This is a genomic window from Salegentibacter holothuriorum (genome assembly GCF_900168045.1).
Classification (GTDB): Bacteria; Bacteroidota; Bacteroidia; order Flavobacteriales; family Flavobacteriaceae; genus Salegentibacter; species Salegentibacter holothuriorum.
Genome location: NZ_FUYY01000008.1, coordinates 57,672 through 107,376 on the forward strand (window position 1 = coordinate 57,672; position 49,705 = coordinate 107,376).

The 49,705-nt window shown below is 35.6% G+C and carries 38 protein-coding genes and 1 tRNA gene (1 of these 39 running past the window's edge); 31 read left to right on the forward strand and 8 right to left on the reverse strand.

Translation table 11 applies throughout. The features are described from left to right. The 14 genes from B5X51_RS14425 to B5X51_RS14490 all read left to right on the forward strand — a co-directional run. Positions 1-669, forward strand: the 3' portion of a protein-coding gene (locus B5X51_RS14425) for a FecR family protein (RefSeq protein WP_079721894.1). The gene continues 456 nt to the left of window position 1, outside the view; the window shows 669 of its 1,125 coding nt (coding positions 457-1,125); the start codon falls outside the window, past its left edge; the stop codon is at positions 667-669. A 77-nt stretch (positions 670-746) separates the two neighbouring features. Then, positions 747-4,151: a SusC/RagA family TonB-linked outer membrane protein gene (locus B5X51_RS14430; RefSeq protein WP_079721896.1), complete on the forward strand. Its 3,405-nt coding sequence runs from the start codon at positions 747-749 to the stop codon at positions 4,149-4,151. Positions 4,152-4,162: 11 nt separating this feature from the next. Further along, a complete protein-coding gene (locus B5X51_RS14435; RefSeq protein WP_079721898.1) occupies positions 4,163-5,710 on the forward strand; it encodes a RagB/SusD family nutrient uptake outer membrane protein in 1,548 nt (515 codons plus the stop codon). Between the two features lie 78 nt (positions 5,711-5,788). Next, positions 5,789-6,694: a DUF1338 domain-containing protein gene (locus B5X51_RS14440; protein WP_079721900.1), complete on the forward strand. Its 906-nt coding sequence runs from the start codon at positions 5,789-5,791 to the stop codon at positions 6,692-6,694. After that, positions 6,694-8,235: an L-piperidine-6-carboxylate dehydrogenase gene (amaB, locus tag B5X51_RS14445; RefSeq protein ID WP_079721901.1), complete on the forward strand. Its 1,542-nt coding sequence runs from the start codon at positions 6,694-6,696 to the stop codon at positions 8,233-8,235. Before B5X51_RS14440 ends, amaB begins: the two co-directional genes overlap by 1 nt. Positions 8,236-9,056: 821 nt before the next feature. After that, positions 9,057-9,791, forward strand: a complete 735-nt coding sequence (locus B5X51_RS14450; protein WP_079721902.1) for an RNA polymerase sigma factor — start codon at positions 9,057-9,059, stop codon at positions 9,789-9,791. 146 nt (positions 9,792-9,937) lie between these two features. Next, positions 9,938-10,972 carry a FecR family protein gene (locus B5X51_RS14455; protein ID WP_079721904.1) on the forward strand — a complete coding sequence of 345 codons (1,035 nt, stop codon included), beginning with the start codon at positions 9,938-9,940 and terminating at the stop codon, positions 10,970-10,972. A gap of 164 nt (positions 10,973-11,136) precedes the next feature. Further along, positions 11,137-14,574, forward strand: a complete 3,438-nt coding sequence (locus B5X51_RS14460; protein ID WP_176132769.1) for a TonB-dependent receptor — start codon at positions 11,137-11,139, stop codon at positions 14,572-14,574. Between the two features lie 30 nt (positions 14,575-14,604). Further along, positions 14,605-16,170 (forward strand): RagB/SusD family nutrient uptake outer membrane protein, encoded by a 1,566-nt coding sequence (locus B5X51_RS14465; RefSeq protein WP_079721906.1) that lies wholly within the window; start codon positions 14,605-14,607, stop codon positions 16,168-16,170. 104 nt (positions 16,171-16,274) lie between these two features. Next, positions 16,275-17,756, forward strand: coding sequence for a beta-galactosidase (locus tag B5X51_RS14470; RefSeq protein ID WP_217699555.1), 1,482 nt, complete (start codon positions 16,275-16,277; stop codon positions 17,754-17,756). Positions 17,757-18,062: 306 nt separating this feature from the next. After that, on the forward strand, positions 18,063-19,661 hold the full coding sequence (locus B5X51_RS14475; RefSeq protein WP_079721907.1) for a sulfatase: 1,599 nt from the start codon (positions 18,063-18,065) through the stop codon (positions 19,659-19,661). Between the two features lie 38 nt (positions 19,662-19,699). Beyond that, positions 19,700-21,331 carry a beta-N-acetylhexosaminidase gene (locus B5X51_RS14480; RefSeq protein WP_079721909.1) on the forward strand — a complete coding sequence of 544 codons (1,632 nt, stop codon included), beginning with the start codon at positions 19,700-19,702 and terminating at the stop codon, positions 21,329-21,331. Between the two features lie 97 nt (positions 21,332-21,428). After that, positions 21,429-23,069, forward strand: coding sequence for a glycoside hydrolase family 31 protein (locus tag B5X51_RS14485; RefSeq protein ID WP_079721911.1), 1,641 nt, complete (start codon positions 21,429-21,431; stop codon positions 23,067-23,069). A 283-nt stretch (positions 23,070-23,352) separates the two neighbouring features. Then, the gene (locus tag B5X51_RS14490; RefSeq protein WP_079721912.1) at positions 23,353-24,507 is read left to right on the forward strand and encodes a porin; all 1,155 of its coding nucleotides are present in this window, start codon (positions 23,353-23,355) and stop codon (positions 24,505-24,507) included. Between the two features lie 44 nt (positions 24,508-24,551). Here the strand turns inward: B5X51_RS14490 and B5X51_RS14495 are convergent, their stop codons facing one another. After that, the gene (locus tag B5X51_RS14495; protein WP_079721913.1) at positions 24,552-25,664 is read right to left on the reverse strand and encodes a DUF6544 family protein; all 1,113 of its coding nucleotides are present in this window, start codon (positions 25,662-25,664) and stop codon (positions 24,552-24,554) included. A 214-nt stretch (positions 25,665-25,878) separates the two neighbouring features. Between B5X51_RS14495 and B5X51_RS14500 the strand changes: the two genes are divergently transcribed. From B5X51_RS14500 to B5X51_RS14535, 8 genes are all read left to right on the forward strand, one after another. Next, a complete protein-coding gene (locus B5X51_RS14500) occupies positions 25,879-26,394 on the forward strand; it encodes a c-type cytochrome (protein ID WP_079721915.1) in 516 nt (171 codons plus the stop codon). A 64-nt stretch (positions 26,395-26,458) separates the two neighbouring features. After that, entirely contained in the window at positions 26,459-27,052 is a 594-nt protein-coding gene (locus B5X51_RS14505) for a fasciclin domain-containing protein (protein ID WP_079721916.1), read from the forward strand. A gap of 38 nt (positions 27,053-27,090) precedes the next feature. After that, on the forward strand, positions 27,091-29,058 hold the full coding sequence (nosZ, locus tag B5X51_RS14510; protein ID WP_079721917.1) for a Sec-dependent nitrous-oxide reductase: 1,968 nt from the start codon (positions 27,091-27,093) through the stop codon (positions 29,056-29,058). Positions 29,059-29,148: 90 nt separating this feature from the next. After that, a complete protein-coding gene (locus B5X51_RS14515; RefSeq protein ID WP_079721918.1) occupies positions 29,149-29,766 on the forward strand; it encodes a hypothetical protein in 618 nt (205 codons plus the stop codon). An 11-nt stretch (positions 29,767-29,777) separates the two neighbouring features. Then, a complete protein-coding gene (locus B5X51_RS14520; protein WP_079721919.1) occupies positions 29,778-30,218 on the forward strand; it encodes a nitrous oxide reductase accessory protein NosL in 441 nt (146 codons plus the stop codon). A 4-nt stretch (positions 30,219-30,222) separates the two neighbouring features. After that, a complete protein-coding gene (locus B5X51_RS14525) occupies positions 30,223-31,464 on the forward strand; it encodes a nitrous oxide reductase family maturation protein NosD (protein WP_079721920.1) in 1,242 nt (413 codons plus the stop codon). Continuing rightward, the gene (locus B5X51_RS14530; protein WP_079721921.1) at positions 31,458-32,165 is read left to right on the forward strand and encodes an ABC transporter ATP-binding protein; all 708 of its coding nucleotides are present in this window, start codon (positions 31,458-31,460) and stop codon (positions 32,163-32,165) included. The genes B5X51_RS14525 and B5X51_RS14530 overlap by 7 nt, the downstream gene beginning before the upstream one ends. Then, positions 32,158-32,940: an ABC transporter permease gene (locus tag B5X51_RS14535; protein ID WP_079721922.1), complete on the forward strand. Its 783-nt coding sequence runs from the start codon at positions 32,158-32,160 to the stop codon at positions 32,938-32,940. Before B5X51_RS14530 ends, B5X51_RS14535 begins: the two co-directional genes overlap by 8 nt. Positions 32,941-33,301: 361 nt before the next feature. Here B5X51_RS14535 and B5X51_RS14540 read toward each other — a convergent pair whose 3' ends face one another. The 4 genes from B5X51_RS14540 to B5X51_RS14555 all read right to left on the reverse strand — a co-directional run bounded on the left by B5X51_RS14540 (position 33,302) and on the right by B5X51_RS14555 (position 37,794). Further along, positions 33,302-33,898, reverse strand: a complete 597-nt coding sequence (locus B5X51_RS14540) for a Crp/Fnr family transcriptional regulator (RefSeq protein WP_079721923.1) — start codon at positions 33,896-33,898, stop codon at positions 33,302-33,304. Positions 33,899-34,008: 110 nt separating this feature from the next. Next, positions 34,009-35,217: a hypothetical protein gene (locus B5X51_RS14545; RefSeq protein ID WP_079721924.1), complete on the reverse strand. Its 1,209-nt coding sequence runs from the start codon at positions 35,215-35,217 to the stop codon at positions 34,009-34,011. A gap of 221 nt (positions 35,218-35,438) precedes the next feature. Further along, positions 35,439-36,161: an iron-sulfur cluster repair di-iron protein gene (ric, locus tag B5X51_RS14550; protein ID WP_079721925.1), complete on the reverse strand. Its 723-nt coding sequence runs from the start codon at positions 36,159-36,161 to the stop codon at positions 35,439-35,441. Positions 36,162-36,369: 208 nt separating this feature from the next. Then, positions 36,370-37,794 carry an exonuclease domain-containing protein gene (locus B5X51_RS14555; RefSeq protein ID WP_079721926.1) on the reverse strand — a complete coding sequence of 475 codons (1,425 nt, stop codon included), beginning with the start codon at positions 37,792-37,794 and terminating at the stop codon, positions 36,370-36,372. A gap of 469 nt (positions 37,795-38,263) precedes the next feature. Between B5X51_RS14555 and B5X51_RS14560 the strand changes: the two genes are divergently transcribed. The 7 genes from B5X51_RS14560 (at position 38,264) to B5X51_RS14590 (ending at position 44,798) form a co-directional block, all read left to right on the forward strand. Continuing rightward, the gene (locus B5X51_RS14560; protein WP_079721927.1) at positions 38,264-38,854 is read left to right on the forward strand and encodes a response regulator; all 591 of its coding nucleotides are present in this window, start codon (positions 38,264-38,266) and stop codon (positions 38,852-38,854) included. Positions 38,855-38,859: 5 nt separating this feature from the next. Beyond that, positions 38,860-39,903, forward strand: a complete 1,044-nt coding sequence (locus B5X51_RS14565; RefSeq protein WP_079721928.1) for a histidine kinase — start codon at positions 38,860-38,862, stop codon at positions 39,901-39,903. Between the two features lie 206 nt (positions 39,904-40,109). After that, positions 40,110-41,921, forward strand: coding sequence for an RNA-directed DNA polymerase (locus B5X51_RS14570; protein WP_079721929.1), 1,812 nt, complete (start codon positions 40,110-40,112; stop codon positions 41,919-41,921). Between the two features lie 157 nt (positions 41,922-42,078). Next, positions 42,079-42,333, forward strand: a complete 255-nt coding sequence (locus B5X51_RS14575) for a hypothetical protein (protein ID WP_079721930.1) — start codon at positions 42,079-42,081, stop codon at positions 42,331-42,333. 154 nt (positions 42,334-42,487) lie between these two features. Further along, positions 42,488-43,429, forward strand: coding sequence for a retropepsin-like aspartic protease (locus B5X51_RS14580; protein WP_079721931.1), 942 nt, complete (start codon positions 42,488-42,490; stop codon positions 43,427-43,429). A 508-nt stretch (positions 43,430-43,937) separates the two neighbouring features. Then, a complete protein-coding gene (locus tag B5X51_RS14585) occupies positions 43,938-44,501 on the forward strand; it encodes a TetR/AcrR family transcriptional regulator (protein ID WP_079721932.1) in 564 nt (187 codons plus the stop codon). Positions 44,502-44,564: 63 nt separating this feature from the next. After that, on the forward strand, positions 44,565-44,798 hold the full coding sequence (locus B5X51_RS14590; RefSeq protein WP_079721933.1) for a thioredoxin family protein: 234 nt from the start codon (positions 44,565-44,567) through the stop codon (positions 44,796-44,798). 718 nt (positions 44,799-45,516) lie between these two features. Here the strand turns inward: B5X51_RS14590 and B5X51_RS14595 are convergent. The 3 genes from B5X51_RS14595 to B5X51_RS14605 form a co-directional block, all read right to left on the reverse strand. Continuing rightward, positions 45,517-45,969: a DUF1801 domain-containing protein gene (locus tag B5X51_RS14595; protein ID WP_079721934.1), complete on the reverse strand. Its 453-nt coding sequence runs from the start codon at positions 45,967-45,969 to the stop codon at positions 45,517-45,519. Positions 45,970-45,982: 13 nt separating this feature from the next. Continuing rightward, the gene (locus B5X51_RS14600; RefSeq protein ID WP_079721935.1) at positions 45,983-46,828 is read right to left on the reverse strand and encodes a universal stress protein; all 846 of its coding nucleotides are present in this window, start codon (positions 46,826-46,828) and stop codon (positions 45,983-45,985) included. Between the two features lie 369 nt (positions 46,829-47,197). Continuing rightward, positions 47,198-48,589 (reverse strand): dipeptidase, encoded by a 1,392-nt coding sequence (locus tag B5X51_RS14605; protein WP_079721936.1) that lies wholly within the window; start codon positions 48,587-48,589, stop codon positions 47,198-47,200. A 111-nt stretch (positions 48,590-48,700) separates the two neighbouring features. On the opposite strand from B5X51_RS14605, the gene B5X51_RS14610 reads away from it, so the two are divergent. Beyond that, positions 48,701-48,782 (forward strand) — tRNA-Leu (locus tag B5X51_RS14610). A gap of 686 nt (positions 48,783-49,468) precedes the next feature. Continuing rightward, positions 49,469-49,705, forward strand: a 237-nt coding sequence (locus tag B5X51_RS14615) for a transposase (RefSeq protein ID WP_139374903.1), incomplete at its 3' end; no start/stop codon positions are given.

Consider the following 49,705-nt stretch of genomic DNA (forward strand, 5'->3'; position numbering starts at 1 on the left):
TCCGAAGCTGTGGGCATTAATACGATTATAGTGCCAACCGGAAAACAATTTAATATTGAATTAAGCGATGGTACAAAAGTTACCTTGAATGCCAAGTCAAAGCTTGAATTCCCTACCAGTTTCAGTGAAAGTGATCATAGAAAAATTAATTTGATATATGGAGAAGCCTATTTTGAGGTGACTCCTGCATCTGAAAACAACGACAAAAAATTTATAGTTGAAAATTCCAATCAAAATATAGAGGTGATTGGCACTTCTTTTAATATTGAAAATTATAATGAAGGGGAAATTGTAACCACTTTGGTAGAGGGGAAAATTAATCTTTTATACGGAAAAGATAAAACCGTTATGACTCCAGGTCAACAATCTACTGTAAAAAATCAAAACTTAGAAGCTATAAAAAAAGTTGAAGTTTATGATTATGTAGCCTGGAAAGACGGTATGTTTTTATTTAAAGATAAATCTTTGGAGGATATCTTTAACGTACTTTCAAGATGGTATGATATAGAAGTAGAATTTGAGCAAAAGACACTTCAGGAAATAAAATTTAATGGCAGATTTAAACAACAGCAAAAACTGAAAAATATTCTGCACATTATTGAAAATACTAAACGAGCACGATTTGAATTAAATGGAAATAAGATCAAAGTAATGCAATATCAGGAGTAAAAAAAGGAATGGGGTTTAGACCTGGACAATTTAAACTCCCACTCCCATTCATTAAGTAATTAACTAACTACAAATTTATGAAAACTAAATTTAATGCCAAACTATTGCCTTTACCCAAGGGAATTTTAATTTTTATTATGAGAGTATTTATCTTATTTTTTTGTATTAGCAGTTTCGGATTTAATTCGGATGAGCTATTCTCTCAGAATGCCAAAATAAAAATTGATAAGTCAGAGAGTATAAGTGCGGAAGATGCCTTCCAGCTTATAAAATTACAAACAGATTATACTTTTATTTATCCCAGTGATCTTTTTAATAAAGCTCCAAAGATTAATTTAAAGGCAGGGGTTATTCCTGCGAAAGAGCTTTTGGATCAGTGCCTTTCACTGGTAAACTATACCTATGAATTTACCGATGAGCAGGTGATTTTACTTAAAGAAAAAAATCTTTTTTTTGACTCGGGTACTAAAACGATTTCGGAACAGAATACGATCACCGGCACCGTGAAGGATTCTAAAGGTATGCCACTGCCCGCAGTTAATGTTTATGTAGAAGGAACCAAACGAGGAACTCAAACTGATTTCGATGGAAATTATACTATCGAGGTAGGACAGGGTGAGCGTTTGTCTTTTCAATATTTAGGTTTTCAGAAACAGATCATATCAGTAGAAAATCAAACTACAATAAATGTTGTTTTAAAAGATGATTTAGAGAGCTTAAATGAAGTGGTTGTTGTTGGTTATGGTACCCAAAAGCGAAGTGATGTTACCGGGGCTATTAGCTCTGTTAAAAGTGAAGAACTTAATAAAGTGGTAAGTACCAATCCCCTTGATGCCATGCAAGGAAGAGTTTCTGGAGTTACTGTAACAAATTCAACCGGCAGCCCGGGTTCTGCACCCGAAATATCCATTCGTGGAATTGGAACCTTTGGAAATAATGAACCTCTTTACATTGTAGATGGTGTCCAGGCAGATCCGTATTTTATCAATACTAATAATATAGAAAGTATTGAAATTCTTAAAGATGCTGCTTCTGGAGCGATTTATGGAACGAGAGCTGCAAATGGAGTGGTGATTATCACTACCAAAAAAGGAGAAGAAGGAAAACCAAAAATAGAAATCGAGTCTTCTTTAAGTGTGAATACGCCCAGAGAAGAAATGAAACTATTAAATGCCCAGGAATATATTTCTGTTCATCGCCAGATGTATGAGAATGCCGGTGCTGAGCTTCCACAGTATGTAGAAAATCCATCTGTATACGATACTGACTGGATTGGGGAAACACAGCGTACGGGGTATCTGTCTACCAATAATATTCGAATTAGTGGTGGCGGAAAAAATATAAACTATAGTATTGGCGGTAATTATGCTGATGAAACGGGATTGTTAATTGGCTCTGGCTTTAGTAAAAAAGGAGTTAATTCCCAGGTTAACCTGGATAAAGGAAAATTAAAGGTTTCTACTAATCTAAATTATAGTGAAACTTACAGGGAAGATTATAAATTTTCAATTAGGGAAACCTACTTTATCTCTCCATTAATCCCAGTATTTGATGACGAACGTGAATCAGGCTTTGGTTATAGAACCGGAGATCTTCCAGATCATCGAAATCCTGTTGGTGAGGATCATTTTTTGGAAAACTTTACTAAACTGAAATATTTCCTGGGGAATATAAACTTTGATTTTGAAGCTTTTGAGAATTTCCATATTGGCGCAGGTTTTAGCCTTGCTGATCGTCAAAATTATACTTACAATTTTCATCAACCATTTCGTGTAAGGGATGTACAAGATATCGCTGAACGCGAATTTGCATTTTTATCTGAATATCATTCAGAATTTAGAAGATTAAATGAGGAATACACTTTAAGGTATAACTTTGATATTGATAAGCATAGCGTGGGTCTTTTAGCGGGATATCAGAGAATTAGAGAGCCTTTTAAAAGCACCTATGCACAGGCAGAGGGATATAAATTAGATGATGACGGAAATAAAGTTCCGGCAACTATTTTAGATCCTAACTTTAATACTTTAGACGCTTTTAGTGACGGCACTTATTCCGCCAGTGGTTCTAATGCAGAATACGCTTTGGTGTCCCAGTTTGGAAGAATTAACTATGCTTTTGACGAGAAATATTTACTGCAAGCTAGTCTTAGACGCGATGGGAGTTCCAAATTTGGAAAGAATAATCAGTATGGTGTTTTTCCATCTTTTGCTTTAGGATGGAAAATTACAGAAGAAAATTTTATGGAAAATCAGGAGGTCTTTAATTTCCTGAAGCTCCGATATAGTTGGGGACAGGCAGGTAATGATAGTGCCTTAGGATACTATGATTATGTTGCTTTAATTTCACAGGGGAAAAGCCAGAATGATGGTGGTTATGTATTTGGGAATCCTCAAAACTCATACCTGGGTAGTATAGCGCGTGATCTACAAAATGACGACCTGCAATGGGAAACGAATACCTCGGCTAACTTTGGAATGGATTTCGGCGTTTTTGACAATAAACTTCAGGGATCTATAAACTATTATAACAGTAAAACCGAAGACTTATTAATCACAAAAGAAGTTTCTCCGTCCGCGGGAATAAACAATCCAATTGTAAATGTTGGAGCTTTTGAGAACCAGGGATTCGAATTTGAAGCAAACTACCGGAATAGGGATAATGTTTTTAAATATTCTGTGGGTGGTACTTTTACAACTATAAATAGTGAGGTAACTAAACTGAGTAATGAAGATCAGGTACTCTATGGTGTTGGTCTATTGTTTGGTTCAGACCATTTTGTAAATCAAACAAAGATTGGTTATGAGCCCGGGGCTTTTTTCCTTCCTGTGGCAGATGGAATTTTCCAGAGCGAACAGGAAGTGCAGGCTCATAGTGTAGATGGAAACCTTATACAACCCAATGCAGAACCCGGCGATATAAAGTTTGCAGATCAAAATGGCGATGGAGTAATTAATGAAAAGGATGAAGTGTATGCTGGCACGGCCATTCCAAATTACGAATACAGTTTAAACCTAACTGGTGAATATAAAGGTTTTGACCTTACTATATTTTTTCAAGGGGTAGGAGGCAATAAAATCTATAATGGTAATGATTTTAGATTATTGAGTCTTGATACAGGTAGAAATTATAGAACTGCCGCCCTTGATGCGTGGTCTCCAACCAATACTAATACAAACGTTCCAAGAGCGGTTTTAAATGACCCAAACCGTAATAACCGTGCTTCAACTAGATTCCTAGAGGATGGTGATTATCTAAGGTTAAAAACGCTACAACTAGGATATACGTTAGCTCCAGATGTATTGAAAAATACCTTTGTAGATCGTGCCCGAATTTTTGTAACAGGTCAAAACTTATTGACAGTAACAGATTATTCAGGGCTTGATCCTGAAGTTGGAGGGAGTGTATTATCCAGAGGGGTTGACCTTAATCTCTATCCAAAATATAAATCTTTGATAACCGGTGTTCAACTTAGTTTCTAAAAAATATTAAAATGAAAAAATATATCATAAAATTTATTTTTCTAATTAGCGTAATATTCACCATTGGATGTTCTGGTGAAGAATATTTAGACAAACAACCGCCAGATCAACTTACTTCAGAAAATTTTTGGCGTAATGCTGAAGATGCGCGCTCTGGTTTAACTGCTGCATATTCAGAATTGGAAGCCCGAAGTAATTTTTGGGATGGTTGGCAAGAAGGTCGTTCTGTTGTGGAGTATTTTCGTTCAGATTATGCTTTACCGGGACCTGATGCAACCAATTATTCCCATTGGATGTCTATTTATAATTTTAATTATACCAATGGACATATTTTTCTGGATGTGCTGTGGAGTACTAATTACAAAGGGATTAATTTTGCAAATCAGGTAATAAAGAATGTTTCTACGATGACTTCCGATCAAATCTCAGAAGATGAAAAGGAACAAATCTTAGGAGAAGCCTACTTTTTACGTGCCTATTATCATTTTAAGTTATTAACATTGTTCGAACAAATTATTATTAGAGACGATGTGATTACAGCAGCAAGCTTAGATAAACCGCTGGCAACCCGTCCGGAAGCTTGGGATTTCCTATTTAAGGATTTTGAAATAGCGGCAAACAAATTAGAATTTGAAATTCAGCCCCAGGATTACGGAAGGGCAAATAAAGGTGCTGCCCTTGGATATTTAGGCAAAGCATATATATATAAAGCCGGAGATCAATCTTCCAGTACCGGGGATGAATATCAAAAAGCTGCTGAGGCTTTCTCAAAAGTTGTTGAAAGTGGACAATATGCTTTAGTTGATGATTTTAAAAGCCTGTTTAATGGAGAAAATGAGAATAGTAAAGAATCTGTTTTTGAATTACAGTTTAAAAGTGGTGATGCTACTTCTTGGAACGCCACTAGATTGCATTCCTTTATAGGTGATTGGTCTATTGGCGGATGGGGTGGTATTCTAGCTGATGATCGTTTAGTTAACCAAATGAAAAAAGAAGGCAAGGTTGCTGAAAATGGTCTTTATGATAATAGATTATATGCAACTCTTTATTTCGATGATCCCTATTTCAATGATGAATCTGCTGGAAGAATGGAAGGTAGTACATGGAGTAGTTTAATAGAAAGCACTTATGGTGATCCGGATGCAAAGGATGATGTTGCATTTTTTAGAAAATGGCTTCCTGAACCTCTTGCGGGTAATGGGTATATAGGCCTTAATGTAACTTTGCTTAGATATGCGGATGTTTTATTGATGTACGCTGAAGCTTTAAATGAAACCGGAAATACAGAAACAGCAGTTGAATTGATCAATAAAGTACGAACTTCACATGGTAATGTACCTCCAGTAGATCTTAATACTGAGGAAGCTGTCTTTAGTCAAATAGTCCACGAAAGAGTAATGGAACTTACTCTGGAAAGTACACGGTTCTTTGACCTGAGAAGATGGGGAATGTTAGATGATGCTATGAACGCTGCAGAAAGGACAGGATTTAATGCTCAGGAGCATTCTTATTTACCAATTCCGCTGTCAGAAATACAAACTAACACTGAAATAAATTAGAAGAATAATTTGAATTAGCCAAATAGTGAATTCGACTTCCTGAAGTTGGATTCACTATTTTTTTAAGCATTTTTTATTATGAAATTTACAAAAGAAAAGGATTTGGATAAAGTCCTAAATGCATTAATTGAACCATATAAAAATAGAGTTCCTGATGTACAGAATGTAGTACAAGGCATGCTAATAGAAAGAATAATTTCTAAGGAAGAAGATTTAAAAAATGACCATATAGCTTTTCGTACGCTGGGAGTTCCAAATCTAGGCATTGAGTCTTTGGAGAAAATTTTTATGTATTACGGTTATGAGAAACATGATTATTATTTCTTCTCTGAAAAAAAATTAAATGCCTATTGGTATTCACATCCAGAAAATAAATATCCTAGAATATTTATAAGTGAATTAAGGGTTTCAGATTTAAGTCCACAAACTCAAAAAGTAATTTATAAATATACTGATGGAATTAAATCAGATCCAGTGGATAATTTGGATTTGAATAATATAGAGGAGGTATCCTCATTTTTTAGGAGGTCCCTTTGGGAATTACCAACTCTGGCTGATTATGAGAGTTTACAGGAAGAGAGTGAATATGCAGCATGGGTTATTTACAACCGTTACTATTTGAACCATTTTACTATTAGTATACATGACTTGCCCAAACCGTTTAATAAGCTGGAATATTTCAATGAATTTTTGAAATCCATTGGAATAAAACTGAATAATTCTGGAGGAGAAATCAAAGTTAGTCGCGACAGGCTTTTAAAGCAAAGTAGTTCCGTAGCGGGTAAAGTCATTGCGATTTTTAAAGGAGGAAAATCGATGAAGATTCCTGGAAGTTATATTGAATTTGCTGAGCGATTAGTCTTACCTCAATTTGCTCACTTAAATAAATCGAATATAGAGACAAGACATCGCCGAGATGGATTTGAAACAGGCAATGCAGATAAAATTTTTGAATCTACTTATAAATCACAACAAAATAAATAATGGAAAAGTCACCTTTAGATATATTAAATAATTTAAATATTAAACATCCCTTCTATAGTTATAGTACCGGACAAGAAAAAAAGTATTGTAAAGAAACAAATAGAAGAATAATAACATCTCCGGTAGACGGTAGTGAAATTGGGGAAATAGGTTTTATTGCTAATGAAGACTACGAAAATGTTTTGACTACTGCTGAGAAAGCATTTCAACAATGGAGAACAATACCAGCTCCTAGAAGAGGCGAAATTGTAAGGTTGTTAGGGGATGAATTGAGGAAGGAAAAAGAGCCATTAGGAGCCTTAATTAGTTTCGAAATGGGGAAAAGTTTGCAGGAAGGATATGGTGAGGTTCAGGAAATGATAGATATCTGTGAATTTGCTACCGGTTTGTCTCGTCAGCTTTATGGTTTACAAATACAATCTGAGAGGCCTGCTCATCGATTGTTCGAGCAATGGCATCCATTAGGAATTGTAGGTGTGATTTCAGCTTTTAATTTTCCAGTAGCAGTATGGGCATGGAATATTGCAATAGCTTTAGTTTGTGGAAATGTTTGTATATGGAAACCATCAGAAAAAACACCCTTTGCTTCAATTGCTTGCCAGGAGATTTTCGCTAAAATTCTTAAAAGAAATAATTTACCCGAAGGGATTTCTTCATTAGTACTTGGAGATGCAGAAATAGGGAAGAAAATGGCTGATGATAAGCGAATACCATTGATATCGGCGACCGGAAGCACCTCCATGGGTAGAGATGTTGCTCAAAGAGTTGGTAAAAGATTAGGGAAATCTATACTTGAACTTGGAGGCAATAACGCAATAATACTTTATGAACATTCAGATATTGAAAACTCCCTCCCGTCACTGGTTTTCGGTGCAATTGGTACAGCAGGACAACGTTGTACTTCCACACGCCGTGTAATAGTTCAAGAAAAAATTTATGATGATTTTTTGAATAAACTTAAAGATGCATTCTCACAAATAAGAATTGGTAATCCTTTGGATGAAGAAAATCACATGGGACCATTAATTGATAAAGAAGCTGTAGAAAATTATTTTTCTACCATTGAATTAGCAAAAAAACAAGGGGCAAAGATAGTTTCTGGAGCAAAAACGGTTTTAGTTGAAAATAACTGTTCGCAATGTTACATAACGCCTACAATCATAGTTGCAAAGTCTGATCTGGAGGTTATGAAAACGGAAACATTTGCCCCAATAGTATATGTTACTAAGTATAAATCGTTATCAGAGGCCATAAAAATAAATAATAATGTCCCTCAGGGGTTGTCCTCAGCATTGTTTAGTTTGAGTTTAAGAGAAGTAGAGAATTTCCTATCATCCGAAGGTTCGGATTGCGGAATAGCAAATATTAACATAGGTACATCGGGGGCAGAAATTGGTGGGGCTTTCGGAGGAGAAAAAGATACCGGTGGAGGTAGAGAAAGTGGATCTGACGCCTGGAAATCATATATGCGAAGACAGACATGTACTGTAAATTATGGAACAGAATTACCTTTAGCGCAGGGAATTAAATTTAATTTGTAATAGTGACTCTTATTTTTATTAATGAAAAAAATTGAGTTTTAAAAAGCACGAAAGAATTTTTTAAAGACATGACATGCCTTACGTATTGTCTTCTTCATATTCAAACTAATGAAAATTACTCGGAGGCAGCGTTAAAAATGAGGGAGACGATATAAAAACGACTAAAAATAATTTATTAAAGTAGATTTATTGTATTTTTATAGAATTGAAGTCAAAATATCATAAATAAGTGCAAATTTAAAGTTACCTAAAAGGTTACCTTGAAAATATGATTCATCGTAAACCTTTCTAGTTCTAAGATATGCAAGTTAGGTTTGAATCCTGGCAAGGTCACAAAAAAAATCCGTAAATAGCTTAAATATAGCTGTTTATGGATTTTTTTTTGTTTTATGCCTTTTGATCTAGAGTGTTTAAAAAGGGTCAATCCTAATTTTCCTGTACAAGCAAAAATTGTAGTCAATCTGTATAGAAAGAATTCTACATTTTCACTCCTCTGAAGTGAGCTCTAAAAGCTTCTATTTTTCTCATTGAATGATTCTGCTCAGCTGTTTTTACTTCTGTTGATGAATTAAACGAGTCCCAATCTTATTTGTCTTTTATACTTTTTTAGTTAAAAAATCACGATCCTGTTTATTAGAATTGGGAAATTAAAAAAAAATGTTAATTTTGATATTCTGTGCTTTTCTATTTTATGATGATTAAATAGAAATTTTTCTCTTAAATTATTGAGATCAAAATTAGTTCAGCTTCGAAGCTTTTGTTCATTAAGCAGAGTTTTATAGTTCTTCAGAATTTTAAATATTAAAGCGATTAAACCAAAAATGGAATACATAGAAGGAAACAGGATATTTAAAGAAGAGGTTGATGGCCACTTCAATAAGTATTTAATTGGTTTCAATCGCAAAAACAATAATAATGCCCGGATCCCGGACTCAAAGGATTCTTCAGAGATTAATTCAAATGTTCATTCAGAAGCTGCGGAAAAGTTAGCCGAAGAATTCTGGAAGAAGATAAAGAAGGGGAATATGGATGCTTTGGGGCAGCTGTATGACTTATATGTAGATGAGTTGTTTTTTTATGGGATGGAAAAGGTTAATGATAAAACCCGCGTTATGGATGCTATTCATGACCTTTTCGTTGATTTGTATAAATACCGTTCCAATATAACCACTCCTACTAATGTCAAGTATTACTTGTTGAAATCACTAAAACGAAAAGTGTATAGGAAACAATCTTCTAAAAAGTGTATAGATTTACAAGATTCCTTTTTTGAAACAAAGCAAACAGATGCTGAATTATCCTGTGAAGAGAAAATCATCGAAGGCGAGTATTCAAAAGAAAAAAAGGATAAATTAAAAACTGCCTTAACATTTCTAACCAGGAGGCAGCAAAAGGCCTTACACCTAAGGTATACTGAAAATCGGCCGTATAACGAAATTGCCGATACTATGAATATTAGTATTGCAACTTCCAGAACATTGGTTTATCGTGCATTAACGGTGCTTAAAAAACACTGTATTTCACTCCTTTTAACTATCTCCGGTATATTTTTTTAAAAAAACCTTAAAAATTTTGTCTATATATCATAAGTACGCTGCTTATGTTTATATAGACGTTTATTTACTTTTCTTGAAGGAAAGAAAAATTGTCTAATATTCTGACTAAAATCTTATTAATTGAGTGTCAGATTAATTTCACTTTAATGAACGATAAGGAAAAAAAAGAACTAAGAAAGAGGATTATTACATCTGCTTATGCCTATAAAACCAGAAGGAAACGACTGTTTTATAGTATATCAATAGCGGCTTCAGTAATGGTAATTCTGTCTATAGGATTTTATCAATACAATTTCTCAAAACCATCTATCACAGAATTTGCGGAATCTTCCGAAGGCATAGAGATAGAAAGTGCCAATGATGTGCAGTTATTCTTAAGTGGAGATAAAAAAGTAGCGATACAAAATAATAATTCGAGTATTGCTTATCAAACTAGTGGCAGGGAAGTAAATATAGCTGACTCTCTGGGGAAAAGACAGGAAATTGTTTTAGATGATCCCAATGAGTTTAATACGCTAATAGTACCCTATGGTAAAAGATCTAAAATAGTATTGTCTGACGGGACGATGGTGTGGTTAAATTCTGGCTCAAAACTGACTTACCCAGTAACTTTTAAAGGTAAGAATAGAGAAGTTTTTTTAACAGGAGAAGCAATTTTTGATGTTTCGCACAATGCTGAACATCCTTTTAAAGTATTGTCTAAGGGGCATACTATTGAAGTTTTGGGTACTGTCTTCAATGTTAGTAATTATCCGGATGATAATAATATTAAAACGGTGCTTAAAAGCGGTAGTGTAGAAATTAGCTATAAATCAGATTCCTTTTTTAAATCAGAGGAAAAGACAAAAATTACACCGGGTACTATGGCTGTATATAATAAAGCCAGGCCACAGGTGAATACAAAAGATGTAGAGGTAGAGAATTATTTTTCCTGGCGGGAAGGTGTTTTAATATTTAAGAACAATAATCTAAAATATATCATGAAAAAAATAGGCAGATACTATAATGTAGATGTCAATTTTCAGGAATCGGAATTAGAAAATGAAACATTTTCGGGTCATTTGAATTTAAAAGACTCTATAGAAAGTGTATTGACAACCTTACAAGGAGCTACGGATTTTAAATATAAGGTTGCTAAAAACGGATCATTAATAATTAATAAACTAGAAAATATGGAATGAAAACAACAAAAAAGGCCATAAGATGCGACAACATCTTATGACCGGGTCAGTTACTTACTTATGTAGAGCAAAATAAACTAACGAAAAACAAAATTATGAATAAAAATGAAAGATTTAGGTCATGTTATGATTTAAATAACTTTACACGAAACTTAATAAAAATTATGCGTGTATTAATAATCCTGTTGGGGATTGGTCTTAGTTCTTCCTATGCAAATTCTTCCTACAGCCAGACCAAAATAGACATTGCTATTAAGGATGCAAGCCTGATTGAATTTTTTGAAGAGATTCAGGCCAATACCGAGTTTGTATTTTTCTACAAAGATGATGTTTTAAAAGATAATTTGAGAATTTCTGTAAACCTGGAAAAAGCTTCCCTGGAGAAAGTTTTACAGAGTGCTTTTTCAAATACCAGTCTTGCCTATAAAATATCAGAGAAGCAGGTGGTTGTAAAAAGGCTTGCGAAAAAATCTAATGAGTCAACTGCCATAAACCGCAAAAAACAACAAGAAACCATCACAGTTGCCGGCAACGTTACCGAAGCTGAAACCGGAATGCCCGTACCAGCGGCTAACATTCTGGAAAAAGGTACTTCTAATGGGGTAATGACAGATTTTGATGGTAATTATTCTATTGAAGTGCCTGAGAATGCTATTTTAAAAGTGAGCTATATAGGTTATGCCACGAAAGAAATCAAAGTAAACGGTCGTAACGAAATCGATATCGTTTTGGAGCAGGATACAGATGCCCTGGACGAAGTGGTTGTAATGGGATATGGCACACAGTCTAGAAGAAAAGTTACTTCTTCAATTTCATCCATAGATATGGATGAGATTAATGAAATACCTGCATCATCGGTTTCTCAAACATTAAGTGGAAAAGCAGCTGGTTTAAATGTGAATTTTAATTCTGCGCAGCCCGGGGGTGATATCTCCTTTCAAATACGGGGGTCAGCTACAGGAAGGGAGCCTCTTATTGTAATAGATGGAATGCCTACCTCAGATTTTAATCCTTCTTCCGCAGGAACCTTTGGTAATGGATCTATTGATGCCACATTAGCTACGCTGAATCCTTCCGATATAGAATCCATAGACATTTTAAAAGATGCTTCTGCAACTGCAATCTATGGTTCGAAAGCTGCGGGTGGAGTAATTCTCATCACTACTAAAAAAGGTAGAAGAAGTGGGGATAAAAGTTTTAGTGTTGATCTGAATGTATCTTCCGGAATACAACAGTTTTACGATATCCCAAAAATGTTGAATGCTGTTGATTATATGAAACAAACTAATGAGGTTCTTAGAGAGGAGCATCTTTATGAAAGTAGAGAAGATATTTATAGTGAAGTTAGTAAACCAAATGGCTGGATGGCTCCGGGTGAGTTCCAACCTTATTATAATAATGATGAAATTCAGGAATTCGAAAACGGAGTACGCAGTGGAACTGATTTTGTAGATGAAATTACCAGATTAGGAACAGTGCAAGATGCCAACCTTTCTGTTAGTGGAAATAGTAGAAATACCCGCTTTTATTCTTCTTTTAATGTGTATGATCAAAAGGGTATTATTAAAAATAATGGTCTAACTAAGTTCAATGGTCGTCTCAATGTAACCCAGGAATTTAGCGATAACTTTACAGGAGGGATAACTATTAATTATAGTCAGATTAATAACAATAATGTACAAATTGGAAATGGTGGATTATATGAAAATAGTGGAATTCTGTTAAGTGCTTTGCAATTTGACCCTACATTACCTGTTCGCAATGAAGATGGAGAGTATCAGCTAAACATTAGGCAATCCAATTTCCCAAATCCGGTATCTTACCTTGATATTTCCAATGAGACCAATATTGAAAGATTTCTCAATACAGCATATTTAAAATATGATATTTTGCCGGAATTATATGTAAAGACACAAGTTGGTTTTGACAGAACACAAAGCGCTAGTTATGGGTATTTGCCTACTACAACAATAGCCGGGAAAAGTTATAACGGCCGCGCTGATAGAGCTGAAGATAAGAATTCGAACTACCAGTTTCAATTATTGGTTAATTACGACAAATCATTTAATGAGAAACATAATATTACTGCTTTATTAGGAACAGAGTATATGAAATATGAATGGGAAGGACATGGTATTACAGCTACTGATTTTCCCTATGATGGTGTTCTATGGAATAACTTAGGTTTAGGAGCCAATAGGCCTAGTGTTTGGTCTTATGGCGGCTCTACGGAAACAGCCTCTTATTTCTCTCAACTAAGCTACGATTATGATTTTAAGTATTTCTTATCGGCCAATTTTAGGTTAGATGGCTCTGCTAATTTTTCACCGGAAGATCAATATGGTTTCTTTCCCGGAATATCTGTAGGCTGGGACATTTCTCAAGAAAGGTTTATGGATAAAAGTAGTGACTGGTTAGACCAATTAAAATTAAGAGCAGGTTATGGAGAAACCGGCAACGATAATATCGGCTCTGCTTTTTCAGATTGGTACTCGCCTGGAGCGAACACCATGTGGGGTAGTTCTGTGATATCTGGGGTGAAATTAGCCGGATTGGGAAATCCTGATTTAAAATGGGAAAAACAAGTTGACATAAATGTAGGAGTTGATTTTTCCCTGTTAGAAAATAGAATTACGGGTTCTGTAGAATATTTTAATCGTGTAGTTAGTCGTATTCTTGGTCGCAGAAATTTAGTGAGTTCAAACCCGGTAAATAATATTTTCTATAATCTGGATGCAGAAAAACAAACCTATGGTACTGAATTAACCCTAAATACTCAAAATATAAAAAAACCTGAATTTTCCTGGAATTCACTGCTAACCTTTAGCCATTATAGAGATAGATGGTTAAAACGTGACCCTAGTTATGTTCTGGGTATTAATGAATCTCCTAATCAATATTTTGGGGAATTATGGTTCTATGAATCAGATGGTTTAGTGGAAGTAGGAAATACTGATGATATAAATTCTATACCAGGAACTATTAGAATAAAAGACGTAGATGGTTATCTTTTAGATGATGAAGGAAATAGAGTTACCAATGAAAATGGTCAACCACAATACTCTGGCGAACCAGATGGTAAGATTGATGCTGCAGATTTGGTAAAGGTTGGTACAAATTCTCCTTATACTGTTGGTTTTAGTAATAATTTCAGATATAAAAACTTTGATTTATCTATTGATGCTTATGGTATTTTTAATAGAAGAAAAATTAACTCTACTAAAACTACTCTTGGAGGGCCAAGTGTCTATAACATAATCACTACCGGATCTAATAATATTGCAGAAACCAAAGATCGTTGGAATAGCAACAATCTTCAAGGTTCAGGACCTTCTGCCTTGCAGGCTTTTGCAAAATACGGTACTGGCGATTATTACCTGGAAAAAGCATGGTTTATTAGAGTGAAGAACATTGCCTTTGGTTATACCTTTCCAAATAGAACTTTAGAGACGATGAATATTAAAAAGTTAAGAGTTTATGCTAATTTATTGAATCCGTTTTTGTTTACCCCTTATTCAGGGATGGACCCCGAAACGGATAACTATGTTGCCGCATATCCTAATCAACATACTTACTCCCTGGGACTTCAATTAAGTTTCTAGAAGAAAAAATATTTATTTAAAATTAATCTTATGAAAAAAATACAGCTTATACTTATTATTTTTCTGGTTTCTTTATTACAAGCTTGTAGTCTTGAAAAAGAAGAATTCAATAAAATAACGCCAGATAATTTCTATAATTCAGAACAAGACGCAAAATTAGCTATTGCTGCTTTATATAATAACTCTATAACGAAGGTTGGTACCTGGTCACCGGGCTTATTTGTGCAGAATATAAATTCAGTTCAATTAGTAACTGATATTTCTGCAGGAGATATGATGATGTGTTCTTATGGAGATAATCCCTGGGAATATCTTAGACAACACGAATGGGCCGAAAACAATGGATTTGGAACCAATAACTTCTTCCATTATTACAATCATATTTCCAATGCGCGAATTGTAGCCAATCAAATTGGGGAAATGACCACTGTTTCTGAAGATAAGAAATCGGAACTAATGGCTGAAGCTTTTGCCGTTGGTGGTTGGAAAGCTTTTATTTTATATGACCTATATGGTCCAGTTCCTTATCCTACCGACGAAATGCTTGCTTCCCCAGGAGATATTGAATATCCAGAAAGACCATCAAACGAAGAATTTGTGGAGATAATAGAATCTTTATTCGCTGATAAAGATAAATTAATGGATGCCGATTTTGGTTCTAACTTTGGAAGGATGAATAAAGGCCTTGCTAATTTTATACTCATGCGTTTATATATGCTTGAAGCCGCTAGAACTGGAGACGATAGTTTTTGGCAAAAGGCAAAAGAAAGTGCGGAAGCTATTATTTCGTCTGGATCGTATGAGTTGCAAAGAAGTTATACTGAAGTTTTTAGTAAAAGCAATCAAAAAAATAGGGAGATTGTTTTTGCAACACCCTCAGATTATTCTTTTAATGTAAATATGTGGCATTCTGAAGCCTTACCAAATAATTATCCAGCAGAAATAAATCGTGGAGCAGGTTCCTGGGGTGGTTATAAACTTTTGTGGTCTTTCTACGACACTTATGCTCCTAATGACCAACGTTTATCTACTATTGCCGCTTCTTACACAACCGATGATGGAGTATTGGTTAATAGGGAAAATCCTGTTAATGATCGGCATGGTGTTGGAGATGGAGCTATCCCCGTTAAATATGACACAGATACAGATCAAGTTGGAAATTTTCAGGGACATGATTTTATAGTTTACAGATATGCTGAGGTGTTATTAGCTATGTCTGAAATTCTTAATGAGTTAGGTGAAACAGATTCTGTTAATGCCCCTATTATTACCCAACAGGCAAATGACGGAGAGCTTTTAAAAAGCGATGGTGGTAATAATGCTTTTTCATTTATAAATGCTGTTCGGGTTAGAGCAGGATTGAAGCCTTTACAAGGTTTAGGTAAATCAGAGCTTAGGGATGCCTTGCTTCAGGAACGTGGACACGAACTCTACGCTGAAGGAGTAAGACGAGCCGATCTTATTAGATATCAAAGAATCACAAACGGAAATGGAGTCAAAAAGTTTGATGAGGATACCAATAAATTCCTTTTCCCTATTCCAGTTGGTTATATCAACGAATATAAAGGTAACCTAAAACAAAATCCAGGCTATTAATTGGGCAGGAATCTAGCTATAAATGAAACCAATAGAATTAAGTTGTTTATACTTTATTCTATTGGTTTTTATTTAAATAGTTCAACTTAAAAATAACCTTTATAATGAAAGCATTTTACACCCTGGTGATTTTAATAACGGGTTTCTTACAGCTGTCAGCCCAAAACAACGCGTTAAACGAATTTCATAAATCTTTCACTTTAGATTCTGTTTCTCATCTTAGAAATCCCGCTATGGGTTGGGTGCTTTATGAGGAAGGTGCTTCTTTTTTAGAAGAACATAAGAATTATGACCCAGAAATATTCTGGGAAGAGATGGATGAAGTTGATGCCGCTAATTATGCAAATATCCTTTATATTCGGGTGCTTTGGAAGGTTATGGAGCCAGAAGAGGGTAAGTATGCCTGGGAATTTAACAAAGAATACCAGGAATATATTCGAAAGGCAGAAGAAAGAGGTTTAAAATTGGCTTTTCGTATCTTCTTTGATAATGGCACACCAGACTGGGTTTATCAAGCTGGGGCTAAATCTACTTTAGAGCAACCCTTAAATCTGGATAATGACAAACAGCCTTATTATGACGATCCGGTTTTTTTGGAAAAATTACAAAACTTTATAAAGGCTCTTGCTGAAGAATATGACGATCCTTCCAGAGTAGATTTTGTAGATGCCTACGGATTGGGACGCTGGGGTGAAGGCCATGGTGTTACATTGAAAGATCAGGATAATTACAAAAATGTGATTGAAAAAGTCACTAATGCTTATGCCCGATACTTTAAAAATATCCTAACTGTTTATAACCTATCACGTAACGATTGGCACTATAGTAAACCGCTGGTTTTTGACAAACTGGGTTTTTTACCCCGCCGGGATGGAATAGGGAGTCATTGGTTTGATGATACCGAGAGAGCCTATTTAAAAGAACTCTTTCCTGATAAAGCTTTGATAGGAGAAGGAACATACTGGTTTGGTGCACGAGATAAGGATACCACCGCTCATACCAAGGAACCTTTTTTGAAAGATCCGCGATTTCCTAATATGAAGTATTGGACAGATGCTTTATCTGTAGCCTTAGATGATGCCCTGTCAAGTCATTCCAATACTTTCGATTTGCGAACGCCTTTTGAAAGTAAAGTATGGATAGAAAAATTACCAGAGAAAGTTCAAAAGTTTACCACTTACGGTGGTTATAGACTTTATCCAGATTCAATAGTGGTAAAGCAAGATAATAGAAAATTGATTATAGATCATTTTTGGAAGAATTTTGGGGTAGGCGTACTTCCCAATAATCATCCTAATTGGAATAATAAATACAAAGTGGCCTTTGCGCTTTTAGATCCAAAAACACAAAAAGTAGCACATACTTTTATAGATCCCATAGCCAATCCCGGTAAATGGCTAAAAGGACCATTGTACAGTTATACCAATTTTAAACACGAAATACCGAAATCAATCGAGGCAGGTAAGTATGATTTGGTGGTTTCAATTATTGACAACACTACCGGGAAAGTAGGCATAAAACTATCTGTAAAAGAAAGTCAGCTAATTAAAAATTGGGGTTTTATTAAAAAATATAGCATTGATTAATCGGTTTGTTTGGTGAATAAAAACAGCAATATGATAACTCAATGAAAAATCATCTGAATTACTGGATAGATAATAATGGTTATGATGGAATCTTTTGATTTACCGGGTTGAAAATTAAGGGATTATTCTTAGTTCTGATAATTTTTACAGCATAGGGCCTTAAGCCTTAATCTAGACATTGAAGATAAGAACCTGACTAATAAGAACGGATGAGTGAAAATAAGAGAGATATGTTGATATTCTTATGTGGTATCAAATCATCAAAATAAATACAACACGGAGGTTCATCCCTCAAAATCTAAAAAAATGAAAGCTTCATTAAGTGTACTATTATTAAGTTTAATTATTTTAAGTTGTAAGAATAAAGAATCCCCTACGGACAGTTCCCCTGGCGTTTTTGCAAAAAAGCCCAACATAGTCTTTATCCTTGTAGATGATATGGGACTTCACGATTTGAGTATTACCGGTAGCGACTTTTATGAAACACCCAATATAGATCGTATCGCCAAAGAAGGAACGGTCTTTACGCAAGGCTATGCAGCCAGCAGAGTTTGTAGTCCCGCCCGTGCCAGTATTATGACCGGTAAATTTACTGCTCGTCATGGTATTACCAATTGGATAGGTGAGGCTACAGGTAAAGATTGGCGTAAATTAGGAAGGAATGATAAATTACTCCCGGCTGATTATGTTCGTAGTTTACCAAAAAAAGATACTAGTCTTGCAGAAGCCATGCGTGGGGCTGGTTATAAAACCTTTTTTGCCGGAAAATGGCACTTGGGCGAAGAAGGTTCTTATCCTGAAGATCATGGATTTGAAATAAACAAAGGTGGTTGGGAAGTAGGAAGTCCTATAGGAGGGTATTTTTCTCCCTGGGAGAATCCAAGACTGTCTAACGGGGAAAAAGGTGAAAATCTCTCCATGCGCCTGGCCAGGGAAACTTCAGATTTTATGGCTGAAAATAAAGACGAATCATTTTTTGCTTTTCTTTCGTTTTACGCTGTTCACGGCCCTATTCAAACTACGGAGACGAAATGGGAGAAATATCGCGATAAAGCAGAACAATTAGGTATTAAAGATGAAGCTTTTAGAATGGAGCGCGTACTTCCTATCCGTACTGTTCAGGATAATCCTATTTACGCCGGACTGGTAGAACAAATGGACGATGCGGTAGGCCTGGTTTTAGATAAATTACAGGAGCTGGGAATAGCCGATAATACAATTGTGGTTTTTACTTCAGATAATGGTGGTGTGGCTTCTGGCGATTCCTTCTCTACTTCAAATTTGCCATTACGTGGAGGGAAAGGCTACCAATGGGAAGGTGGTATACGAGAGCCTTTCTTTATTAAAGTGCCCTGGATGAAAAATGCCCCTAAAAGCATAGATGAACCGGTGACAGGAACTGATTTTTATCCTACACTTTTGGATTTTGCAAATACCGATCTTTTAACGAACCAGCATAAAGATGGCATAAGCTTAAAACCGCTATTGGAAGGGAAAGAGATAGCTGATAGGAATTTATTTTGGCATTACCCGCACTACGGAAACCAGGGCGGGGAACCTTCTTCTATGTTCAGGAAAAAAGACTGGAAATTAATCCATTATTATGAAGATGGTCGCGATGAGCTATATAACCTGAAAACCGATCCGGGGGAACAGAATGATGTGGCTGCACAAAATCCGGGCATCACTTCAAAAATGCGGACTGAATTGGAAGATTTTCTAAACAATGTTGGCGCAAAAAAACCTGAAAAAGATCCTGTCTACGATCCCGAATTAGCTAAAGAATTGTATGCAAAGAAAGTGAATGAGCTGTTACCAAAGTTGGAAGCAGAACGCAAAAATGTGCTATCCGAAGACTTTAGTCCGAATAAAGATTGGTGGAACAGTAAATTAACCGAAGATTAATAGAACACGAAAAATAAAATTATTTAAAGAACCAACTTATGTTTAAAACCCTGAAGCATCTTAGCTGTTACCTGTTTTTGCTTGTTCCATTTTTGTCGATGGCACAAGATGATACGGTTTATGTAATTCCGCAACCTAATGAGATAGTATCAAAAAATGGCAGCTTTAGTCATAGCGGCCAACTAAATTTAGTTGCCAACAACGAATTACTCGACGAATTTCTTCAGTATGCCTTAGAAGTATTAAAGGATAATTTTGAAGGAAATATTACACGTGCCAAAAGTAAATCTGCAGGCAATGTACACTTTATTTTAGATAATAAATCAAGGAATAAATCTAAAGGAGCTTACCATTTATTGGTGGGTAAAAAGGGAGTGAAAATTACTGCCGCAAATGAGCAAGGCCTGTTTTATGGATTGCAAACGCTACTTCAAATGCTTAAATCAGATAAAAATGAGGCATTAGCTTATGTTGAAATTAACGACGCTCCACGCTTTGAATGGCGTGCATTTATGTTAGACGAAGGAAGATATTTTAAAGGTGCGGAACAGGTAAAGAAGTTACTTGACGAGATGGCAAGGCTGAAAATGAACGTTTTTCACTGGCATTTGGTAGATGATCAGGGGTGGCGCATTGAGATCAAGAAATATCCTTTACTTACCGAAGTTGGCTCTAAAAGAGTAAGCACACAAGTTGGCCCGCGAAAATGGAATAGTCCTATACAATCTGGTGTTCCACATGAAGGCTTCTATACCCAGGAAGAAATAAAGGAAATTGTAAAATATGCCGCAGACCGTCATATCACCGTAGTTCCTGAAATAGAGATGCCCGGGCACGCTTCTGCCGCGATTGCCGCTTATCCCTGGTTGGGTTCTTCAGGAAAGGAAATTGAGGTGCCAATTAAATTTGGCGTTAGTGAAGATATATTTAACGTGGCAGATCCCAGGGTCTATGATTTTCTCACCGATGTGCTGGATGAGGTAATGACCTTATTTCCCTCAAAAGTGATTCATATTGGTGGCGACGAAGCAAAGTATGAGCATTGGGAACAATCTAATATGATTAAAAAATATATGGATGAAAACAATCTAAAAACCTTTGCCGATTTACAAGTCGACTTTACTAACAGGATCTCACAATATCTAGAAAGTAAAGGTCGAAAGATGATGGGTTGGAACGAAATTTTAGGACAGAATATACATGAATATCAAGCTGAAAAAGATAGAGGAGCAGAAGAAGAGTTATCTAAAAGTTCTGTCATCCATTTCTGGCGTGGGGATATTAAACTTATGACTGAAGCAGCCGCAGAAGGATACGATATAGTTAATTCGTTACATACCGAAACCTACCTCGATTATTCCTACAATGATATTTCTCTGGAAAGAGCTTATAAATTTAATCCTATTCCCGCTAGCCTTGATGAGCAATACCATGATAGAATTATAGGAACAGGCTCTCAGATGTGGGGCGAATGGATCCCTACCAGTGGCTATATGGATTATATGACATTTCCAAGGATTGCGGCTTATGCAGAAGTGGGATGGACCCAGCCTAAACAGAAGAATTTTGACAGGTTTTTGAGTTCGCTTCCGGCTCTTTTGGATGCCTGGAAAGCGGAGGGGATTTATTTTGCTCCTCTTGAGGAAGCATTGCCAAATAGAAGTAAATAAAATAATATTCCATTTCGCAATAAATGATAAAAACATATTACCGGAAGACTCGAAACTACTGATGCAGTAAATAATTTAATGACTAATACAAACAGAAATGAACAATAGGCAATCTAAAAAAATATATAAGACAAGCGTTTTCTACCTTGTTATACTCAGCTTTTTCAGTTTTTCAATTCAAGCCCAAACCAGCAAAGAAGTAGAAATTCTGAAAAATGAATCCTGGTGGGGTGGGGCAGTTAGCGATGGGCATAATATGCCTTTTTCCTCCGGCTATTCTTTCGATATGTATGGAACCAATAAATATAACCAGGTACAACCTTTATTGGTTTCCAGCATGGGACGAGTAATATGGTCTGAAGAACCTTTTGCATTCAGTTTTTCTGAAAATGAAATAGCCTTGGAGGCAAGGGGCGATATAAAAATTGTTCAAGCCGGAAAGACCTTAAAAGATGCTTACAAATATGCTTCGGAAAATTATTTCCCAACTACCGGAGAATTACCAGATGAATTGCTTTTTAAAGCTCCTCAATATAACACCTGGATAGAGCTTATGTATAATCAAAACCAAAAGGATATTTTAGAATATGCCCACGCGATTATAGATAACGGACTGCCACCTGGAGTACTTATGATAGACGATAACTGGCAGGAAGATTATGGGAAATGGAATTTCCATAAAGAGAGATTTCCAGACCCCAAAGCGATGATAAATGAATTGCACCAGCTGGGTTTTAAAGTGATGCTGTGGGTATGCCCTTTTGTAAGTCCGGATAGTGATGTTTACAGGGATTTAGCAAAAAGAGAGTTGTTTTTAAAAAATCCTGAAACAGCGAAAACTACTCAAACAGGCCTTTTGCCACCTAACCAACCTGCGATGATCCATTGGTGGAACGGCGTAAGTGCTTTATTAGATTTTTCTAATCCTGATGCTAAAGACTGGTTTAGAGGAGAATTGGAACACCTTCAGGAAAACTATGGCGTAGACGGCTTTAAACTGGATGCAGGTGATTTTAATTTCTATCCCGATGTATTGGTTTCTCATAAGCCGAATACTACCCCCAATGAGCACGCTAAACTTTTTGGAGAAATAGGTCTCAATTTTCCTTTAAATGAATATCGTGCGATGTGGAAAATGGGAGGGCAACCCCTGGCACAGCGCCTTAGTGATAAAGGACATAGATGGGGAGATCTTTCTACCCTAATTCCCAATATTACCGTACAGGGATTGATGGGATATGCCTACAGCGCCCCCGATATGATAGGAGGCGGAGAGTTCTCGTCATTTCTTAATGCTGAAACCATAGATCAGGAACTTATTGTGCGTTCGGCACAGGTACATGCTTTAATGCCTATGATGCAGTTTTCGGTAGCTCCCTGGCGTATTTTAGATAGGGAACACCTGGAGGCAGTAAAGAAAAGTGCAGCTTTACGAAAAGAATTTACACCACTTATTATGAGGCTTGCCGAAGAATCGGCTAAAACCGGTGAACCTATTGTTCGTACTATGGAATATAGCTTTCCAAATAAGGGATTTAAACTGGTAAAAGATCAGTTTATGTTAGGCGATAAGGTTTTGGTCGCTCCCGTATTAAAAAAAGGAAAAAGAGAACGAAGTGTTCAGTTTCCAAAAGGAAAATGGAAAGATGCTTCGGGTAAAGTAATTAAAGGCCCTACAAAAAAAGTGGTGCAGGCTGGTTTAGACGAACTGCCTTATTTTAGGAAGGTAACTAAGTAGGTACATAGTTTTTAAGTAAACTTTCTTAATCAAAAAAATAGAAATCAGAGGGGTTCAGAATTTGATAAAGGATTCTGAAACCCTCCTTTGTTTAAAGAATGTTCAGATATTCAAATACATCAGAATTCGTAAAACATCCAGGCTTTAATGTATTTTCAATAAAATTTTAGTAGATTTAAAAAGGATACTTTATTAATAGGGTTTCCGTATTGAAACAAACACATGCATTGAGGTTGCATCTAACCACAATCTCACAAAAAAATGAAACTCTAACTGCTGCCTTATGATAAAGTCATTTTTAATAAGTGCACTTTTGTTAATTCCTATGCTGGGGTTTTCGCAGGTGAACGACACTTTACAGGAACCTCTTATCTCGTTAGAAAAGAAAAACCTCTTAAAAAATTTAAATATCACCTTTGATATGCGTACTGAGTTTCAGGCGTATACTTTTAGGGGCGGAGATCGTTATTATAACGGGATACAGTTTGAAAATGGTTTTACAGCCCTTGGATTCTCGGCGAAACTGCACGATAGAGTGAACTTCAGTTTTAGAAATCGCTTTAATAAAGGCAGCGATATACAATCACTGGATCAACTTGGTAGTAATATTGAACTGGCCTACTTAAACATAAAAGCCAGTCCTACTCTTGATATTATTCTTGGAAAAACCTATGCTTTCTACGGTGGTTATGAATATGAGTTCAAGGCTCTCGAGGTTCTGGAATATAATGATATTCAAAGTAATGCTTTGGCATTTGTTACCGGGGCTGGTATTACTTATAAACCTATAGGAGGTCACAAATTCGGATTCCAGGTGTTAAACTCGCGTACTATGCTTTACGACGATATTTACGGTGATGTGGTTGCAGAAAATATCCAGGAACCCGATTGGCCGGTAGCAATTGTTGGAAACTGGCGTGGAAGCTTTTTTGACGGAAAAATTCAAACTATTTACAGTCTTAGTTATTCCAACCAGGTAAAAAGTAGAGGTACCTATTTTTTTACTTTAGGGAATAAATACCAGAACCGTAACCTTAGCTTGATGTACGATTTTAATTACAGCTATGAGGAAGTGGATACTAAGGGTATTGTGACAGAAATTATGGCTGAAGAATCGGTGGCTGAAGATGCCTTATATATTGAAAACTGGTTAAGAGCAGAATACCGTTTCAGCTCAAAATTTAAAGGCTTATTAAGTCTAATGACCAGCAGTGCCTATGGTGACGCTACAACTAATCGTACTCACTTGAGAACAAGCTACGGAATGGTGCCGACATTATATTATAGCCCATTTAAGAAAATTGATATCAGGTTTTTCTTTGCTTATATTGGCCGTTATTATGATTATTCAAATTATGCTGTAGAACAGCTAGGTGCAGCCAATTATAACAGAAATGAAGTGAGGGTGGGTATTATAGCCCCCTTATTGTTATTATAGATTTAAATAAACCTCTTGAGCTAGAATGTTATAATTTCTAAAGCTCATTGTCTATTACAAATTGAGGACTGGAGATTATATTTTATATCAGCTACCTTTAGTTTTAACCAGGTCCAGGTCTTATTGTCCAATTCCCAGGCTACTTCACATTTCACCGGTATTCTTATGCCATTCCGGAGCCCGGTTTCTTTTGCAGTAACAGTCCATTGAGAAGGCTTGGTATCACTGGCATCTTTATAGCGCATTGCTACAAATTTTTTAAAATCACCCTTTTCATCAAAATAAAATACGCCCGAACCCTGCGTTCCTTTAAAATTCATAGTGCCTTTTGCAGCTTGGTCATCTATAGACTCCCAGGCTATATATGGACTTGTAGCTGCAGAGGGAAACCAAACAATTTCGGCTAAATATCTTTGCAACGTGGCCTGATCTATTTTTTCACTGTCTTTAGCGTTTACAACAGGAATGGCTGATAATAATTTTATAAGCATTTCTCCTTTTCCATCCTCAAATTTATCCCTGCCTACTACCTTTATGCCCGGCTTCATATTAAGATTAATCATCCAGTTAAAAGCTGGAGGTTCTGCACTAAAGTACTGTCTGGCTTTCGCTTTCATCCAATCTTTTTGTTGCTGTTTCATCAACATTTGTATCTCCTGCTCTAAATAAATATGCTGAATTTTTTCTTTACCCGGAATTCCGCTAGTGCAAAGCCATTTTTTTACAGGATTAGGTAGGCCTCTAAGCATTTGTTCTGTGATAATATTTTTTTCTGAATTTTTAGAGTCAGTAAACAAATTGTTTATCTCAGTAGTCACCTTTTTTTGAAAACTGAATGTTGAAAAAGCGATAAATACGGCAATAAGAATTACCAGGTTTATTATTGTTCCGAATTTGCTATCGGTCCAGTAATTAATTATTAAAAATTGAGAAAGTATTACGGCCAAAATTGCAAATACAAACCAATAACGAGAATAACTTAAAAACAAGATTAAAGTAACCGCAAATAAGAGAAAGGCGATTAACCAAAGCACACCAAAGGTTTTGGAAATTGGCTGGGAAATAGCATTAAATTCTGAAAAGCCAAAGGCTTTTAGAAATCCGAAAAAATGGATAGCTCCGTGTATTATAATTAATATAGATAAGGTTATTCGCATATTTTCTGCCTTATAAATACTTTAACTCTTATAAAGATAGCAGGTTTTTTACTTTCTAAATCTTTATGAGATTTTTTTTCGCAACCTAAGAACCTGTTTTTGAGTTAAATCAGCTCCACCTTGTTAAGAATTTTAATTCTATTAGTATGATTGGGGTCATAAATTAAGATTAATAGGTCTGTTAATTTTACTTCAGAAATTAAAAACAAACATTATGAAATTAATTGTAAAACTAGGGTTGGCTATAGTCCTGGTATTTTCTTTCGCAGCCTGCGGAAATTCAGAAAAAGACAAAAAAGAAGATCTTCGCTTAGATGATTACGGTTCGCAACCTAAAAAAGAAAAAGTTGAAACCGACAACACATCTCAGGATTCTGGTGATCCTTTAGCAAATAAAGGCATTGGTCCGGTAAAATCTATTGAGCTACCCGCAGATATCAATGCTGAAATGGCAACTAATGGTGCAGATATCTTCAAAAAAATGTGTTCTGCCTGTCATAAAATGGATAAGAAATTTGTAGGGCCCGCAATTGCTGGGGTTACCGAAAGACGTTCACCAGAATGGATTATGAACATGATTCTTAATCCTGAAGAAATGATCAAAAAAGATCCTATCGCTAAAAAATTATTAATTGAATCAAATATGGCTGTAATGGCTAATCAGGGGCTTAAAGAAGATGAGGCTAGAGCTATCGTAGAGTACTTTAGGCAATATGATGTACAAGAATAGATGGCTGTAGAAGGGCAATAAGTGAGACTAAAAACAAACTAAAACCTAATTAAACCAATCAACAATGAAAAACTCCTCCTTTTTTTTAACCTGTATCCTGCTTTTAAGTGTCACTATACTTATTGGCTGCAAGGATAACAAAACTGATGAAGATGATACTCCTTCCGCGGATACTGAAACTGTAGATAATGTTGGCTCCAATAAGGGTCAGGCTTTTATAGAAGGCGATAGCGAAAATCCAAATGCTTTGCGCTTAGCCATTAATTCTAAAGATCACACTACTTTGGTAGCAGCAGTGCAAGCTGCAGGTGTTGAAAATGCACTTGTTAATGTTGGGCCGCTCACGGTTTTTGCTCCTACAAATGCAGCTTTCAACAAACTACCCGAAGGCACTGTTGAAGATCTTTTAAAACCAGAAAACAAGTCTAAACTGGCTTATATCCTTAAAAATCATGTGGCCCCCAGTAATTATCCAATAGATATGCTGGAGAAAAATATAAGAAAGGGACGTACCCTATATATGGCATCTGGAGAGAATGTAGAGGTTAGCAAAGAAGGAGAAGATATTCTTGTAGGAGGAGCTAAAATTATAGGTACCGTTAAAGTAAGTAACGGGTGGGTGCATGTAATAGAAGACGTCATTTTACCTAAAGAATAATCAATCCAATCTCAAACAATAAATTAAAACCTAAACTAATGAAAAATATTTTTAAAATCGCGGTCCTGGGTGTTCTGGGGCTATTTATCCAATCATGTGGCAATGATGCATCTTCCGAGGGAAAATCGGGAGCTATCACTTCTAATGCAGCCGAGCGTGTTTACGTAGCGCCGGGAGAACATGACGAATACTATGCATTCCTTTCAGGTGGATATAGTGGTAACCTTACGGTTTACGGTTTGCCTTCCGGAAGAATGCTTAAGGAGATCCCTGTTTTTTCTCAATTTCCAACCAATGGTTACGGGTATTCAGAGGAAACAGTACCAATGTTAAATACTTCCTTTGGGTTTGTACCATGGGGAGATTCTCACCATCCCGATATTTCTCAAACAGAAGGAGAACTTGATGGACGTTGGATATTTATCAATGAGAATAACACGCCAAGGATAGCGCGTATTAGTCTGGAAACTTTTGAAACCGAAGAGATTATTGAGATTCCTCACAGTGCAGGGAATCACTCTTCTTCTTTTATTACTGAAAATACCGAATATGTAGTTGCAGGAACCCGTTTCTCTGTGCCTTATCCACAAAAAGATATGGCTATAGATCAAATGAAAGGAAACTTTAAAGGTCCACTTACCTTTATTGCCGTTGGCGAAGATGGTAGAATGAATATCGATTTCCAGCTGAAAATGCCAGGATTTAACTACGACCTTTCACACCCAGGACGTGGAGATTCTCACGGTTGGTTCTTCTTTACTACCTATAATACCGAAGAAGCTCATACCATGCAGGAAGTTAACGCCTCTCAAAATGATAAAGATTTCATTGCAGCTGTAAACTGGAAGAAAATCCAGGAATATGTAAAAAATGGAGGTGGTGAAGAAATTGATGCTGAATATGCGCACAATGTTTTTGACCATAGCACCCAGGCTGCTACCACTACTATGAAAAATAAAGTGCTTACCGTAGATCCAAGAGAAGTAGAAGGTGCGGTATACTTTATGCCAACTCCAAAATCTCCTCACGGTTGTGATGTAGATCCATCTGGAGAGTACATTGTGGGTAACGGGAAGCTTTCAACAGATCTAACCGTTCACTCTTTTTCAAAAATGCTTACAGCTATTGAAAATAAAGATTTTGATGGTGATGCTTATGGCATTCCGGTGCTAAACTTCGATTCTACTTTGGCAGGAACAGTAAAAGAAGGGGGATTAGGCCCACTGCATACCGAGTTTGATGGTAAAGGAAATGCCTACACTACATTCTTTATTTCTTCTGAAGTTGTGAAATGGAAATTAGGAACCTGGGAAGTACTGGACAGACAGCCTAGTTACTATTCTGTTGGTCACCTTATGATTCCTGGAGGAAACTCAAGAGAACCTTACGGAAAGTATATGATCTCTATGAATAAAATTACCAAAGATCGTTACCTGCCTACAGGGCCCGAGTTAGAACACTCTGCACAGCTATATGATATTTCGGGAGAGAAAATGGAACTTCTTTTAGACTTTCCAACTCACGGAGAACCTCACTATGCTGCCGGTATTCCAGCCGATAAAATTAAATCTAAATCTAAAAAGATTTATAGACTGGATGAAAACAAGCACAAATATGCTGCTATAAGCGAGTCTGAAACAAAAATGGAGCGTGATGGCAATGAAGTTCATGTGTATATGACTACCGTGAGAAGTCACTTCTCACCAGATAACCTGGAGGGTATTAAAGTAGGAGATAAGGTATTCTTCCACGTTACTAACCTGGAGCAGGATTTTGATGTACCACACGGCTTTGCTATGATTGGTGCCAACACATCTGAGCTCTTAATTATGCCCGGACAAACCAAAACAATTACCTGGGAACCTAAAAAAGAAGGGGTATGGCCATTTTACTGTACTGACTTCTGTTCTGCGCTGCACCAGGAGATGCAGGGATACGTAAGAGTATCTGGACAAAATTCTAATGTGCCATTAAAATGGACTTTAGATGATGAAGAGATTAATTAGTTTAATTAGTTGAAAACTGGTTATTTTTAGATTGAGAAAGGCGGGTGGATGGAATGTTTACCCGCTTTCTTTTAAAAATCCCCTTAACAAATGAAAAAGTCAGGAATTTTAATGATAATAGGTTCAGCTTTATTGCTAGGCCTGTTTGTCTTTCCACTCTGGAACATCCAACTGGAAGCTCCACAATATCCAGATCCTCTGGGGATGAATATTTATATTAGTGGAATTGAGGGCGAAGAAGAATTTGATATACAGAATATAGATGGTATAAACCACTATATTGGGATGAAGAAAATCCCGACTCCTGCAGAAATGTGGGAATTTAACACCTTTCCTCTTGTAATTGGCGGAATGGCTGCTCTTGGTGCCTTGCTTGGAATACTGGGCTTCTTTAAAGTAATTCATCCAAACTGGTTTTTAGGCTGGCTTATCTTAATGACCGTTTTGGGTATCTTAGGAATGATGGATTTTAATAACTGGCTTACAGATTACGGGACAGACCTGGATCCTAAAGCAATTATGAAATTAACCGATTCTGAAGGTAATCCTTTAAGTTATAAACCACCCTTGTTAGGCTCTGATAAAATTCTGAATTTTACAGCACATTCCTATCCTAAAGCAGGTGCCTATTTGATGTTTGTGGGAATGTTACTAACTTTAGTAGCCTGGTGGATTGGGAAGAAAGCCAAAGGAAACGAGGCTAGATAAAAATTAATGCTATGAAAAAGATAATTTACCTCTTTCTGTTGGGGCTGCTAACTGCATGCAGCAATGAACCCCAACCAATAGACTACGGCAATGATAATTGTGATTTCTGCGAGATGACCATTGTGAGTAAGGCTTATGCTGCACAGGCTGTAAGCGAAAAAGGGAAACAATATAAGTATGATGCTATAGAATGCATGGTAAATGACCAGCTTCAGCATAATTATGATATGCCCATAAACCTGGTTGCTAATTTTGAACAGCCCGGAACTATGATAAACGTAAAGAATGCCGGTTTTGTGATAAATGACAGTATTAAATCTCCTATGGGTGGCAACCTTGCCGCTTTTAAAAAGGAAAGTGACGTTGTTAATAAAGAATCTGAAGACATATTCAACTGGCAGGAATTAAAGACTATTTTTCTTGAAAATGATTCATTAACAACAAGCTATTGATAATATGTTAAGGTCGTTTTTTCTTTTCTTATTTCTCGCTTTTGCTTCAGTAACTTCCCGGGCACAGGAGATAGAAGTCTGTAAAACCTGCGAAGTGAAAACTATCCAGGCTGCAGTAGATATGGCCGAAGATGGTGATATTCTAAGGATTAAAAGCGGGACTTATAAAGAACACGATATAAGTATTATTGATAAATCCCTTACTATAATAGGGGAAGATTTTCCGGTGATAGATGCTGAAATGAAAGGCACCGCATTGAGTATAAGGGCAGAAAATTTTTCTATTGAAGGTTTAAAAATTATAAATGTGGGTAGAAGTCATACCAATGACTTTGCTGGAATACTGGTTTCAAACTCCAAAAATTTTGAGGTAAAGAATAACAGGTTGGACCAGGTGTTTTTCGGAATTCTTTTAGAAAGAGCTTCCGAAGGAATTGTTTCTGGAAATATTATTACCAGTGATGCTAAGAGCCAGTCTACTTCCGGAAATGGAGTGCATATCTGGAAATCAGAAAAAATAACAGTAAAAAATAATGAAGTAATTGGTCTTAGAGATGGGATCTACCTGGAGTTTGTAAATAATTCTGAGATCATAGATAACTTATGCAAAGATAACTTACGCTATGGTCTGCATTTTATGTTTTCAGATCACGACCTGTATAAAGGCAATATTTTTGAAAATAATGGAGCAGGAGTTGCCGTGATGTATTCCAAATTTATTGATATGCAGGATAATCAATTCAGGAAAAACTGGGGTAGCGCTTCCTACGGACTTCTTTTAAAAGAAATAAACGATTCAGAATTAAAGAATAATATTTTTGAAGATAACACCATAGCTATTAGTGCCGATAATACCAACCGAATAAATTATATAGAAAACGATTTTAGGAACAATGGTTATGCGATAAGGATACGTGGTGCTGTTTATGATAACAATTTTAAACGGAATAATTTCTTATATAATTCCTTTGATGTAGCCTATACAGGAAGACTCAATAACAATAAATTCAGTAATAATTACTGGAGCGGTTATTCCGGTTACGACCTGGATAAAGATGGAGTTGGAGATGTGCCTTTTAGACCCGTTACCCTCTTCTCTTATTTGGTGAATAAAACCCCTGAAGCGATTGTGCTATTAAGAAGTACGTTTATAGATTTGCTGGATTTTTCAGAGAAAGTTTCTCCTATTTTTACTCCGGCCGATCTTATGGATGATCAACCTCAAATGAAAAGAATCTCATGGTAAATATTACAAATCTCCATAAAAAATTTGGTTCCCTGGTGGTACTAAACGGACTTAATCTTAAAACTCCCGAAAGTGGAATTATAGCAGTATTAGGCCCAAACGGCTCTGGCAAGACCACGCTTATAAAAAGTATCCTCGGGATGGTAGTACCCCAAAAGGGAGAAATTGAAGTTAACGGCCAAAGGGTAAAAAGACACTGGAATTACCGAAAAAATATAGATTACCTACCACAAATTGCTAATTTCCCCGGCAATTTAAAGGTGCAGGAGCTTATTGATATGATCAAAGATCTGCGTGGTAAAGAAGCCCGGGATCAGGAGCTTATAGACCTCTTCAAACTGGAACCATTTCTGCAGAAAAAGCTTAGTAATCTTTCGGGAGGAAGCAAACAGAAGGTAAATCTGGTTTTGTGTTTTATGTTTGATAGTCCGTTAATTATTCTCGATGAGCCAACCTCAGGACTGGATCCTGTTTCGCTTATTCGCCTGCGGAAGCTTATTCAGCGGGAAAAAGAGAAAGGAAAGACTATCCTTATTACTTCACATATTATGAATTTTGTGGAAGAAATATCAGATAGAATTGTATTTCTTTTGGAAGGTAAAATTTATTTCAACGGAACGGTAGAGGAGCTTAAAACCTCCACAGGTGAGAAGGATTTTGAACATGCCATTGCCAACATCTTAACAGAGAACCATGCTTAAAATATTAAAATATAGTTTTTACGATCTTTCTCGTAGCCTCTGGAGCTACGTCTACTTCTTTTTTTACTTGCTTTTAGGAGTAGTTTTGTTGTTTTTAAACAACGATCTTTCCAATGCGGTAATCACTTTAATGAATGTGATCATTATCCTGGTGCCTCTTATAGGAACCATATTTGGAGTAATGTACTTTTATAATTCGCGGGAGTTCACAGAGCTACTCCTGGCGCAACCGGTAAGAAGAAGTTCTATTTTCCTGGGGCAATACCTTGGAGTCGCTATTTCTTTGTCTGCCAGCCTTATTCTTGGATTGGGGTTACCCTTTATTCTCTACGGCATATTCCAGTCGGGGGCAATTTGGGATTTCGCTTCCCTTTTGGTTTCGGGGGTATTTCTCACTTTTATTTTTACTGCTTTAGCTTTTAATATCGCCCTATCTAATGAGAATAAAATAAAAGGTTTTGGCCTGGCGATTTTGCTATGGCTTTTCCTGGCCGTGGTTTACGACGGACTCTTTTTACTGTCGCTGGTATATTTTCAGGACTATCCTTTGGATAAATTCTCCCTGGTGGCCAGTATGCTTAATCCTATAGATCTTTCCAGGATACTCATCTTGTTGAAACTGGATATTTCTGCTTTATTGGGTTATACCGGTGCAGTATTTAAACAGTTTTTTGGAACCGGCCTGGGAGCATTCACCTCAATTGCAGTGCTGATCTTATGGGTGATACTTCCTGTTTGGAGAATTAAATATATTTCAGCTAAAAAAGATTTTTAAATCTGAAAGCAATAGGCTCTTACATAATTCTGGTGTTATTCTATAAGGCTCTATTATAACTGAGTGGCAAAAAGTTTTATATTGATTGGGGTAATTCGTAGCAGTGTGGTTTTTTCGGCCTACCGAAAGTTTATCGTGAAATTTAAAGTAAAAATCCCGTAAAATTTCAGGCTGTTTGATCCCGATTTTTATCGGGATAGTTCCTAAAATTTAGGGATTGAACGATGAAATTTAGATAAAGTTTCGTAAGCCTAGACTTTTTTGGCTTGTTTTATCCTGAGCGGAGTCGAAGGGTTTTTGGGCAATGCAAAAAAAAGTTGTCTTAGAATATCTAAAAAATTATAAAGAAGAAATTAAGGGCTTAGCGATAAACTTTTCCGCTTTTAATTTTTATTTCGCCTTTCTTTTCCAGGCCTTTCATAGCCCTAATTACGGTTTCTACCCTTAGTCCGGTTAGATCGGCTATTTGTTGGCGGGTGAGGTTTACTTTAAATTTAAAATCACCCTCAATGTGATGTACATATCGTTTTAGATAATCCAGAATCCTGATAATTCGGTGTTCGGGATCCTGACTCGAAATTTCAGAAACCATAATCGCTTTATAGAAAAGCCTTTTTGCTAGCGTTCGGGTAAGTTTTAGGTGGGTTTCGGGGTGTTTAGTGAGCAGTTCTAAAAAGTTGAGCTTTGGTAATTTTAAGACTTCTGAAGTTTTAATTGCCTCGGCATTTGCGGGATATTTTACATCGGCCAGTAAAGGCGGCTCGCCAAAACTTTCCCCATCTAAAAACAACCCCTGAATAAACTCTTTGCCATCGGCGTTATAATTGTTCATTTTAATCTTGCCAGAAATAATTTGGAAAAAATTAAGCGCAATTTCTCCTTCCCCAAAAAGCTGATCTCCTTTATGGTAAATTTCTTTTGAAGCTCCAAAATCCAACAAAATACTCTCTTTAATCATCTTATTTTTTTAAAGTTAACAACTTCGGAGCAAGCTCACGAAGCATTATTATTGGAAAATATAATTTAATATTTTCCATTTAATGCCTTCTGGACTTACCAACAGGTAATTTACTTTTTTCGCAAGTTAAATCCTAAAATCCATCCTACAGAAATAGGAATTAGTGCACTTACCAAAACCAGGATCAGGAAATAGTTGCTGAAAAACGGAAGTCCCAGCCAAAGTACCAGGCCTTTATAGAAAATAAGCATTTCAGAAATTAGAAACCCGCTGAGGTAAAGATAAAATGCATTTTTGGGAAGCCTGATCAATTTTAACCAATTTAAAAAACCGAATAAAACCAGGGAAACAAAACCAAGAAAAACCCAGTGTAAATAACCAATTACAAAATCCAGGTTTTCAAAGGCCAGGTCTGCAAAAAAGGGAATTGCTGTAAGGCTTTGCATAAAGATCTTCCCAAGCAATAAGATGCCTACGATCTTTAAAATTTGATAATTAAATGAATTCAATTCAGCTTTCAACTGATCTTTATTCCGCAGGATAAATGCGAAAAGTTGATAAAAAGCAATCAACAATAAAATGGTGCCAAGCCCTCCCAATACGTAGAAAATTGTGGGCGGATTGGTCCAATAAGTAGAAAGAAAGAAACTTAAGATCACGCCAGAGTTTAACAGGTAGAAAAACCGCTTAAACTCGCGGGAATTAAATGTCAATTTTAATTGTTGAAACAGGTAAAACGCAATTCCTATAATGGCTAATAAAAACCAGGCATTGTATTGAAAATGAAGATAAAAATAGATAGATAGTTTATACCAAATAGATGCCTTGCCAAGCGTGCTCATAATCGCACCCAAAGCCCAGGGCCCAATACTGGAAAAAACCATATACCATAAGGCGGCTTTTATAAGCTTAAAATATTGAGTCTGCCGGTGCTTTTCCGGTGTGTTTTTTAGAATATAAGCGGTAAAAAAATAGGAGCAAAATAAAAACAGCGTGGAAAAAATAATAGAAATTACCGCGTAGCCCTGGAAAGGGAAACTAAATAACATGCCCAGCAAACTAATATTGGTAGCCAGGAAAATGTACCGGTATCTTTTTGAAAGCTTTTTAGACTGAAAAAACAGTCGATAAATAATTGTGGTTAATGCAAGATAAACCCATCCTAACAAAGCGGTATGGGAATGAGCGTGAATAATATATTTATAATTTCCCGGAATGGGAGTTATATAAAAAAGCCGAAGTAAAATACCCAGGCCGGCTGCCAAAAAGAAATAGGTAAGGGCAATATATGTATGGTTCTTTATATCTAAACGAGACATTTTTGAATATAGTAAATTATCTCGTGACAAGCCAACGAGGCATTAAAGGTGAAGATTTTTTTAATTCCAGGCAATCCTCGGAGCATTAAATCTTGATTATCGAGTAAAAAGCAAATACCCCGAGAAATTCTAACTCGGGGTAGCTTCAACACAATTAAAAACAAACCTCTAAATAAAACTAAATTTCTCTTAGGTTTTGGGGATCCTAAAATGAAATCTCACTAACTGTTTAAACTGCGCTCAAGTTCAATTGCTTTGGGAAATAGAATATTATTTTCTAAATGTACATGATGGTGTAGATCGTTTTCAAACTCTTCCAGTTTAGAATAAAATGCTCTGTAAGTATTACAGGCCCAGTCCGGACAGGTATAATTATCGCTTAATTCTGAAATTTCCTTAAAAATCGCCCCGGCTTCATCGTGTTCAGCCTCCATCATTTCTATGGGGTTATCAATTTTACCAAAATGAGGTTGTGGTGCCGGGCTGCCTTCTTCCTGGGCTCTTACCATTTTTTTGATAAATGGAAATAGAATAAGTTCTTCTTTCTTTAGGTGGGCGCTTAATTCCTGGGCTACCTGGGTGAATAACTCTTGAATTTTATAAAGCTCTTTTCTCTCGCCGCCGTGTACCTTAGCCACTTTTGCCGCATATTGGATAAGAAGTGGAATATTTTCCTGAACATACTGGTGATGCACGTTTATAATATGATCGGTTAAGAAATCCAGTTTCCAGTTTCTATAATCATAAGCTGCGCTAACGGCCGAGTCTGTTTCCTGTAATTCTTTTTCAAGCAACTCTAAATTCACCTCTGCTTTTGCCGCAGCTTCAGATAAGCTAATGCTGCCGCCACAACAAAAATCTATGCCATGTTTCTTAAATAAATGAGCATTCTTAATATTTTCGGTAACGTAGTCGGCTACGGTTTTAACGGTTCCTGTATTCATAATAATAGCTTTAAGTTGAACAATATTTCATTACAAATATCTGCCTTGTCCTTCTGCTAATTTATGAGTCAGGTCATAATGGGAAAATTCGTAGCTATAACTTGAATTATTTTTAAAATTTTGTAAGCCTGGACGTCTTGGCTTGGTTTAACCTGAGCGCAGCCGAAGGGTTTTCATCAATGGAAAAATCAAAAATTTAAAACGTTAATCACCCAAACCATTCTTCTGTTTCTATTTCTTCAACCTCTTCAACCTGGTTAAGATCTAACCTGTTTATATTCTTTTTAGAACTTAAATACTTATTTACAATCCTATCGGAATAACTCGAATTTTGCTGCGGAATCAGGTAATCTTCAAATTGATCGGTATTAAAATCTTCTGAATTCTCTACATAGCCGTATCCTGCATACCGGCCTTTTTTCAGGTAAATAAAGGATTTTTCGGCTTTAGTTCTTCCTTTTTCCACCAGCAGGCAGGAATTTTCGTATTGCTGAATATAATCTACCGCTTTAGAAACCCGGTGGTTATATTCGTGCTGGTCTATTTCACCTTTACACATGCCGCTGCAGTCTTTAATTTTGTAATGACTGCAATGTTCCACCCCGGTTTGCAAGCCGCAATACCTGGGGCATAGCTCAAATTCCCGACAAATAAATTCCAGGAAATTAATGGCTTCTTCCCGGGTGTAAAACTTCATCCAGCTTACAGGCGAAACCTTATTTTTATGAATTACAAACTGCTCGATCCCTTTTTGATTGTGATAGGAGGTAAGCGTATAGGGCCGACTGACTTTCTTCTGTGCCTTATTGAATTCCGGGAAATATTTTAAAATTAAAGCAGATTCCCGCAAGAGGGCAAGCACTTCACTCCCGGTAAGCTCATAGTCTATGCTATACGTGGCCTGCATCATTTTATATTTACGGTTAGATTTTTCCTGGAAATGAGATTTTACCCTGCTCTTAATATTTTTTGCCTTGCCAATATAAATCGGGATGCCATCTTTATCCTTAAAGAAATACACTCCTGTTGCACTAGGCAATTTTTCGAAATCTGAATTTTTAAAATTAGGAGGCAGGTAAGAGGCCGCTGTTCTTTGATTAAGAAAATTGTTGAATACTTCATATTCGGGGTCTAAATCTAAACAACGTTGAAATAGCGTTACCGTAGCTTCACAATCGCCTTTGGCCCGGTGCCTGTCGTAATGCGGAATATTGATGGAAGTACAAATATTTCCAAGGCTATAAGAAAACAGCCCCGGAATAAGCTTTTTAGCCAGCCTCACTGTACATAGACGTTTTCGCTGAAAATTGATGTCTAAATTCCCAAACTCGGCTTTAATAATATTATAATCGAAATTTACATTGTGCGCCACGAACACACAGTCTTTGGTGATCTTTTGAATTTCTGGAGCTATCTCAGCGAATTTAGGCGCGTCAATAAGCATCTCATCATTAATATTGGTAAGTGTTTCAATGTATAGGGGAATCTCGGTCCCGGGATTTACCAGGGAAGTGTATTCGTCTATAACTTCGCCATTTTGAACCACCAGCACGCAAATTTCGGTAATTTTATTGCCTTTAATGCCGCCGCCCGTGGTTTCAATATCGGTTATCGCAAATTTGACATCTTTCATGCCGCCAAATTATAATTATTTCTGAAGCTTTAAAAGGAAAAAATACTAAATATTGGATTTATTCCTATTCAGCCTACGTCAAGCTGTCCCGAAGCTTCTGGATGTTTCAGTATTTTAAGTGGTCATCCTGAATTTATTTCAGGATCTAAGTTCTTCTATACACTTTTTTGCAGTCGAAAAAAAATTATCAGTAATTCCTACAAAATTTTAATCTTCTTCTTATATTGTTAAAAATTTAACAGCGATAGTTGTTCGTTAATAGCAGCTACCAGAACAGCCATCCCTACAGGCTGTTTGTTTATCAAAATCTCATATTTCTGAATTTTTTGGAGTAATAATATTTATTCCGGAAACTTTTAAAGATTAATCTTTAGGCAGTAACCGATAGTTTTTGTTCGAGAGATAATTGCTGTTTAAGAAATAGGGGATTGATTATATAACCAGATAGGACAAATTAAAAAAATAATAAATGACAGAAAATTACGAATGGATTTTTAGCGGAGTTGGTGCCACAGTTGTTGGAATAGCTTTAACATATATTTTAATAGAAAAAAGAAAAAAGAAAGAAAAAACTACTTCTAAAACTGCAACTAATACAGGAGGTATTACTATCAATAATAATGTTAATTCTCCTCTGATAAAAGAATCAGTAAAAGAATCTCCCGAAAACAAAAAAAACAGAATTAAAGAATCAACAAGGATATTATTCGTTGATGATAATCACACTGACTTTCAAATTGTTTCAATACTCAAAAGACAAGGTTGGAAAAATACAAAATCAATTAAGGATGTCATTAACCTTGATGATTCAAAAGTAAAAGAATCTGATATAATTTTTGTAGACATTAACGGGGTTGGAACTACGTTATTTAAAGATGAAGGGCTCGGTTTGGCATCTGCATTAAAAAATAAATATGCTGATAAAAAAATAATAATATATTCAGCAGACAATAAAGGTGATAGATTTCATAAAGCATTAAGAGAAGTTGATGGTTGTTTATCTAAAGATGCTGAACCTTTCCAGTTTAGTAATTTGATAGAAAATTTATTAAACGATTAATAATTATGAATCATTTTAAAATAACCGACATCAATGAAAATGACATATCCAATAATCTGAAAAGTGATTGTAACAATTGTTATAACTCTTGTGATACAAAAGGAAAATTGTTCTCTAAATGTCCTTTATATAAAGGCAATAGAAGGCAAGGGAAAATTGAAAACAAAAAAGGGATTACTTTTTTATGTTGCGAGAATACTAAAACAACAAAACTTTTTAGAGATAAATTAAATGCTCTATCCTATGCTTATTACGATTTAGTTATACCAAGAGAACAAATTATTAGTGAGGTAAAAAAAACAGAGCAAAAAAAAGTAAACCGTTTAGTACATAACTTAACATCTATAAATGCTCACAATATCCAAGAGATATATAATTTGATTCCTCAAGATATTCTTTCTTCGAATTGGAGAACTCAAATTGAATATATACAGAAAGAATTGGTTTCTAATAAAAAGAAAGCTTCAATGATGTTTTTGCGTATAGCTAAACACAATATTCATATGAAATCAGAATTTTCTATTTACAGAAAACTTGATAGAGATGATAATGCCGATTTAGAATTTATCAAATATCCGTTTAGAATAGTTCTTTTGAATGTATTACATACATTCTTTGGTGATTTCACATCTAAAAATATATATGTTGAAGTTTCAGATTTTTTTGGTAAAATATACATTGATTATGAAACGATTCAAGTAGCGTTGTATCATCTATTAGAAAATTCAGCAAAATATTCAAAGCCAGATACTAATATTCTTATTGATTTTACAGAAGATTATGACACTGTAACAATGTCCATTGCAATGATTAGTTTATTTATCCCCAGTAATGAAAGAGAAAGGATTTTTATTGAAGGTGTTTCTGGAAATTCAGCAAAAAAATTAGGGAAAAATGGTGATGGTATAGGAATGTGGAGAATAAAGCAAATGATTGAATTAAATAAAGGAGTATTCGAAATTATTTGTGGAGACGACTTTGAGACTTATAGAGGTGTTAATTTTGCGAAAAACATTTTTAATATCAAACTGAATAAAAACTTGCCCTAATAAGGTATATAGAAAATAGGTTTTAAGTGCTAAACTCAAATACTTGTACTTATTTATAAATGTCCGGCAAATTTTTAATTTGGTTTTTGAAATAGAAAAGTTTAACAAATATAAAAATTTGGCTCTGTTCTAAAACCGAGATTTATCGTATTTATATACGCTACTTTTCATACAAACCGTTGGTAGCAAGCTGATAATAATTTTTTATGCAAACAGAGAGATTTAACCGACTTCGAAAAGAGGCCTTAAAAAAAATTTTTGAAAAAAATAAAATTACTAAAGTTTGGAGGAAAATCGTTAAAAACCAGCTTCGTAGTTTAGATCTTAAAGATTTATATGATCACTATGATTTTAACTACAATATAGAAGATAGGGCCCTTGCTATTCGCAATGAAATTTTAAACGGTACTTATAAGGTTTCTCAACCACTGATATACCGAATAGAAAAAAAGTTCGGAGTTTGTAGACATATAGTTATTCCTCAACCTAATGATGCTGTAGTTCTACAAGTTTTGGTGGAAAATATTAATGATAAGATTTTAGAAAATCAACCTTCCAAAAATGCATTTTATTCAAGAGATAGACATAATACGGCATTCCCTCATGAGGTAGAGGAATATGGTTTTACTTGGAGACAGCAATGGAAACAGCTACAAAAGAAAATATATAATTTCCATGACCAGAAAGAATTGATTGTTGTTACTGATCTTTCCAATTATTACGACAGCATTGATTTAGAAGAACTAAGAAAAGTTTTTACAAGTTTTACCAAGATTGATGAAGTATTAATCGACCTTCTTTTTAGAATTATACAAGAAATTGCATGGAAGCCTGATTATTTACCCTACTCAAGAAGAGGTTTACCAACTGCAAATATTGAAGGAATAAGATTGCTTGCGCACTCATTTCTCTTCGAAGTGGATGAAGTAGTAAAACAAAAAACAGGAAATAGTTTCACTAGATGGATGGATGACATCGTTATGGGGGTTAATACAAAAAAAGAAGCGATAGAAACACTTAGTTCTGTTTCGGACATGCTAAAAACAAGAGGGTTAGCACTAAACTTGGCAAAAACCAGTATTTATTCAGAAGAAGAAGGTTATTATCATTTTCAAATTGAACAGAATAGGTATATAGACAACATTGAGAATACAGAAAAGACTGATTCCGATTATACTAAGATAAAGTCAGACTTACACAGAAAGTTTAAATCTCATTTTAAAGATCAAACACCCAAGTATTGGGATAAAATATCTAAAAGATATATAACTACTTACAGCAAGTTAGGATCAACTTCATTACTTAACATTCTTCCAGAAAAATATATTGATTACCCTGGATTGAGAAGCCATTTACTCATGTATTTGTCTAAAATTGGATACAGAAAAAAATCTGCAGAAGTGGCACTTGAAATAATTCAAAAAATTGATGTTTTTGACGATTTATCACTTTATCAGCTTTGCTTGTTAGTAACAAACTGGGAAATTCCATTGAATGAAGACTCAAAACAATTTTTAGACAAATTTGAAGGCATTCTAACAACGATATCCTTTAAAAGAAAGTTATCGTCCGACTTCTATTGCATTCTCTGGTTTAAAGCTAAGTATAACCATCCTGAGGATTTGTATAGGTTTATCAACAATTACAAAAACCTTTGGCAGACAGATGCTTACTTAAGAAGACAGGTAACAGCAATACTTGCGCGTTTATTTAACAATAATTCCAAAGTGGAGAAATTACTCTATAATCAAATTTCCTCAGGAATTACAAATACAGTCACATTAGCAAACCAAATATTCTATTTTTCAGAACTAGAGAAATTAGATAACAAATTAAATTTCTATTTGTTCCCAAAGAATATTCAACGTCCTTATCCTTTAGGGAAATTTCTAGTATTGGCATCTGTCTTAAATTCAGAAAAGATTCGAACCGATAAAGAGGTTCAGAAAAAAATAAAAGAAAACATTAGAGATCCTTATTATTTAAAATGGCTAGATTTTCAATATAATATTAACTAGCAGCCAGCTGCCAGCATCACCGCAAATAATGTGTGATTCCGAAAAAGTATAATTTTAGAAACCAGGAAAGAAAATGCTTAGTGTGGGCAGGTTTGCGTTGCTATTTTCGGAACTTAATAATAGAAAACCTTAGCAAAAGAATTAATAAATAACCTCTATGAAAAAGAACTTAAAAGGATTGACCGATGATGAGTTGCAAAAAGAATACAGGGATAAATCAATTATTTTCTCCATTTTCTTAGGTTTAATAATCGTAATGGTCATTTCCTCAATAATCACCCTTTTTATGAGTAGTATTATGGCTAATACATTTCTTCCTTTAGCATTTTTACCCTTATTGCTTATTTTTTGGAAGCAATTTAATAACGTAAAGAAAGAAATGAAATCCAGGAATATCATGAAAAATGGCTGAATCCTGTCTTAACTGTGGAAAGCCAGGAAAAGAAATTTTTTGCGGAAGTTGAGGTAAGAAAAAATATAAATTATGAGTAGAAAAAATAGAATGCCGATCCTTGAAAAAGAGGTTGTGGTGTGATATGTAAGAAACTTGAATAAAAAATTAAAAAATGAAATTAGCCAAAGTATGTGTTTATCTACTAAGCTTTGTTTTAATAAATAGCTGTTCCCTCAGCAAAGCTGCTAAACATCTTAAAGAAGGAGAAACAGAACAGGAAAACTACAAGGTTACGTTGCCTTTCGAGATTAAAAATGGGTTTATAATTATACCTGTAGAAATAGAAAATAAGAACTATAACTTTCTTTTAGACACAGGTTCTCCTACGCTGGTATCGAAAGAACTTGCTGCAAGTTTAAATTTAAAAGCTATTGATTCTGCAAAAGCAGGGGATGTTTATAATAATAAACTACAAAATAAATATACAAGACTGGAAAACGTTAAAATTGGAAATATAGATTTTACCGGAACAACAGCTTTAATAAATGATTTTAACTCTGTATCAGTATGGTCTTCTTTAAATATTCATGGGTTTATAGGAGCTAATTTAATGCAACATGCTATTTGGGATATCGATTTTAGAAAAAAACAAATTACTATAACTGATAACGAATCAACATTAGATATACCTGAAGATGTAATTGAAAACAAATTGTTTATTGGTGTGGCAGGAATACCTGCTATTGCTTGTAAAATAAACGGAAAGAAAGTCTGGAATTTCACTGTTGATTTAGGCTATAATGGAGGTATTGTCGTACCCTTTTCTGAATTTAAAAAGCAAACAGAAAATGGTAAAATTTTAGATTTTAAAAAATCTAATACAAAGGGTGTTACTGGAATTTATGGAGAACAAAACACAACCAGAGAATCTTATATCGGAATCATTGATGAAATAGAATTCGGAAATTTAATTTTACAAAATGTAAAAGTGTATTCAGAGCAATATTTAGAAAAGAGGTTTGGTTCAGATTTTTTTAAAGATTATCGCGTTATTCTAAATTGGAATAGTAAAAAAATAAAGATGATAGAAAATAAAGAAATCACTAATTCATAGTAAACGGCCTACGCACAACAAGTCGGTTCATCGCCAATAAGCGGTAGCGTTATTAAGAATATAATTAACTTGACCAACAAACCAATACTAAGCTGGCAAATTCGCGTTCCCTACTTCGCCAACTTGTGTTATAAGAGGCTGTGTAAGGCCTATTTAAAGCGGTTTTATAAGAAGTAAGTTCTCGATACGATTTTTAATGCTACCGCTTTAAAAAAATCACTCGAATTGACGGTTAGAACAAACTCAAAACCCGCTTATTTGGCCTTAATTATATCTTACCAATCCCGGTGGGCTTTTAGGGATACCTAATAACCTTCAACAGCGTCAACTTTGAGTTTCATAAAAAACTAAATTCTTATTTCAAACCAGATTTCCGCTATTTAAACCGCTAGCCCTTTCGTTTTATACAAACAGAAAATAGCGCAATGACTTAAAAACGTGAAGACTAGAAGATAATTTTATATAGACAGACTGGTCTGTTTTTTAAAAATTTCCTTATCTTTATAGTATGGGACGTTCAAAAGTAAGAGATAGAATTGTAGAAACAGCATCTAAGCTGTTTTATAAAAACGGCTATAATTCAACAGGCGTGAACGAGATTATTTCAGAATCCGGTATTGCTAAGGCAACGCTATACAATCATTTTAAATCTAAAGATGATATATGTATAGCCTTTCTTGACTTTAAACATGCTGCTTTTATGGAAGACATAGAAGCTTTTACCAAAGACAGGAATGAAGGTGTAGACCAAATATTGGCATTATTTGATTACCTGCAACTTTTCTTTCAGGACAGTGAGTTTAATGGGTGTTGGGGTATTAAAACAGTTGCTGAAATACCACAAAACAACCAAAAAATTAGAACGGTATTGCAGGGACAAAAAAGAGAGTTCCTTGATTTAATAATCGCATTGGTTACAAAAAATTTGAAAATTGATCATCAGGAAGAAATTAAAACCACCGCAAGACGTATTTATTTATTATATGAAAGTGCGGTTGTAGAAAGTCATTTGCATCAAAACGATTGGCCAATCAAAGAAGCAAAGGAAGTATGTTCACAAATTATAATATAAAGAACATGCTTATTAACAGGAAAACTTACCTGTGTATTTTATTAACCATTAAATTCTTATAAAATGAGTAAATCAATTTTTTATCACGCGGGATGTCCGGTATGTGTTAGTGCAGAACAAGACATCGTTAATTTAGTTGGAGCCGAAAATGTGGAAGTTGTTCACATAGGCGAGGATAGATCAAGGATAGCTGAAGCTGAAAAAGCAGGTGTTAAATCTGTACCGGCTTTAGTGACGCCAAACGGAAATACTTTGCACATCAACTTTGGTGCATCTATGGAGGATGTAAAAGGCTAGTAGTTTCTTTAATGATGGAGCTTAGGATTTCGCTTAGAAGCGAAATCCTAAGCTTTTTACCATTTAAAATTATAAAAGTGAATCTCTCATTGCATTAGTCTTTTCTATAGGGCTAAGAATACAATAATAAAAGAGATTAAGGTAAAAGTGGCAGTTTGGGAGATTTTTAGGGAGGCAAGTTCTGGATACTATTCTCTAAAGCTACCCTTTTAAAAAAACCATCGAACTGACGGTTCAAACAAACTCAACCCTCATTTATTCAGCTTCCATTATATTTTTTCCAGTCCTAGCCGGCTTTTTTTGGTTACGCTAATAATCTTGCGTGGCGTTTACTAAAGTTATCACCGCTTCGTATACCGGGATATTTTTCAAAACTTTCCTTTAGTTTATTTGGCAGAACAATCAAAAACCTCGGGGCAAGCGCACGAGGTATGAATTGGAAAAAAACTTTTTGAAATTTCGAGGCAAGCCTCGGGGAATTAAACCCTCTGGAGGGATTAAAATAATTAAAATCATAGGGCTTTAGCCGGGGAGGAGTAACCTTAAGTCTCACGGCAAAATTAAGTGCTGCTGATCTGCCATTACTACGGCAATTTAAAAATAAAGCTACCAGTTTCTCCTGGGAGTAAATGAAGACAATCGCCCACCATTTATATAAAGAATAGTCTTAAAAATGTCTATGAGAATAAGTGAAAGGATAAATAATTTATAATTTCAACTACCGCATTTGGTTTTCGTAGAGATCAATCCACTCCTGAACGCTCATTTTTGAAACCAGAACTCCAATTAAATCAAAGGGTATCTTTGCTGGGCTTTTAAACCTGATGCAGCTTTTTCCCATATCCAGTTTGTTGAGTGGTAATTTTGCATATTCCGTTTTAAACCATTTTAGCAGATCTGGATTGGCATATAAACCCATATGATAAAGCGCAATAAAATTCTTTTGCGCGGCAATATTTAAAAAAGGTAAAGGTAATTTGGGATTGGTGTGGTATCCGCTGGGGTAGATGCTGTGAGGAACTACATAGCCAATCATTCCGTAGCTTAAAGTTTCGGTAAAACCCTGGGGAATGTTTTTCCTAATTATTTCACGAAGCTTAATGATGCCCGGTCTTTTATCTTCCGGAACTTTCGCTATATAGTCTTCAACAGAATCAGCTTTGAGTTTCATGAAAAGTATATTTTCATTCCAATTCTTTTAAAATCAATACCGGTACTTTTGGATTAAAATCTATGTCTTCCTTAAACCGCTGGGAAAAAAGTTTACTAAAAAAGCCCTGCCTGCGTTTATAAAGTGCCAGAAAATTACTTTCCCTGCTTTCAATAAATAGATGAATACCGGTAGTAACGGTAGTTTGCGTGAGTTTATGGAAACTAAAATCTACTTCGGTAAAATAGGTTTTTAGGGCTTCTTTGTTTTGCTCCTGGTCTTTGCTAAGCGGTTTCCCATCGCTATCAATATACAAGATCCTGATGCTTGCCTTTAAACTAATAGCCATTTCAATAAGTGGGGCTACCTCTTTATTTTTAAACGGAAATTTATAATTGGTTGGAAAAACAATTTCCCGGTTTGTTTCCGGCAAACTTTGCATTTGCTCGGGCAGGATCAAAAAAGGACAATCTTCTACTTTTTGAATTACTTCTGAAATCTCATTTTCAAAAGCAGCATTTATCGAAACATTTTCGCCCCTGGAAACCATTAAAATAAGATCTATTTTATGGGTATCTACAGTTTCCTGAATGGCATCAGCAAGCTCTTTATTGCGGGAAATAGTTTCAAAAGTATGCTTCTCGTTTTCCTTTCTAAAATTTAAGCCTTGCATAATCTTCTGTAGCCCCGCTTCAGATTCGGCCTTTGCCGTGTCCAGGTCGGCGTTATTATTTCTGCCAAGTGATATTCTGGAAGGCACTTTATAGGCATTCAGAATATAAAAAGTGCAGGGAACGCCTTTATAAAGATTTAAAGCATACACGAGCGTATTCCACGCATGTTTGGTAAAGTTGGAAGGAATAAGAATTTTCTTCGCCATAAATTAAAATGAATTAGATAAGCAATACCTGTAAATATACTAAAACTAATTTCCCGAAATTTCTATTTTACTGCGGAAAAAGGTAGAAAAACCAAGTTCTCTGAGGAGACGTCATTCTGAACTAGTTTCAGAGCCTGCTCCGAAATTTATTCGGAGATCTAACATGTTTTAATTACTAACAACCTAGATTCTGAAATAAATTCAGAATGACGTATGTTTTTCAAACAACCTCACTTGAACAATATTTTTACAACGAATGAGCCGCGAAATCAATTTACTCGATAATCGAGATTAAATGCTCCGAGGCTTGCCTCGAAATCAAATTATATTTTCCAATAATAATGCTTCGTGAGCTTGCTCCGAAGTTGTTTACTCCTGGCTCATCTCGGTAAAATATTTATAAAACCATGGGATGGTTTCTATGCCTTTTAAATAGTTCCAAACTCCAAAATGTTCGTTAGGGGAGTGGATGGCATCGGTATCAAACCCAAAGCCCATTAAAATAATCTTGCTTTTTAGTTCTTTTTCAAAAAGGGAAACTATAGGAATACTCCCACCACTACGCTGCGGAATTGGGGTTTTTCCAAAAGAGGCTTCATAAGCTTTGCTCGCTGCCTTATAACCAATATTATCTATTGGGGTCACATATCCCTGTCCACCGTGATGAGGTTTTACTTCAACGGTAACCGAATCTGGGGCAATACTTTCAAAATGTTTTTTAAAGAGTTGGGTGATCTCTTTCCAATCCTGGTTTGGAACCAAACGCATAGATATTTTTGCAAAAGCCTTTGACGGAAGTACCGTTTTGGCACCTTCCCCAATATAACCGCCCCACATGCCGTTTACGTCTAAGGTTGGGCGAATAGAAGCTCTTTCTAAAGTAGAATAACCTGCCTCTCCGTGAACATCTTTAATAGCAATTTTTTTCTTGTAAGCTTCTTCATCGTAAGGCGCTTCGGCCATTTTCGCACGTTCTTCTTTGCTCAATTCTTCAACCTTATCATAAAAACCGGGAACAGTGATATGATTGTTTTCATCGGTTAAAGAAGAAATCATTTGATTAAGAATATTAATAGGGTTTGCTACGGCGCCACCATATAAACCAGAATGCAGGTCTCTATTTGGCCCGGTAACTTCCACTTCCACATAGGAGAGTCCGCGAAGTCCCGTAGTGATAGACGGCGTGTCTTTAGCTATCATTCCAGTGTCTGAAATAAGGATCACATCGTTGGCAAGTTTCTCTATGTTGTTTTCTATAAACCAACCTAAATGTTCACTACCCACTTCTTCTTCTCCTTCAATCATAAACTTCACGTTACAGGGGAGCTCATTGTTTTTGGTCATATACTCCAGCGCTTTTACGTGCATAAACATCTGGCCTTTATCGTCACAGGCACCGCGGGCAAAAATTGCACCTTCGGGATGAATTTCGGTTTCCTTGATCACGGGTTCAAAAGGAGGGGAGTTCCAGAGGTCTAAAGGGTCTGGTGGTTGTACATCATAATGGCCATAAACCAGAACGGTAGGAAGGTTTTTATCAATTATTCGCTCTCCATAAACCACAGGATGACCCGGGGTTTCGCAAATTTCGGCAGAATCACAGCCGGCTTCCAATAAATTTTTCTTCACCGCTTCTGCGGTTTTTATCATGGAATCCTTGTAATTCGAGTCGGCGCTTATCGATGGAATTTTCAGTAAATCAATGAGTTCGCTAAGGAATCTATCTTTATTTTCCTCAACATATTTTTTAATATCGGTCATACTTAAAATTTTAACTGAGATAAAGGTAAAAAAAATATTTCCAGACTATTTGTGAATTGAAACATTTATGTATATTTGCAACCGCTTAGTTAAAGCAACACATATTGAAATGCGGGCGTGGTGGAATTGGTAGACACGCTAGACTTAGGATCTAGTGCCTTACGGTGTGAGAGTTCGAGTCTCTCCGCCCGCACAAAGGGATAAGCCGACTTGAAAGAGTCGGCTTTTTTGTTTTGGTACAACATAGGTAACACATTAATTGAATTTTTATGATTTGGTGAATTTTAGGTTCAATTAATATTAAAAACTTAGGGAAACATTGAATTTCTTCCAGAATATATGATTGAGATGTTTATGAAGTATCGAGTTAAGCCCCAAGTTTCCCAAATGCTTTATTACTAGTCCATTAAGAATTTAAAGCCAGTGGTGATGGTACTTGAGTTAAAAGAGGTAACTCCATCATAAAGGATAGAATTTTAAATATGGATTTTTAAGTCCAAATTTCCAGATATGTGCTTTGGTAAAAATATCTGGGTAGATATCCCAAATCCAAACTGATTTCCCTCTGTATTCTGATGAGTCATAATTAGATATGTAAAATTCATTTGTGGATAAAGCAGTTTCATATAGGCTGTTTTAAAGTATTTTTGGCATAACTTCAACTTCTCATCTTTTAATAGTTAAGGACGCAATTCTAATTCCTTAAGCTTTCCCTTTTATTTTTGTCTTGGAAGTAATTTATTTCAATTAAAAATTTCATTTAAAATTTTTAATCCTCTATGTAATACTTAGTTTGATATAAAAATTTATTGCATATCCGTAATTATTCCAATATTAAGGAATTTATCCTATATTAGATGAGTTGTAATAATTCAAGTTATGGATATTTTTTCATTCACAGTACATTTCACAGATGAAGAGAGTTGTCGTTTACATTATAAAGCACAACGCGATAAGGAAGGTGTCACCTGCAATAGATGTGGCGGCACATCACATTATTGGCTCAAAAACAAGTGGGCCTACCAGTGTAAATCCTGTGAGGCACGACAGACCTTGCGTAGCGGAACTATAATGGAAAACTCAAATCTATCTTTTTTGATTTGGTATAAAACTATT

What these genes read in the sequence shown, in the direction of transcription:
- B5X51_RS14430 (WP_079721896.1), top strand. Translation starts at nt 747, where the DNA reads ATGAAAACTAAATTTAATGCCAAACTATTGCCTTTACCCAAGGGAATT.
- B5X51_RS14435 (WP_079721898.1), top strand. Translation starts at nt 4,163, where the DNA reads ATGAAAAAATATATCATAAAATTTATTTTTCTAATTAGCGTAATATTC.
- B5X51_RS14440 (WP_079721900.1), top strand. Translation starts at nt 5,789, where the DNA reads ATGAAATTTACAAAAGAAAAGGATTTGGATAAAGTCCTAAATGCATTA.
- amaB (WP_079721901.1), top strand. Translation starts at nt 6,694, where the DNA reads ATGGAAAAGTCACCTTTAGATATATTAAATAATTTAAATATTAAACAT.
- B5X51_RS14450 (WP_079721902.1), top strand. Translation starts at nt 9,057, where the DNA reads ATGGAATACATAGAAGGAAACAGGATATTTAAAGAAGAGGTTGATGGC.
- B5X51_RS14455 (WP_079721904.1), top strand. Translation starts at nt 9,938, where the DNA reads ATGAACGATAAGGAAAAAAAAGAACTAAGAAAGAGGATTATTACATCT.
- B5X51_RS14460 (WP_176132769.1), top strand. Translation starts at nt 11,137, where the DNA reads ATGCGTGTATTAATAATCCTGTTGGGGATTGGTCTTAGTTCTTCCTAT.
- B5X51_RS14465 (WP_079721906.1), top strand. Translation starts at nt 14,605, where the DNA reads ATGAAAAAAATACAGCTTATACTTATTATTTTTCTGGTTTCTTTATTA.
- B5X51_RS14470 (WP_217699555.1), top strand. Translation starts at nt 16,275, where the DNA reads ATGAAAGCATTTTACACCCTGGTGATTTTAATAACGGGTTTCTTACAG.
- B5X51_RS14475 (WP_079721907.1), top strand. Translation starts at nt 18,063, where the DNA reads ATGAAAGCTTCATTAAGTGTACTATTATTAAGTTTAATTATTTTAAGT.
- B5X51_RS14480 (WP_079721909.1), top strand. Translation starts at nt 19,700, where the DNA reads ATGTTTAAAACCCTGAAGCATCTTAGCTGTTACCTGTTTTTGCTTGTT.
- B5X51_RS14485 (WP_079721911.1), top strand. Translation starts at nt 21,429, where the DNA reads ATGAACAATAGGCAATCTAAAAAAATATATAAGACAAGCGTTTTCTAC.
- B5X51_RS14490 (WP_079721912.1), top strand. Translation starts at nt 23,353, where the DNA reads ATGATAAAGTCATTTTTAATAAGTGCACTTTTGTTAATTCCTATGCTG.
- B5X51_RS14495 (WP_079721913.1), bottom strand. Translation starts at nt 25,664, where the DNA reads ATGCGAATAACCTTATCTATATTAATTATAATACACGGAGCTATCCAT.
- B5X51_RS14500 (WP_079721915.1), top strand. Translation starts at nt 25,879, where the DNA reads ATGAAATTAATTGTAAAACTAGGGTTGGCTATAGTCCTGGTATTTTCT.
- B5X51_RS14505 (WP_079721916.1), top strand. Translation starts at nt 26,459, where the DNA reads ATGAAAAACTCCTCCTTTTTTTTAACCTGTATCCTGCTTTTAAGTGTC.
- nosZ (WP_079721917.1), top strand. Translation starts at nt 27,091, where the DNA reads ATGAAAAATATTTTTAAAATCGCGGTCCTGGGTGTTCTGGGGCTATTT.
- B5X51_RS14515 (WP_079721918.1), top strand. Translation starts at nt 29,149, where the DNA reads ATGAAAAAGTCAGGAATTTTAATGATAATAGGTTCAGCTTTATTGCTA.
- B5X51_RS14520 (WP_079721919.1), top strand. Translation starts at nt 29,778, where the DNA reads ATGAAAAAGATAATTTACCTCTTTCTGTTGGGGCTGCTAACTGCATGC.
- B5X51_RS14525 (WP_079721920.1), top strand. Translation starts at nt 30,223, where the DNA reads ATGTTAAGGTCGTTTTTTCTTTTCTTATTTCTCGCTTTTGCTTCAGTA.
- B5X51_RS14530 (WP_079721921.1), top strand. Translation starts at nt 31,458, where the DNA reads ATGGTAAATATTACAAATCTCCATAAAAAATTTGGTTCCCTGGTGGTA.
- B5X51_RS14535 (WP_079721922.1), top strand. Translation starts at nt 32,158, where the DNA reads ATGCTTAAAATATTAAAATATAGTTTTTACGATCTTTCTCGTAGCCTC.
- B5X51_RS14540 (WP_079721923.1), bottom strand. Translation starts at nt 33,898, where the DNA reads ATGATTAAAGAGAGTATTTTGTTGGATTTTGGAGCTTCAAAAGAAATT.
- B5X51_RS14545 (WP_079721924.1), bottom strand. Translation starts at nt 35,217, where the DNA reads ATGTCTCGTTTAGATATAAAGAACCATACATATATTGCCCTTACCTAT.
- ric (WP_079721925.1), bottom strand. Translation starts at nt 36,161, where the DNA reads ATGAATACAGGAACCGTTAAAACCGTAGCCGACTACGTTACCGAAAAT.
- B5X51_RS14555 (WP_079721926.1), bottom strand. Translation starts at nt 37,794, where the DNA reads ATGAAAGATGTCAAATTTGCGATAACCGATATTGAAACCACGGGCGGC.
- B5X51_RS14560 (WP_079721927.1), top strand. Translation starts at nt 38,264, where the DNA reads ATGACAGAAAATTACGAATGGATTTTTAGCGGAGTTGGTGCCACAGTT.
- B5X51_RS14565 (WP_079721928.1), top strand. Translation starts at nt 38,860, where the DNA reads ATGAATCATTTTAAAATAACCGACATCAATGAAAATGACATATCCAAT.
- B5X51_RS14570 (WP_079721929.1), top strand. Translation starts at nt 40,110, where the DNA reads ATGCAAACAGAGAGATTTAACCGACTTCGAAAAGAGGCCTTAAAAAAA.
- B5X51_RS14575 (WP_079721930.1), top strand. Translation starts at nt 42,079, where the DNA reads ATGAAAAAGAACTTAAAAGGATTGACCGATGATGAGTTGCAAAAAGAA.
- B5X51_RS14580 (WP_079721931.1), top strand. Translation starts at nt 42,488, where the DNA reads ATGAAATTAGCCAAAGTATGTGTTTATCTACTAAGCTTTGTTTTAATA.
- B5X51_RS14585 (WP_079721932.1), top strand. Translation starts at nt 43,938, where the DNA reads ATGGGACGTTCAAAAGTAAGAGATAGAATTGTAGAAACAGCATCTAAG.
- B5X51_RS14590 (WP_079721933.1), top strand. Translation starts at nt 44,565, where the DNA reads ATGAGTAAATCAATTTTTTATCACGCGGGATGTCCGGTATGTGTTAGT.
- B5X51_RS14595 (WP_079721934.1), bottom strand. Translation starts at nt 45,969, where the DNA reads ATGAAACTCAAAGCTGATTCTGTTGAAGACTATATAGCGAAAGTTCCG.
- B5X51_RS14600 (WP_079721935.1), bottom strand. Translation starts at nt 46,828, where the DNA reads ATGGCGAAGAAAATTCTTATTCCTTCCAACTTTACCAAACATGCGTGG.
- B5X51_RS14605 (WP_079721936.1), bottom strand. Translation starts at nt 48,589, where the DNA reads ATGACCGATATTAAAAAATATGTTGAGGAAAATAAAGATAGATTCCTT.